General features: G+C 40.7%; 44 protein-coding genes, 1 tRNA gene, 1 rRNA gene, 1 other RNA gene and 2 riboswitches. Of the genes, 14 read left to right on the plus strand and 33 right to left on the minus strand.

Annotation, left to right across the window (positions count from 1 at the left end):
- Positions 1-388 precede the first annotated feature (388 nt).
- From AC1D7X_RS24195 to rpoE, 14 genes are all read right to left on the minus strand, one after another.
- Positions 389-658, minus strand: a complete 270-nt coding sequence (locus AC1D7X_RS24195; protein WP_495458667.1) for a pro-sigmaK processing inhibitor BofA family protein — start codon at positions 656-658, stop codon at positions 389-391.
- Between the two features lie 36 nt (positions 659-694).
- Positions 695-973: a DUF2508 family protein gene (locus AC1D7X_RS24200; RefSeq protein WP_495458666.1), complete on the minus strand. Its 279-nt coding sequence runs from the start codon at positions 971-973 to the stop codon at positions 695-697.
- Between the two features lie 118 nt (positions 974-1,091).
- Positions 1,092-1,691, minus strand: a complete 600-nt coding sequence (gene recR / locus AC1D7X_RS24205) for a recombination mediator RecR (RefSeq protein ID WP_495458665.1) — start codon at positions 1,689-1,691, stop codon at positions 1,092-1,094.
- A 27-nt stretch (positions 1,692-1,718) separates the two neighbouring features.
- On the minus strand, positions 1,719-2,030 hold the full coding sequence (locus tag AC1D7X_RS24210) for a YbaB/EbfC family nucleoid-associated protein (RefSeq protein WP_068646981.1): 312 nt from the start codon (positions 2,028-2,030) through the stop codon (positions 1,719-1,721).
- Positions 2,031-2,062: 32 nt separating this feature from the next.
- Positions 2,063-3,820 carry a DNA polymerase III subunit gamma/tau gene (gene dnaX, locus AC1D7X_RS24215; protein ID WP_495458664.1) on the minus strand — a complete coding sequence of 586 codons (1,758 nt, stop codon included), beginning with the start codon at positions 3,818-3,820 and terminating at the stop codon, positions 2,063-2,065.
- Positions 3,821-4,000: 180 nt separating this feature from the next.
- Positions 4,001-4,268: signal recognition particle sRNA large type (gene ffs, locus AC1D7X_RS24220), an RNA gene on the minus strand.
- 270 nt (positions 4,269-4,538) lie between these two features.
- On the minus strand, positions 4,539-4,736 hold the full coding sequence (gene rpmE / locus AC1D7X_RS24225; RefSeq protein WP_495458663.1) for a 50S ribosomal protein L31: 198 nt from the start codon (positions 4,734-4,736) through the stop codon (positions 4,539-4,541).
- A gap of 132 nt (positions 4,737-4,868) precedes the next feature.
- Positions 4,869-6,143, minus strand: a complete 1,275-nt coding sequence (locus tag AC1D7X_RS24230; protein ID WP_495458662.1) for a radical SAM family protein — start codon at positions 6,141-6,143, stop codon at positions 4,869-4,871.
- Between the two features lie 76 nt (positions 6,144-6,219).
- On the minus strand, positions 6,220-7,566 hold the full coding sequence (gene rho, locus AC1D7X_RS24235; RefSeq protein WP_495458661.1) for a transcription termination factor Rho: 1,347 nt from the start codon (positions 7,564-7,566) through the stop codon (positions 6,220-6,222).
- Between the two features lie 169 nt (positions 7,567-7,735).
- Positions 7,736-8,989, minus strand: coding sequence for a UDP-N-acetylglucosamine 1-carboxyvinyltransferase (murA, locus tag AC1D7X_RS24240; protein ID WP_495458660.1), 1,254 nt, complete (start codon positions 8,987-8,989; stop codon positions 7,736-7,738).
- 200 nt (positions 8,990-9,189) lie between these two features.
- On the minus strand, positions 9,190-10,044 hold the full coding sequence (gene fba / locus AC1D7X_RS24245; RefSeq protein ID WP_495458659.1) for a class II fructose-1,6-bisphosphate aldolase: 855 nt from the start codon (positions 10,042-10,044) through the stop codon (positions 9,190-9,192).
- 292 nt (positions 10,045-10,336) lie between these two features.
- A complete protein-coding gene (locus AC1D7X_RS24250) occupies positions 10,337-10,720 on the minus strand; it encodes a response regulator (RefSeq protein WP_495458658.1) in 384 nt (127 codons plus the stop codon).
- Positions 10,721-10,940: 220 nt separating this feature from the next.
- Positions 10,941-12,542, minus strand: a complete 1,602-nt coding sequence (pyrG, locus tag AC1D7X_RS24255) for a CTP synthase (RefSeq protein ID WP_495458657.1) — start codon at positions 12,540-12,542, stop codon at positions 10,941-10,943.
- A gap of 331 nt (positions 12,543-12,873) precedes the next feature.
- The gene (gene rpoE, locus AC1D7X_RS24260; RefSeq protein WP_495458656.1) at positions 12,874-13,425 is read right to left on the minus strand and encodes a DNA-directed RNA polymerase subunit delta; all 552 of its coding nucleotides are present in this window, start codon (positions 13,423-13,425) and stop codon (positions 12,874-12,876) included.
- A gap of 400 nt (positions 13,426-13,825) precedes the next feature.
- Here rpoE and AC1D7X_RS24265 point away from each other — a divergent pair, with 400 nt between their 5' ends.
- Positions 13,826-15,031, plus strand: coding sequence for a S8 family peptidase (locus tag AC1D7X_RS24265; protein WP_495458655.1), 1,206 nt, complete (start codon positions 13,826-13,828; stop codon positions 15,029-15,031).
- A gap of 45 nt (positions 15,032-15,076) precedes the next feature.
- On the opposite strand, the gene argS is transcribed toward AC1D7X_RS24265, so the two are convergent.
- The 4 genes from argS to speE form a co-directional block, all read right to left on the minus strand.
- Positions 15,077-16,756: an arginine--tRNA ligase gene (gene argS, locus AC1D7X_RS24270; protein WP_495476303.1), complete on the minus strand. Its 1,680-nt coding sequence runs from the start codon at positions 16,754-16,756 to the stop codon at positions 15,077-15,079.
- Positions 16,753-17,178, minus strand: coding sequence for a YwiB family protein (locus AC1D7X_RS24275; RefSeq protein WP_495458653.1), 426 nt, complete (start codon positions 17,176-17,178; stop codon positions 16,753-16,755). Before AC1D7X_RS24275 ends, argS begins: the two co-directional genes overlap by 4 nt.
- A 136-nt stretch (positions 17,179-17,314) precedes the next feature.
- Complete coding sequence (locus AC1D7X_RS24280) at positions 17,315-18,499, minus strand: WD40/YVTN/BNR-like repeat-containing protein (RefSeq protein WP_495458652.1); 1,185 nt, start codon at positions 18,497-18,499, stop codon at positions 17,315-17,317.
- 176 nt (positions 18,500-18,675) lie between these two features.
- On the minus strand, positions 18,676-19,503 hold the full coding sequence (speE, locus tag AC1D7X_RS24285; RefSeq protein WP_495458651.1) for a polyamine aminopropyltransferase: 828 nt from the start codon (positions 19,501-19,503) through the stop codon (positions 18,676-18,678).
- A 250-nt stretch (positions 19,504-19,753) separates the two neighbouring features.
- On the opposite strand from speE, the gene AC1D7X_RS24290 reads away from it, so the two are divergent.
- The 3 genes from AC1D7X_RS24290 to AC1D7X_RS24300 all read left to right on the plus strand — a co-directional run bounded on the left by AC1D7X_RS24290 (position 19,754) and on the right by AC1D7X_RS24300 (position 24,609).
- A complete protein-coding gene (locus AC1D7X_RS24290) occupies positions 19,754-21,802 on the plus strand; it encodes a transglycosylase domain-containing protein (protein WP_495458650.1) in 2,049 nt (682 codons plus the stop codon).
- 230 nt (positions 21,803-22,032) lie between these two features.
- The gene (locus AC1D7X_RS24295) at positions 22,033-22,410 is read left to right on the plus strand and encodes an ArsR/SmtB family transcription factor (protein ID WP_495458649.1); all 378 of its coding nucleotides are present in this window, start codon (positions 22,033-22,035) and stop codon (positions 22,408-22,410) included.
- A gap of 6 nt (positions 22,411-22,416) precedes the next feature.
- Entirely contained in the window at positions 22,417-24,609 is a 2,193-nt protein-coding gene (locus AC1D7X_RS24300; protein ID WP_495476304.1) for a heavy metal translocating P-type ATPase, read from the plus strand.
- A 90-nt stretch (positions 24,610-24,699) separates the two neighbouring features.
- On the opposite strand, the gene AC1D7X_RS24305 is transcribed toward AC1D7X_RS24300, so the two are convergent.
- The gene (locus AC1D7X_RS24305; protein ID WP_495458647.1) at positions 24,700-25,206 is read right to left on the minus strand and encodes a YwhD family protein; all 507 of its coding nucleotides are present in this window, start codon (positions 25,204-25,206) and stop codon (positions 24,700-24,702) included.
- A gap of 153 nt (positions 25,207-25,359) precedes the next feature.
- Between AC1D7X_RS24305 and AC1D7X_RS24310 the strand changes: the two genes are divergently transcribed.
- From AC1D7X_RS24310 to AC1D7X_RS24335, 6 genes are all read left to right on the plus strand, one after another.
- Positions 25,360-27,345 carry a M1 family metallopeptidase gene (locus AC1D7X_RS24310; RefSeq protein ID WP_495458646.1) on the plus strand — a complete coding sequence of 662 codons (1,986 nt, stop codon included), beginning with the start codon at positions 25,360-25,362 and terminating at the stop codon, positions 27,343-27,345.
- Positions 27,346-27,356: 11 nt separating this feature from the next.
- Entirely contained in the window at positions 27,357-28,181 is an 825-nt protein-coding gene (locus AC1D7X_RS24315) for a hypothetical protein (RefSeq protein WP_495476305.1), read from the plus strand.
- A gap of 204 nt (positions 28,182-28,385) precedes the next feature.
- Positions 28,386-28,524: riboswitch (cyclic di-AMP (ydaO/yuaA leader) on the plus strand.
- 4 nt (positions 28,525-28,528) lie between these two features.
- Complete coding sequence (locus tag AC1D7X_RS24320) at positions 28,529-28,996, plus strand: C40 family peptidase (protein WP_495458644.1); 468 nt, start codon at positions 28,529-28,531, stop codon at positions 28,994-28,996.
- A 343-nt stretch (positions 28,997-29,339) separates the two neighbouring features.
- Positions 29,340-29,476, plus strand: a riboswitch (cyclic di-AMP (ydaO/yuaA leader).
- Positions 29,477-29,480: 4 nt separating this feature from the next.
- Positions 29,481-29,951, plus strand: coding sequence for a C40 family peptidase (locus AC1D7X_RS24325; RefSeq protein ID WP_495458643.1), 471 nt, complete (start codon positions 29,481-29,483; stop codon positions 29,949-29,951).
- 250 nt (positions 29,952-30,201) lie between these two features.
- Positions 30,202-30,702, plus strand: a complete 501-nt coding sequence (locus tag AC1D7X_RS24330) for a GNAT family N-acetyltransferase (RefSeq protein WP_495458642.1) — start codon at positions 30,202-30,204, stop codon at positions 30,700-30,702.
- A 123-nt stretch (positions 30,703-30,825) separates the two neighbouring features.
- Positions 30,826-31,182 (plus strand): c-type cytochrome, encoded by a 357-nt coding sequence (locus tag AC1D7X_RS24335; protein ID WP_495458641.1) that lies wholly within the window; start codon positions 30,826-30,828, stop codon positions 31,180-31,182.
- A gap of 79 nt (positions 31,183-31,261) precedes the next feature.
- On the opposite strand, the gene AC1D7X_RS24340 is transcribed toward AC1D7X_RS24335, so the two are convergent.
- Both AC1D7X_RS24340 and AC1D7X_RS24345 read right to left on the minus strand, forming a co-directional pair.
- Positions 31,262-31,594 (minus strand): 4a-hydroxytetrahydrobiopterin dehydratase, encoded by a 333-nt coding sequence (locus AC1D7X_RS24340; protein ID WP_495458640.1) that lies wholly within the window; start codon positions 31,592-31,594, stop codon positions 31,262-31,264.
- 145 nt (positions 31,595-31,739) lie between these two features.
- Positions 31,740-32,033 carry a hypothetical protein gene (locus tag AC1D7X_RS24345; RefSeq protein ID WP_495458639.1) on the minus strand — a complete coding sequence of 98 codons (294 nt, stop codon included), beginning with the start codon at positions 32,031-32,033 and terminating at the stop codon, positions 31,740-31,742.
- A 195-nt stretch (positions 32,034-32,228) separates the two neighbouring features.
- Between AC1D7X_RS24345 and motA the strand changes: the two genes are divergently transcribed.
- Positions 32,229-33,023 carry a flagellar motor stator protein MotA gene (motA, locus tag AC1D7X_RS24350; protein WP_495458638.1) on the plus strand — a complete coding sequence of 265 codons (795 nt, stop codon included), beginning with the start codon at positions 32,229-32,231 and terminating at the stop codon, positions 33,021-33,023.
- Positions 33,013-33,834, plus strand: coding sequence for a flagellar motor protein MotB (gene motB / locus AC1D7X_RS24355; protein ID WP_495458637.1), 822 nt, complete (start codon positions 33,013-33,015; stop codon positions 33,832-33,834). Before motA ends, motB begins: the two co-directional genes overlap by 11 nt.
- Positions 33,835-33,938: 104 nt before the next feature.
- Here motB and rluF read toward each other — a convergent pair whose 3' ends face one another.
- Both rluF and AC1D7X_RS24365 read right to left on the minus strand, forming a co-directional pair.
- Positions 33,939-34,640, minus strand: a complete 702-nt coding sequence (gene rluF / locus AC1D7X_RS24360) for a 23S rRNA pseudouridine(2604) synthase RluF (protein WP_495458636.1) — start codon at positions 34,638-34,640, stop codon at positions 33,939-33,941.
- A 19-nt stretch (positions 34,641-34,659) separates the two neighbouring features.
- Entirely contained in the window at positions 34,660-36,951 is a 2,292-nt protein-coding gene (locus tag AC1D7X_RS24365) for a PAS domain S-box protein (protein WP_495476306.1), read from the minus strand.
- Positions 36,952-37,269: 318 nt separating this feature from the next.
- Between AC1D7X_RS24365 and tadA the strand changes: the two genes are divergently transcribed.
- Positions 37,270-37,770: a tRNA adenosine(34) deaminase TadA gene (tadA, locus tag AC1D7X_RS24370; protein ID WP_495476307.1), complete on the plus strand. Its 501-nt coding sequence runs from the start codon at positions 37,270-37,272 to the stop codon at positions 37,768-37,770.
- A gap of 33 nt (positions 37,771-37,803) precedes the next feature.
- A complete protein-coding gene (locus AC1D7X_RS24375) occupies positions 37,804-38,364 on the plus strand; it encodes a GNAT family N-acetyltransferase (RefSeq protein ID WP_495458633.1) in 561 nt (186 codons plus the stop codon).
- Positions 38,365-38,463: 99 nt separating this feature from the next.
- On the opposite strand, the gene AC1D7X_RS24380 is transcribed toward AC1D7X_RS24375, so the two are convergent.
- The 10 genes from AC1D7X_RS24380 to rrf all read right to left on the minus strand — a co-directional run bounded on the left by AC1D7X_RS24380 (position 38,464) and on the right by rrf (position 47,100).
- A complete protein-coding gene (locus tag AC1D7X_RS24380) occupies positions 38,464-39,537 on the minus strand; it encodes a DUF6612 family protein (RefSeq protein WP_495458632.1) in 1,074 nt (357 codons plus the stop codon).
- A 226-nt stretch (positions 39,538-39,763) separates the two neighbouring features.
- Complete coding sequence (locus AC1D7X_RS24385; protein ID WP_495458631.1) at positions 39,764-39,916, minus strand: small acid-soluble spore protein P; 153 nt, start codon at positions 39,914-39,916, stop codon at positions 39,764-39,766.
- A gap of 33 nt (positions 39,917-39,949) precedes the next feature.
- Positions 39,950-40,294, minus strand: coding sequence for a hypothetical protein (locus AC1D7X_RS24390; RefSeq protein ID WP_495458630.1), 345 nt, complete (start codon positions 40,292-40,294; stop codon positions 39,950-39,952).
- A 100-nt stretch (positions 40,295-40,394) separates the two neighbouring features.
- Positions 40,395-40,483 (minus strand) — tRNA-Ser (locus AC1D7X_RS24395).
- A 100-nt stretch (positions 40,484-40,583) separates the two neighbouring features.
- A complete protein-coding gene (gene serS / locus AC1D7X_RS24400; RefSeq protein WP_495458629.1) occupies positions 40,584-41,867 on the minus strand; it encodes a serine--tRNA ligase in 1,284 nt (427 codons plus the stop codon).
- A 182-nt stretch (positions 41,868-42,049) separates the two neighbouring features.
- Complete coding sequence (pdxT, locus tag AC1D7X_RS24405; protein ID WP_495458628.1) at positions 42,050-42,634, minus strand: pyridoxal 5'-phosphate synthase glutaminase subunit PdxT; 585 nt, start codon at positions 42,632-42,634, stop codon at positions 42,050-42,052.
- A 16-nt stretch (positions 42,635-42,650) separates the two neighbouring features.
- Positions 42,651-43,532 carry a pyridoxal 5'-phosphate synthase lyase subunit PdxS gene (gene pdxS / locus AC1D7X_RS24410; protein ID WP_495458627.1) on the minus strand — a complete coding sequence of 294 codons (882 nt, stop codon included), beginning with the start codon at positions 43,530-43,532 and terminating at the stop codon, positions 42,651-42,653.
- 114 nt (positions 43,533-43,646) lie between these two features.
- Entirely contained in the window at positions 43,647-45,050 is a 1,404-nt protein-coding gene (locus AC1D7X_RS24415) for a D-alanyl-D-alanine carboxypeptidase family protein (protein WP_495458626.1), read from the minus strand.
- Between the two features lie 144 nt (positions 45,051-45,194).
- A complete protein-coding gene (gene guaB, locus AC1D7X_RS24420) occupies positions 45,195-46,652 on the minus strand; it encodes an IMP dehydrogenase (RefSeq protein WP_495476308.1) in 1,458 nt (485 codons plus the stop codon).
- 331 nt (positions 46,653-46,983) lie between these two features.
- A 5S ribosomal RNA gene (gene rrf / locus AC1D7X_RS24425) occupies positions 46,984-47,100 on the minus strand.
- Positions 47,101-47,104: the final 4 nt, after the last annotated feature.

Consider the following 47,104-nt stretch of genomic DNA (forward strand, 5'->3'; position numbering starts at 1 on the left):
CGTTCGTCCTGAGCCAGGATCAAACTCTCCAAATTATATTGATTTCAAATCAGCTTTGCAGTGATTTGGAATCAATTTAGAAAGAGCGATTATGCTCATTTAAAACAAACTGACGAGAAATTAATTTCTCTATCAAATGATTTCTCATTTGTTTTGATTTCACTTTCGTGAAATCTACTCACTCGTTGTTCAGTTTTCAAAGACCAATTTTTTCGTTTTGTTGTTACCAGTTGTTCTCGGCGACAACTTCTATATCTTATCATGCTACCCGGCATTTCGTCAAGCTCTTTTTTTAAGAAATTTATTTCTTCTCAATTTTGCCTTTCGGCAAGCTTGTTTGCCTTTTCAAAGGGGCGAGATATAATGTAACACATTTAAACGGCCGACGTCAACTCCCAATCACAATAAATTTTAATCCATACAGAAGAGCGACCCCTGGAAGTCCTAGAACCATAACAGTTCCTATGGTGGCTGGGTTAATTGGAATATGCACAGTTGTCATAAGTCCAGAGAAGTTAACTAAATAGATTCCTAAGGTTGCTAGTACCAAGTGTGTACCAAATACAGTCAGCCAACCTAAGCCTAATCTTTTCTTAAATACAATAAACAGCAGAGAAAATAGGGATATAACCAGTACCCCTGTTACGATCCATTTCATCTATATTTATTCTCCTTTCTAATGGTGTCCATTAAACTACCCTGTAATTTCCCTTTTCTCTGTAAGTTGATTGCGACTTATCCCTAACTTCTTTGCCTGTTTTAAATGCATCTGATATTTACGCTCTGCTGCTTCCAGCATATAAATGGCATAGTCCACTTGATCATCCCCTAAAGCTTCTTCAAAATACATATATGCCTCCTGCCAATTTGCCTGTGCCTGAAGGATATCCGCATAGACACTCCAATCAGAATCATGCTCATTCTCGTTATGATTCTTAAGTACGCCACCCCATGATTTTTTTATTCTTTTCATAAGTAGTCCTCCTTCAACTGATATATCCTCACTTTTATACATATCGAGAAAAGGACAAACTTAGAACAAAAAAAAAGCCCCATTCGGGACTTCTTCGTTAAATTCTATTTGAATCAGATCAGTGCAGCTCTCTTCGTCCTTCTAGCGCCTTGGACAGTGTAACTTCATCCGCATACTCCAAATCGCCTCCAACAGGCAATCCATGAGCTATACGAGTTACTCTAATATCAAAGGGTCGAATCAATCTTGAAACGTACATTGCTGTCGCTTCTCCCTCGATATTAGCATTCGTAGCTAGAATAAGTTCCTTCACTCGCTCATCAGTAAGTCTATTTAACAGTTCCTTTAAGCGAATCTCATCAGGGCCAATCCCCTCCATAGGAGAGATCGCGCCTTGAAGTACATGATAATAACCATTAAACTCTTTCGTTCGTTCCATGGCCACTACATCTTTGTGATCTTGAACAACACAGATGACAGATGTATCTCTCGTCTTATCCTGACATATGCGACATGGATCAGTATCCGTTATATTGCAGCAGACAGAACAATAGTGAAGATTTCTCTTAACACTAACGAGCGCCTTCGCAAAATCAATGACATCATCCTCTTTCATTGTGATGACATGAAATGCCAAACGACTAGCCGTCTTGGGACCAATACCCGGCAATCGAGTAAAGGATTCGATCAGTCTTGCTATAGGTTCGGGATAATACAAATCTAAAAATCTCCTTCAGCTGAAAAATTAGAACAGGCCAGGTATTTTCATTCCGCCTGTGAATTTACCCATATCATCGTTAGCAAGCTCATCCGCTTTAGTCAGGGCATCATTCACCGCTGTCATCACCAGGTCCTGCAGCATTTCTACGTCTTCTGGATCTACCGCTTCTGGTTTAATCGTAATAGAAAGTAGTTTCTTGTGTCCATTCACTTCAGCTGTAACTACGCCACCGCCAGAACTTCCTTCAACAGTCTTCGTAGCAAGGCCTTCCTGTGCCTTCAACATTTGTTCCTGCATTTTCTTCACTTGTTTCATCATTTGATTCATATTATTCATGAGTAGACTCTCCTTTTATGCACATCTTTGTGCTATTCTTTGATAACCACAAGATCTTCTCCAAATAATTGAAGAGCCTCGTCAATCCATGGTTGGGATTTCTCCTCACCATCTTCGTGTTCATGTTCTAACTTTAGTTCCTCTTTAGCCTTTTGTGTGGATCCCTCTAGCGCTGCCATCCAATCCCGTTGCATAATGGTGACCAGATGATACGGTTTGCCCAGCTTAGATTCCATCACATGCTCAATAACCTGTCTATTCGCCGGTTTCTCCGTGGTCTCTCGATGAATATTATTCTTGAAAGCCACTAATATAGAATCCTCAAGTATAGATACGGGCTCTCCATCCATAAACCATGCATGAACAGTGACCTTCTCTTCTTTAACCCCTTGCAGAACAGGACCCCATTGCTTCTGAATCGTTGCAAACGCGTCGCTATTCTTATGAATCAAGTATTGATCCATATGTGGAGGGATCTTAGTCGTCGAGGACATCCGCGGAGCCGGCATCCCACCTCCAGATGGCCGTGAGCTTGCATTCCTATCCTTACCATTTCCAGAAGGAGCACCTGATTGCATGAATTTCTCAAGCTTTTTCTCAAGAGCTACTATCTGTTGTTTCAAAAGAGTTATATCTCCTGAATCAGCAGGTGGTGATGCTTTTCTTTCACTTGAACCCCCTACCGTAACTACCTCTTGTGTACCATTTGGTAAATTACTTAATTTAAGCAAGGCTACTTCAAATAACGTCTGTGGCTGTGAAGCATATTTCATCTCACTTTGATAGTGATTCAAAATATCAATCATTTGGAACAACTGTTCACGAGTGAATGTCTCTGCCATCTCTTTATATTCTTCCGGATTCAACACCCTGTCCGTCAGCTTGTCCGCGTGCGGTACCATTTTGATCATAAGTAGATCTCGGAAATAATACAGCAGGTTCTCCATGCACTTATCTGCACTTTTTCCCTCCTGCATGAAATCCTCAACCATTTGTAGCACCAGGCCTACATCTCCATCAAGTAAACCTTGTGCCAACCTTCCAAACTGCTCAGAGGCGATCCCACCAGACATATTTAGAACCTGTTGGTACGAAACAACACCCTCTGTAAAAGATGCGATTTGATCTAGAATGCTAAGTGCATCACGCATCCCACCGTCTGATAATCGTGCAATATATTGAAGCGCCTCATCTTCAGCCTTAATGCCTTCTTCTTCGCAAATGCGTCGTAAACGCTCTGTTTGTTCATCTAGAGACACTCTACGAAAATCAAAACGCTGGCACCGTGAAATAATGGTGGCCGGTAGTTTATGTGGTTCCGTCGTCGCCAAAATAAACATCACATGAGAAGGTGGCTCCTCTAGCGTCTTCAATAAGGCATTAAAGGCTTCTGTCGTCAGCATATGCACTTCATCAATGATATAAACCTTCTGTCTGACTTCCGTTGGCGCATATTTAACTTTCTCGCGCAAATCTCTAATTTCTTCGACACCGCGGTTAGATGCAGCATCAATTTCTTGCACATCCATCACTGCCCCAGCGGTTATACGCCGGCAAGATTCGCATTCATTGCAAGGTTCTGGTCCAGGTCCCCGCTCACAGTTAACGGCTTTCGCCAGTATTTTTGCAGCGCTTGTTTTCCCAGTTCCACGCGGGCCGCTGAACAGGTAGGCATGAGAAACCCGCTGTTCGCGTATTGCGTTCTGCAGCGTTTGAATAATATGCTGTTGTCCCACCATGTCTTGAAAAGACTGCGGCCGCCAAGCACGGTACAGCGCTATATGTTTCACTTTGCGTTACCCTCTTTCAACTTCCACTTCATGACGCTTAGTCGCATCATCATTATACTATATTCAGGTGTCCAGCAAAACTTGAATTCATCGTTACGATCATATTATATCAAAAAAAAGCAAAAGCATCTTTGCTCAAAGGCAAAGATGCAAATAGAAATACTCATATTAATAACAAGACCGTGCACCTGTTATTGATAATTGCGATCCAAGCGGCAATCCTGTGCAGCTACTCGGGCTAGGCTTCCCCTCGGCACAAGAGTAACTTGCTTATGGCTGCTTCCTTCCGGACCTGACCAGGTTCACAAGCACTCATTGCGAAGGACCCAACCGTCAACATAGCACACAGGGACCAAGACCTTACATCGACAAAACCTCTAACAGGAATTCAACCTCGCTACAGCGGATTGCGAGTTACAGGGCACCGCTACCTCCCCGTCTAGCACGGTGAGGACAATTATATCCCATGGATGCACAAAAATCAACCATGTAATATCACCCGAACTTTATTTAATTCATTTTATTCTAAATAAGCAATGCGCTAATAAGTTACATCGTTCGAACTATTGAAATTAATTTAATAGATATAACTCCTTGTTAGGAGAAGTTAATAACGTTTATTTCTCCAACATAAACATAAAAAATCCCCTGACTCTTTGAAGAGTAGGGGATTTCGTATGTTTCGGCATCTCATGCTGACAAGCAGCAAAGATCCAAATTAAACGCCGTATTTTTTCTTAAATTTATCAACGCGGCCACCAGCATCCAGGAATTTTTGTTTCCCAGTGTAAAACGGATGACAGTTGGAGCAAATTTCTACGCGAAGGTTTTCTTTAACAGAACCTGCCTCGAATGTATTACCACAAGCACAAGTAGCCGTAGTAATATGAAATTTCGGTTGGATTGATTCTTGCATGACTTTCACCTCTTTCCGCCCTGAGTCTCATGTGGACACAGAGTTATGTGGACATATAATAGCATTGTAACAGGTTCACTTATCATGTGCAATATTTTATTTAACCATACCGTCACTACAAAGTACAGTTTCTTACAATGCAATACTCTTCTTTGGTCGTGCCATTCCCACTGGAGGAACATGCGTGAAGGAACCTATTACCACTTCCGGTAACTCCGCTTTAAAAATATCAATCATCTGTTTCATGCCTAAAATTTCACCTTGAGCTGGCGGGATTAATCCCAAATAACTCTCAGGGTCAATATTAAGATTCCGCATTTGAATCAATTTCAATCCAGTACGTCGACAGAATTCAACCATAGCCTCAATTTCCTCTTCACGATCCGTTACACCTGGAAATATAAGATAGTTAATGGACGTGTATACACCCTGATCGGTAGCGTATCGTAAAGACTTCTCTACGTTAGCTAGATTATATCCTCTAGGTTTATAGTATGCATTATAGTGATCATCAAGCGCACTAATCGTACTTACACGCATGAGATCTAGACCCGCATCCACAATTCCACGAATATGATCATTCAATCCAGCATTCGTATTAATATTAATATAACCCATATCCGTAACCGATCTAACTTCGCGGATAGCATCAATAATAATCTTCGCTTGTGTTGAAGGTTCACCCTCGCATCCTTGTCCGAAACTAATAATGGATTCCGGTGTCTTCAAGTGTTCTAACATCACTTCCACTAATTCGTCGACTCTTGGTCGGAAGTCCATACGAGTCTGTGGAGATACGAAACCACTATCATCAGGTTGTTCAGAGATACAACCGAAACAGCCTGCATTACAAGAATGAGATACTGGAACGCCACCTTCCCACCGGTTAAGGAATGTGTTAGAAGACGTAAGACACTCATATCCTAGAGCACAATTGGATAGATGAGTATATAACCTATTATCTGGATACTTCTCAGTTAAACGCTGTACACCCTCATTTAAATCGTCAGTATCACAATTCAAAGGATTCCACTTCTCAGGGTCATCCGTTAATTGTGCAGCAACGTAGAATTTCCCGTCTTTCCACACAACTGCTGAATAACCGAATAGCGGTAATTTATATTCTTTATCTGTCTTCACATAACCTGGGAGGCATAATCTTGTATATCCTTGTGGTAGAAGCGCACCGACAGCTTGCGCATCATTTGGTAATGGCATCATTTCACCCGTTTCAGGGTCCATTCCCACAGCACGAGTACTTGGTAGCCCCACTAAAGTAGCACCTTCAGGTAATGGAATAAGTTCATCTTCCATCATTTCAACGATCATATCTCCACTACGAGCAAGCCCATAAAGTGAAGGATGATCAAATACATTTCCTTGTTCATCCGCGTATACCAGATACATGATGTTCCCCTTTTTGTAAATAATCTATATTTTGCCGCAATGGGACTTTATATTTAACCATTTTCATTAATAATAATTAAGATGATGACACAGAAGATGTTGAAGGGCGAGTAGTTCTACGGGCAGGACTTGGCTTACCACTATTGTTGTTGCTACTGCCATTATTACTTGGTTTTGCTGATGAAGCATCAAAGGAAGCAATAAATTCATCATTTGTCTTACAATCACGCAATTTCTTAATGAATCCATCCACGAATTCAAAGGAGTCATTCATATTTTTGCGAATAGCCCAGATGGTATCTAGTTCTTCTTTAGTTAAGAGAACTTCCTCACGCCGCGTTCCTGAACGACGAATATCGATAGCTGGAAAAATACGACGTTCTGCCAACTTACGATCAAGATGCAGTTCCATATTCCCTGTACCTTTGAATTCTTCATAAATAATATCGTCCATCCGAGAACCTGTATCCACTAATGCTGTTGCAAGGATCGTTAAGCTTCCGCCTTCTTCCACATTACGTGCTGCTCCGAAGAATCGTTTGGGACGATGAAATGCCGCTGGGTCTATCCCCCCACTAAGGGTACGACCAGAAGGCGGAATAACAAGGTTGTATGCACGGGCTAACCGAGTAATACTGTCCATCAAGATCACGACGTCCTTTTTATGTTCAACCAACCGTAACGCACGTTCCAACACAAGCTCTGCCACTTTAATATGATTCTCAGGCAATTCATCAAATGTAGACGCAATGACTTCTCCTTTTACAGAACGTTGCATGTCTGTAACTTCTTCTGGACGTTCATCAATGAGTAGTACAAAGAGTGAAATTTCGGGATTGTTAGTTGAAATACTGTTGGCAATTTCTTTTAAGAGGAGCGTTTTCCCTGCTTTTGGAGGTGCTACAATGAGTCCACGTTGTCCCAAACCTACGGGTGCCAGCAAATCCATAATACGTGTAGATAAATGCGTTGGGGATGTTTCAAGCACAAGCTTTTTCTGTGGGTAAAGAGGAGTTAGTGCTGGGAAATGTAAACGTTCTGCTGCTGTTTGTGGATTCTCTCCATTCACTGCGTTAACCTGAAGCAATCCAAAGTAACGTTCATTCTCTTTAGGAGTTCTACATTTACCAGATACCAAGTCTCCTGTTCTCAAATCAAATTTGCGAATTTGTGATGCAGAGATATAAATATCCTGAGTACTCGGTAAATAATTTATAGGTCTAAGGAAGCCATAGCCTTCAGAAAGTATCTCCAGTACGCCTTCCATAAACATCAATCCACTCTGCTCAGCTTGCGCCCGCAGAATAGCAAAGATCAATTCCCTTTTCTTAAGCTGCCCATAATACGAAATCTGGTATTGTTTCGCCAGCTTGTATAAATCCGTCAGCTTCATTTCTTCTAAATCAGAAATTTGCAGATCCATTTAATAACCACCTATTCAATTTTATAAGTCCTTATATCCTATTCAGCAATCTATAAAACTATGAAATTACTTTATTAAGATAGCATTACCCAATTAACAAGGAAATATGCAAATTATGCCAACTATGTGAGTAGCAAATTTGCATATCCTCTCATGACGATACAGTAGCTTACTCTGTCTCACGCCATAACTCTGCTCCTAAACGGCGGAAATTCTCGACAATGTTGTCGTAACCACGGTCAATAAACTCCACTCCACTCACTTCTGTAACTCCTTCGTCCACCGTAAGCCCCGCAATAACAAGTGCTGCCCCAGCTCGTAAGTCTGTTGCCTTAACCTTGGCAGCATTCAACTTACTTCCTTCGATAATAGCAGATCTTCCTTCTACTCGGATCTTAGCTCCCATCCTTACCAGTTCAGGGACATGCTTAAATCGACTACTGTAAACAAAATCACTTAGGACACTAACGCCTTCAGCTTGCGTAAGAAGACTAGTCATAGGCGATTGTAAATCTGTAGGAAATCCAGGATAGACCAGAGCCTTTACATCGACAGCTTCATAATTCCTTTGCCCAACAACTCGAATGCTCTCATCTAATTCTTCGATGTGTACACCCATTTCTAACAATTTGGCAGTCATAGCCTCCATGTGTTTAGGGATAACATTATCAATCAGAACATCTCCGCGTGTAGCAGCGGCAGCTATCATATAAGTACCTGCTTGAATACGGTCGGGAATAATGGAATGGCGGCAGCCGTGGAGTTCTGAGACGCCTTCGATACGAATAGTTTCTGTACCAGCACCTTTAATAACGGCTCCCATGGAATTGAGGAGTGTTGCAACATCTATAATCTCAGGCTCTTTAGCCGCATTTTCAATGATAGTAGAACCTTTGGCACGGGCGGCAGCTAGCATAATATTAATGGTAGCACCAACACTAGAAACATCTAAATAGATCTTTGCTCCCCGCAGTTCTTTAGCATACAAATAAATAGACCCATGTTCGTTTGTTACTGTTGCGCCTAGCGCTTCAAAACCTTTAATGTGTTGATCAATAGGACGGGGTTCAAAATTACAGCCTCCCGGCAGGCCAATTAATGCTTCATTAAATCTACCTAGCATAGCACCCATCATATAATATGAAGCCCTAAGCTTCTTAACAGGGCCATTCGGCATGGGAATTGACTTGATTGAGGAAGGGTTAATTTTCATTTGACTGCCTTCCCAGGTAACACTTGCACCAAGCTCTTCCAGTATTTCGGCATACACCGCTACATCACTCAAAATAGGCAGATTATCCAAAATCACTTCTGATTCTGCCAGAATAGCAGCCGGAATCAAGGCAATAGCGCTGTTCTTAGCGCCACTGATAGATACTGTTCCCTGCAATGGTCGTCCGCCAGTGATCATCAATTTTTCCATAAGCTTAAGGGTCCCCCTACGTGTTATGCAGCCGGCAAACGATAACCGTTATTGGCTTTATATGATAAAAATGGAAAGACACCGGCTTAGCGGTGTGCTCTCCATATCAAACTATTTAACTGGACAACCCAAAGGACCTGTCCTGATTCATGAAAGAATTAAGATACATTTTCCTGTGCAATTGTACACGATAGACGTTATTACGCTTTGTTGTTAGAACCGAACTCACGGATTTTACCAATAACTGTTTCTTTGATTGCGTCACGACCTGGTACGATGAACGTACGTGGATCATATGCATCTGGTTTCGCAGCAAGTACTTCACGAACAACTTTTGCAAATACGATTTGATTCTCAGTATTTACATTGATTTTGGAAGTACCCAATGAGATTGCTTTATCAATATCACTTGTTGGGATACCAGTACCACCATGAAGAACCATTGGGATATTCGTAGCGTCACGAATTTCTTCCATTTCCTTGAATCCTAGGTTAGGCTCACCAAGGTAAGGACCATGAACGGAACCAAGTGCAGGAGCTAGAGTATCGATACCTGTTTCTTTAACGATACGGATACACTCTTCCAAGTCAGCATACATAATTCCACCAATAACGTCATCTTCCTGTCCGCCAACAGTTCCGACTTCAGCTTCAACGGAAACGCCTTTAGCATGAGCATATTCAACAACTTTCTTAGTCATTTCAATATTCTCATCAATTGGATGATGTGAACCATCGATCATAACGGAAGAGAATCCAGCGTCAATCGCTTCTTTACATTTATCAAAGCTAGATCCGTGATCAAGATGGATCGCAACTGGAACAGTGATTTTCATGTCATGCAAAAGTCCTTCTACCATTTTAACAACAGTATAGAAACCTCCCATGTGACGAGCTGCTCCCTCAGATACTCCAAGGATTACTGGTGATTTTTCTTGCTCAGCTGCACCAAGAATCGCTTGAGTCCACTCTAAGTTATTGATGTTGTATTGACCAACTGCGTATTTTCCTTTAAGTGCTTTGTTCAACATGTCTGTCATAGATACTAATGGCATGGTCCAATCCTCCTATAAATGTTGGTATTGTCTATATTATTTAGCCGACATCTCATACAAACTATAGTATACCACATCATTTCAAAAATACTAAACATGCATTTTTGATTCATAAAATGGCACGAACAAGTATTAATGTCGCTTTTAAAGTATAAGTATATGTTTCAACGCCCGCTGTGCGAGATGGCACATTCCTAACACGACACCTAGAAAGCTTTTAAGATTTCACTATTAATAAGTCATAAAACTTCAAAAAAAATTCTGCTCCTAAGCAGAATTGGATTCAATATGACTAATTACACTTTTCCAAGTTATTCTTCAATTGCGTGTTAACAGCAACTCGCATCTCATCAATATCGAACGGCTTGGTGAAGTGCATCAGTGCCCCGAGCTCCGTCGCCTCTTTGATCATGTCTAATTCCCCATATGCGGTCATCATAATAACTTTAATGTCGACATTGATCTCTTTAATCCGTTTCAGTATTTCAAGTCCATCCATACCTGGGATCTTCATATCAAGCAACACTAAATCTGGTGTTTCCTGCTGAACAATCTCTAAAGCAATCTTACCATTTGCTGCCTGAAATGTATCATAACCCTCACTACTGAAGACTTCCATCAACAGAATACGAATACCGTTTTGGTCATCTACGATCAATAACTTCTTATTATCCACCCGTTAATAACCTCCCGCAAATCAACACAAATTGCTTTCTTTCACACTCCCTCATTTCTGAAAGAAAACCATTTAATGTTATTCTTCAACCAAGTGCTAAATTCCTGCTAAAACATTTAAATTTACAAAAAAGGCCTCTTAGTGATTTTGCTACAAGAAGCTCTCTTACTGAACTCAAGCTTGTAGCATTATCCTAAGGAGACCTCTGAATTTAAAGAAATTAACCTTGATATTTCACAGATGCTTTAACAAACTCACGGAATAACGGCTGTGGACGATTCGGACGGGACGTGAACTCCGGATGGAATTGTACAGACAAGAACCATGGATGTCCTGGTAACTCAGTGATTTCTACAAGACGTCCATCAGGAGATGTTCCTGATATAATCAATCCTGCTTTTTCAATAGCTTCACGATATTCATTATTGAATTCATAACGATGACGATGTCTCTCATATACTAATTCATCATCATAGCAACTCATAGCTAATGATCCTGGTTGAAGCTTACATGGATATAGTCCAAGACGCATTGTACCGCCTAAATTTTCAATATCCTTTTGTTCAGGCAATAGGTCAATAACAGGATATTCTGTGGATGGATTAATCTCAGAACTGTTCGCACCTTCAAGACCTAGGACGGAGCGAGCATACTCAATAACAGACACTTGCATACCTAGACAAATTCCAAAGAACGGAATGTTATTCTCACGCACATATCGAATAGCTGTAATCTTACCTTCAATACCACGATCACCGAAGCCACCTGGTACCAAAACTCCGCTTATACCTTGAAGCGTGTCCCTCACGTTATCCTCAGTAATTTCTTCTGCGTTGACCCAACGGATCTTAACTTCAACATTTGCAGCGAAGCCTGCATGAGATAACGATTCAACAACGCTCAAATAAGCATCGTGCAGTTCAACATATTTACCAACGATGGCAATTTCCACTGTTTTATCAAGCTTCTGAATTCGGTTCACTAGACCTTCCCACTCTGTCATATCAGCCAACGGAGTAGTCAGTTTCAAATGGTTGACAACGATCTCGTCAAGTCCTTCGTCACGCAAATTAAGCGGCACTTCATAAAGTGTATCCGCGTCACGACATTCAACGACTGCATTTTCGTCAATATCACAGAATAGCGCAATCTTCGCTTTCATATCTGCTGAAAGTTCATGTTCCGTACGACATACAATTACGTTAGGTTGAATTCCGATACTGCGCAATTCCTTCACACTATGTTGAGTCGGCTTCGTCTTCACTTCACCAGCTGCTTTAATATATGGAATAAGAGTAACATGAATGTACATAACGTTTTCACGTCCGATATCACTCTTGATTTGGCGAATTGCCTCAAGGAATGGAAGACTTTCTATATCCCCTACTGTTCCGCCGATCTCAGTAATAACAACATCTGATCCAGCTTCACGGCCAGCGCGGTATACGCGTTCTTTAATTTCATTCGTAATATGCGGGATAACCTGAACAGTTCCCCCCAAGTACTCACCACGTCGTTCTTTGCTGATAACGGAGGAATAAATCTTCCCAGTCGTTACATTGCTGTTCTTGGATAAGTTAATATCAATAAATCTTTCGTAGTGGCCAAGGTCCAAATCAGTCTCAGCTCCATCATCCGTTACAAATACTTCACCGTGCTGATACGGACTCATGGTTCCTGGATCCATGTTCAAATATGGATCGAACTTCTGAATTGTTACTTTTAACCCTCTGTTTTTGAGCAACCTGCCAAGTGATGCGGCGGTAATTCCTTTTCCTAAAGAAGACACAACTCCGCCCGTCACAAAAATATACTTTGTCACTGTAAAAAAACCTCCTATTATAAAGTTCAGAAATGCAGGCGACATATGGTATTATCGTAACCTATAAGTATTTCCTTACTCTTTTACTCTTGATGGTAAATAACAATATGCGATTCTTTTCCAAAAGGCATAGTTTCTGTTGTTAACCCTATAAAAAAAAACAAAAAAGTGACACCCGTAGTACGGGGGCACTTTTTATCAATTCAAAATTATTTCAGTTCAATCATAAGCCCATGCAATAGTTTACTCTGTGGCATGAGCTGTGTCAAGTAAGGAACACATTATTATCCGACTCCAGATATTAACACAAATGGGTCGCCAAATGTATTCGTTATTTACTATCTTCGGAGTCATCAAATTCTTCTGAGTCAACATCATCTGAGGAATCATCAGCGTCATCCAAATCGTCGTCTTCTAGAACAACTTCTTCTTCCGTTTCTTCCTCAGAATCATCATCACTATAAACGTCGTCATGATCTTCATCAATTCTGTCGAAGTCTTCTGCTTCATCGCCAGCATATGTTTCTTCTTCATCAGCGAAGTCGTCGTCTTCTAGATCATCATCGTCATCGTTAATAATTCTTGGACGCTTAGCATTAGAGATTGGATCTTCCGAACGATCCACAGGATACCACCGTTTCAATCCCCACAGATTCGTTCCTACACAAGCGAACCGTCCGTCGATATTAATCTCGGTATATAACTGTGCAATCAGATCATTCATTTCTTTCTCGTTAAGACCTCGCTGTTTGGCTACCTCTGTCATTAGGTCAAGATAATAGTACGGCGTATTAACGGTCTTTAAAATAGCAAAAGCAAGATCAACCATAGGCATTTCCTTGATTCTTTCAGGATCAAGTTTTAAATGGAGTGGGGCACTCACTTATGAACACTTCCTCTCACGCAATGTGCATTTTTACACGTAATATTAATCAACATATCCTTTAACACAAATAAGTAAAACCTATTTGGGATTAAATTGCAAGTTTTAATACTGGGCTGGTTGATATGCTATGTTCCACAATCTCTCCTCACAAATTTATACAATAAAAAAGGCAGGGGTATCCCTGCCTCCTGACTGTATCCATTCCCCGAGGAAGAAACTCCTAAATGGGAGTGTCGTAAGAGCCTTCCGGTCTCTTCTGTTTATATTATGTACGCAGCTTCACTTTGACAACAATTCAGTGCCTATTTACGTAAATAAGGGCAAGTTCCCACTCCTGTTCGACTCCCCGTTCATAGAATACCTCAGCATGGTTCATCAAGAGGGGGGAAGGCTCAGCATGGACTACACTCGATTTATCCAGATGTTGCTCGAAGAAACCGATCGTCGCACCCCAGTTGAAGAGAAGCGAATTATGTCCTTTCTCAATCCTCGTCATTACACTGCGTATAAACGGGAATTAAGCAAGTTTAAGGCGCATGGCGTAAAAATACCCCCGGTACAGTCATCCGATCTAATAAAAGCCATCATTGCTCCCATTTCAAGTCGAAGTAAATTTGCCCTTAAATATAAGGATGTATTGCTACTCGAGGAGAATAGACCCATGAAGGTCCATGCCGTACAGAGTAAGCTAGATACCTACCCCGGAATCCCATATGGAGTGAAGCAGATTAAGGCTCCTCAAGCCTGGTCTACCTCAACGGGTTATCGGATTAGAATTGGGGTCATTGATACCGGAGTTGATTTTCAACATCCTGATATTCGACATTCCTTAGCTGGAGGAATTAATTTATTAAATCGTAATATGTTACCTCTTGACGATAACGGTCATGGTACACATATTGCTGGTACCATTGCAGCAGCAAACAGCACAGAAGGAATGATGGGGGTTGCTCCTAGGTCTATTATTTATCCTGTTAAGGCATTCGACCATAACGGATCAGCCTATGTTTCCGATATCATACTAGGTATTGATTGGTGTGTTCGTAACCACGTCCACCTCATCAATATGAGTTTTGGCATGAAAACGCGTAGCCGTGCTTTACAGGAAATAGTGAATAAGGCATATCTCTCAGGTATTTCAATTATCGCTTCTTCAGGTAACGATGGTAAACGTCGAACCATTGACTATCCTGCTCGCTATTCCCAGACGATCTCTGTTGGAGCAACGGACCAGAACAGACGGATTGCACCGTTCAGTAATCGCGGGCAGTATATTGATATCTATGCTCCTGGTGATAAAATTATTTCCTCATGGACACAAGGTAAGTATCATGAGATGAGCGGAACTTCCATGGCCACATCTCATGTTAGTGGTGCCATTGCACTATTACTTGCTCAGAATAGTAGCCTTCAGCCTGCAGAAATTAAATCCTTACTCCAGCGAACTGCCACACCATTACGTCTAAGGAAAGATCAACGCCTCGACCGTGACACTGGTGAAGTTAACGCACTTCGTTTACTACGAGACGGTATGAAGTTAGCAACCCAAGATACCGAGCCCATGACAGCAAGTCTCAAATCCAAGAAAAACCGCCCCTCTTAAACGATAAGGGCGGTTTTTTGATATCACAGAATAGCTTGTTTATCATTACATTTTTTGTGGAGCATTTACACCAATCATCTTCAGAACATTACCAATGACTATACGGACAGCACCAAGTAGTGCAAGACGAGCCTGTGTCTGCATGGCATCATCTGTAATAACACGCTCTGCTTTGTAGTAGCTATGGAACATCGAGGATAGTTCATATACATAACGTACCATACGATGCGGAGCATAATTCTCAGCTGCTGTAGCAATCTCTTCAGGTAGCTCACCTATTTTACGGAGTAGTTCATACTCACGATCATGGTTAAGCTTACTCAAATCGATGTTAGACAACGGTAGCAACGTAATATTCTGTTCCTCAGCTTGACGGTAAACACTACAAATACGGGCATAGGCATATTGAACATAGAATACAGGATTCTCATTAGACGTTGAAATAGCTAGATCCATGTCGAAATCTAAATGAGAGTCCATGCTCCGCATGGTGAAGAAATAGCGAATAGCGTCGACGCCGACTTCGTCCATCAGATCAATCATCGTTACTGCTTTACCTGTTCGTTTGGACATTTTTACCTTTTCACCGTCTTGAAATAAGCTCACCATTTGAGCAATCAATACGGTTAGCTTGCCAGAATCATAACCTAATGAAGTCATAGCAGCCTTCACACGAGGAATATATCCATGATGATCCGCACCCCAAATATTGATCATTTGATCATAACCTCTGCTATATTTGTTGCGATGGTAAGCAATATCTGGTGTCAGATAAGTATAGGTTCCGTCATTTTTCACCAACACGCGATCCTTGTCATCCCCATAATTGGTGGTACGAAGCCATGTCGCTTCTTCCGACTCATATACTTCTCCTCTGGCTTTCAATTCAGAAAGCGCTGCTTCTACTTGTCCATTCTCATAGAGTGAAGTTTCGCTAAACCATTCATCGAAATGCACTCTAAAGCGAGAAAGGTCGCGTTTGATTTTTGCTAATTCCTTCTCCAAACCAAAAGTTCTCAAGAAGGCTGTACGCTCCTCTGGGCTCATTGACAGTAGAGCTTCGCCCTTCTCTGCTACTAGTTCTTTAGCGAACCCCTTAATATCAGCACCATGATAACCATCTTCAGGCATTTCTACAGGTTGACCCAATTCTTGAAGATATCGAGCTTCAATGGATTTAATCAAATTAACGATCTGGTTCCCAGCATCATTAATATAATATTCCCGAGTAACTTGGAAGCCAGCATAGTCTAGAACATTACACAATGCATCACCTACTGCTGCTCCACGAGCATGTCCCAAATGTAAAGTTCCTGTTGGATTCGCACTAACGAACTCTAATTGTACTCTTTTACCTTGGCCTACGTTACTCCGACCATAGTCATCACCATGCTCTTGCACCTGTTGTAACACAGGATATAAGTAATTCTTCGACAACGTGAAATTAATAAATCCCGGTCCAGCAATTTCCGTCTTTTCAATATTAGCTTTCTTCAGATCTAAGTGACTAACAATAGCTTCAGCAATCAGTCTCGGATTCTTCTTTGCAATCTTTGTTAGCTGCATGGCGATATTCGAAGCTAGATCTCCATGAGCCTTATCCTTGGGTACTTCGAGTGTAATTGCTGGAAGTTCCTCCATGCTCACTAGTCCAGCAGCAACCACCGCATCCGCAATCGTCTCCGATACCAATTGATTAATCTGCTCTAAGGGGTTCTGTATCATGATTGTAATTCCTCCTGTATATGTAAATGTATTGCAAATTGTCCAGATAGATCATCGAAAACATATAAATCATATGCGAAGCGCACATGACCGTACATTCCCTCAATCTCTATATCCATATCCGTTGTATAGGTTGAAAGATTAAACGTGGTAAATGGCGAACGATAAAAGCCAGGCAATCTCTTCTCATGTTGGAAGGAATGTTCTGACTGAACTTCGCCGTGGCGAATAATTTTAACTTGATTTGGTGTGATCTTGATCGTCGTACGGGTTGCGCCTCCCTGTGGACTCACCTCTGGTTCCTCATATCGCACATACAGCGTCGTGCCCTTTAAGATTAACTCCGCAGGCATTTCCTGTACCACATCTTCTCCATCAACACGGCTGACTACCCGTATCTGGGCTAGTGTAATGTCTGACATATATCTAACAATCTCCAATCTGTACATTCCTATTGTACTACTATAGCCAGTTCGTTCATTCAATTCAAATAAAAATAATGAATATATAAAAAACGGATACCCGCTCCATGCATAGAGGTACCCGCCGTAATATTCATTATGGATTGATTAATGAGAACTTCACATTCCAGCTAACGCCGCCATCCTTCGTCATATAGATTGCTGCCTCAGTTGAACTGTTTACAACTGCTAGCCAACCCCTCTTGCTATCCGTAAAGGAGATACTTGCATCGTACCCTTTAATGGATGGCGTAATATTTGCCCAAGTCTTGTTTCCATTATATGAACGACCGACAGACACAACTTCGCCAGCGGGTGATCCTCCAGCTAAGAATGCTGTGTTCTTACCAATAAGCTGCATATTTCCCGGGTGTCCGCCCGGAGAAGCAGGACCTTTTTGAACAATTGACTTACCCACGCCTGGTGCAAGACCACTTCCAGCGGTATCCTGAGCGATAACCCGGTTCCAGTGTGCTCCTCCATCTGTACTACCATAGAGAGAATAAGATATTTGTGACATGCCTGTATCTCCATCTAACAATGCCCATACCTGATTACCATTGCTGTATATTTGTCCACCATGATTGCCTTCTGCAGCAACTTTTAATTTAAGCAACCAATGGTTGCCTCCATCTACTGTCTTCATAATCTTATATCCACCATCTGGAATAACTACGATAGACCATCCTGTCTTGTCATCCTCAAATGAAGCAAACCGGTTATTCGGGGGCGTTGGAATTTTGGTGAAGCTTTGCCCTCCATCAATGGTTTTATAGGCCGAAGTTGCAGTATAACCAAAACCCTCTTTTGCATTTACTAAATCTATTCGTTCAAATGTAATAGATGTATTTACTCTTTTCCAATGAGAACCTCCGTCGGACGTCTGAATCAAATAATTTGTCTGTTCAGAAGGTACCGTTGCTAATGCCCATCCATTCTTATTGTTAGGAAAATCGATCTGTGCCATTTGCCATTGCCCTGTATAGATTTCCTGCCAGTGACAGCCGGCATCAGATGTACCAATCATGAACCCATTACCTATAGCCCTGCCTATACGATCATTCAAAAACTGAATGTCCGTGAAGTGGAGTGCTTCCTGACCTGCTACTTGATGTTGCTTCTGTAACGTTTGTAGCAGTCCATGGCCATTACTACAAGCGTTCACGGGTGTAGCTGTAGCTTCTGCGGCTTCAATAGTGTCAATTCTAAATCCCCCTAAGGGAAGCATGACTGCTATAGATACTAAGATTAGAAATAAACGATTTAACTTCTTAAAGAACATGATGCAAATCACCTCTCCTATATGTTATTTACCCTTCATAGTTATTTACCCTAAAACCACAATTCACCTACATAAAAATCAGAAAATAGAGAAAAAACCCTCAGAAGCCTTAAGGAGTCATTAGCTCTTTGAAGCATATCTAAGGGGTTGTATATTAGTTAACTTTGGAAATAAATTTACTTTATAAGATCTTCAACAAATTTCGGTAATGCAAATGCAGCCTTGTGTAGACGAGATGTATAGTACTTCGTATCCATGTCCGGAATAGTTGTTTCATCTACTTCTAATGGATCGTATACTTTACTACCCATCGTGAAAGTCCAAAGACCACTTGGATACGTCGGAATATTAGCTGAATATACACGCACGATCGGGAATATTTCCTTCACATCGCTGTTTACTTGTTTAATAAGGTCTGCCTTAAACCATGGATTGTCCGTCTGAGCAACAAATATTCCATCATCCTTCAACGCTTCAAAGATCCCTTGGTAGAATCCACGTTCAAATAATGGAGCAGCAGGACCCACTGGCTCTGTAGAATCAACCATGATCACATCATATTCGTTCTTATGTTCAAGAATATGCATGTACCCATCATTCACTAGAACCTCCACGCGTGGATTCTCTAATTCACCTGCAATAGAAGGCAAATATTTCTTAGAATATTCAATTACTTTACCATCAATTTCAACCAAGACAGCTTTCTCTACTCCTGGATGTTTGATCACTTCTCGGATGACACCACCGTCTCCACCACCTACAACTAATACAAGTTTAGGATTAGGATGCGTATTCAACGCTGGATGGGCTACCATTTCATGATATACGAACTCATCCTTCACGGTTGTCATAACCATACCATCAAGTACAAGCATCGTTCCGAATTCTTCCGTTTCAATCATTGCTAGATCTTGAAAATCTGTTTTTTCTGCCACGTAAGTTTCTTTTATTTTAGCTGTAATCCCAAACTCAGGGGTTTGCTTCTCCGTATACCATAATTCCATGAGGTGATCCCTTCTTTCGCTGTATTATATGTGTTCATCCGTCATTTCCAACGTGTGAAATGAAGTAATTACCTATTCCATTCTATTGTAACAGACAAATCACATTATAATAAATCAACATGAAAATGCAACCATTTTCATAAAACATTACCCCTTTTTCTATATTCATAACCTATTACCTTGAATATCTAATCCCTTCTATCCCCATAATGAGAAGAAAAGAACTGGAAAGAAAGGGAGCTCGCCTGTCATGTCACACACATCTCACAAATCACCTAAGCGTAAAAAAAGAGTTATTACCATTGTTAAGCTACTATTCGGGATGACAGCCCTTGTCTTTCTGGCTGGTATTGCTCTGCTCATATATTTATACAATACAAACCTACCTGTCGCAGACACGGACCATAATTCACGGATTCTTGATAGCCAGAATCAGGTTATGGCAATCTTCTCCGTTAGTGGACGAAGTTATACCCCTTTAACGTTAGATCAGATCTCACCACAGCTCATAAAGGCTACACTGTCAGTAGAAGATCGAAAGTTCTACGATCATATGGGATTTGATATCAAAGGTATGGGACGCGCCGTTCTTGTTAATTTAGAAAAAATGAATCGTTCACAGGGTGCAAGCACGCTAACACAACAACTTGCTCGGAATTTATATCTCTCTCATGCTAAGACTTGGTCACGTAAAGTAAAGGAAGCCTTTTATACAACCCAGTTAGAAATGAAATACAGTAAAGATGAAATCCTTCAGATGTACCTTAACGAAATTTACTACGGGCATGGTGCCTATGGCATTGAAGCGGCATCACGAATGTATTTTGGTAAATCTGCGAAAGATCTAGACCTTGCAGAAAGCGCCATGCTCGCAGGAATTCCCAAAGGGCCAACCTATTACTCACCATATAACCATATGGATAGTGCCGTAAAGCGACAAAAAATTGTACTCTCCACAATGGTTGAGACAGGTAATATCACGAAGCAAGAAGCGAACAGCGCTGCTCGCGAGAACCTTGTATTTCAACCTCAAGGAGAACAACGGACAACGACTACTGCCCCCTATTTTCGTGATTATGTTCGTCAATTAGCCATCAAGGATCTTGGTATTACTGAGGAGCAATTAGATCATGGTGGCTTGAATATTTATACTACATTAGATCCTCACGCCCAACAGGCAGCCGAAGATGCCGTACATAAAGGAATGGATTCTAAGAGTGAGCTTGAGGTAGCTCTCATCTCTTTGGATCCCCGAACAGGATATATCAAAGCCATGGTAGGTGGAACCAATTATCAGACTAATCAATATAACCACACACTCGCTACGACACGTCAGCCTGGATCAGCCTTTAAGCCCATTATGTATCTGAGTGCTCTGGCTTCTCAAAAAATGAATGCCCTCAGCACATTCAAAAGCGAACCCACGTTATTTCACTATGATAATAACCGTAAGACCTATCAACCCAGTAACTTCGGCGAAAAGTATTTAGGTGAAATTGATATGCGCGAAGCCATTGCAGCAAGTGATAATATTTATGCAGTGAACACGATTTTGAAAGTTGGCCCTGAAATGGTACTAGATACAGCACAGAAAATGGGCATTCTAAGCCCACTTCAAGCTGTACCTTCGCTTGCATTAGGTACCTCACCCGTTAGTCCTTTGGAGATGGCCTCTGCCTTTGGTGTCATCAGTAATGCAGGTTTACTAATAGCTCCTGTGGCCGTGTTAAAAATAACTGATGCCACAGGGGAGCTTATTTATGAAGCAGAACCCAATCAAGGTGAACAAGTTGTAGATCCCGCTGCATCCTATGTTCTAACCCACCTCATGGAAAGCGTCTTTGAATCAGGGGGCACCGGCAATCGGGTATCCACTTTGATGAAACGACCTGTGGCTGGTAAGACAGGAACCACGAATACAGATGCTTGGCTCGTGGGCTTCACACCTGAATTGGCGACTGCAGTCTGGGTTGGCTACGATAAAGGTCGTAATATAGAGACCGCAGATGGACGACGTGCTGCACCTATTTTTGCTCAGTATACTGAAAAGGCACTAGAAAATGTTCCTCCCAAGATTTTTCCGATTCCAGAGGGTGTCGTTAGTGTGTATATTGATCCAGACTCAGGATTATTAGCAACAGCGGACTGCCCGAATAAAACGATGGAAGTATTCATTCAAGGTACAGAACCTAAGGAATATTGTGCAGTACACGGCGGAGTACCTGAAAAAGCTCCCACAGAGGTTCAGACTAAGGATCAATCTTGGTGGTCCAACTTAAGACAATGGTGGATGGACTAATAAAACGAAGAGCTGATTTCAGCTCTTTTTTTATGGATTGATGTTTTGGGTAATCTTATATAGAAGAAACTGTTTATATTCTTTAAAAGAATATATCGTTTTTATTTTTATTAACAATCAAACATTCGTTTGATTGTTTCTGTTTTTGGGTGTATAGTGAAGTAACAATCAAATGAATGTTTGAATATTATTTAGAGTATCATCACATGTTGTAGGAGAGGAGCGTTCACATGAACCAATCCAAAGTTATAACTAAAATAAATGAAGATATATGCGAAGTTACCTGTGTCGATCATGACAAAATCAATCAGCTTCAAAACACCATACAAGAAGATGAAATTCTGGGCATGGTTGATATTTTCAAAGCACTAGCAGATCCAACACGCATGAAGATCGCCTTCATGTTAGATCAAGCACATGAACTATGCGTATGCGATGTTGCCGCTGTTCTGGGTAGTAGCATGGCAACCACCTCTCATCATTTACGCACTTTAAAAAATATGCACATTGCTACGTCACGTAAAGAAGGTAAGAATGTGATTTATTCGTTAAAGGATGATCATATCAGCACGCTAATTCAGATGACTTTAGAACATCAGAGGGAGTAGATGAACATGAGCACTAATCATAATAAACCTAAAGCTTCGGTTATATCCCATGTTGAATACCCGATTGAAGGATTATCATGTGCCAACTGCACCCGAGAGATGCAAGAAGAAATTCAGAAACTAGCGTATGGTTCGGATGCCAAATTAAGCTTTGTTAGTAGCAAGTTAACCCTCAACCCAGAAGTAGATCTAACAGGTGTTGAGCGAATCCTCAAAAATGATGGCGCACGTCTTATACGGAAGAATAGCGATCACAACAGTCACGACCATGTCCACGGACATGATCATGGAGACGGAGCTGGACATCAACACGAACACAGTCATGAAGGAAATCGTCTTATTCAATGGATGCTTGCAACATCAGCAATCGTATATCTATTAACTTTCATCTTGAATGGATTCATACCTAACCCTCTACTCATCACCTTATATATCATCGCTATCGTGCTAAGTGGCTATTCCACCTTCTGGCGTGGACTTAACAATCTGATCCATCTGAAGTTTAATATGGATACACTGATGACTGTAGCACTAACGGGAGCTGTTGTTATTGGGGAATGGAAAGAAGCCACTCTGGTTGCTATTCTATTCGGTGTGAATGAATTGCTCGAAGGTTACGGTATGGGCCGTGCCCGTCAATCGATGGAAGCCCTATTGGCAAATGCGCCTAAAGAAGCCTCACTTCTGCGCAATGGAGAGGTTACTAGCGTTCCTATCGCTACCCTTCGCGTTGGAGACCTCGTCCGTGTTAGATCAGGAGAGAAAATCCCTTCCGATGGCATTATATACGAAGGAAACAGTGCAGTTAATGAGGCTGCCATTACAGGTGAATCCTTGCCTGTTACTAAGAAAAAAGGGGATGCCGTCTACGGAGGCAGCGTAAATGCAGAAGGATTGCTGGATATTCGAATCGAGAAGGCTTACGAAGATTCATCATTATCCAAAATCATGCATTTAGTACAAGAAGCCCAAGAAAGTAAGACCCCTACAGAGTTATTTATAGATAAATTCGCTAAATATTATACACCTGCTATTATGATCGTTGCGCTCTTAGTCATCCTTGTACCTCCGTTACTACTCGGGGAACCATGGATGAAATGGGTCTATCAAGGACTCGCCATTCTCATTGTAGGATGTCCTTGTTCTCTCGTTCTCTCCTCTCCAATTGCTCTAGTAAGCGGAATGACCCGTAGTGCCCGTAATGGCATTCTAATCAAAGGCGGCGTACATTTAGAGCAATTAGGTAAGATCAACGCAATTGCATTTGACAAGACTGGAACATTAACTCAAGGTGTTCCCTCTGTTATGGAGGAAGTCATCTATGATTCAGAACGTTTCTATGATGTTTCTGGTTCATTAGAACAATCATCTCTTCATCCCTTGGCAAAAGCAGTCGTTCGCCATATAACACTTCAAGGTGAGTCAACACACTTTCCAGATTCACTGCAGTTAACAACCTTACCTGGATCAGGAATACAAGGCGAGGTTCAGGGAATGACCTACTGGATGGGTAACGAAGATATATTATCACATGTCGTTTCACCCCAATCAGAACAGATGGATCACGTGAAAAGGGATATTCTTCGCATGAAGGAGCAAGGGCTCACGTTAATCATTACAGTAGATGAGAGTCATGTACTTGGTCTATTCGGTCTTGCAGATAAAATACGGCCCGAAACCAAAGAAGTTGTCCATCAACTTCATCAAGCAGGTATTAAACAAACCGTCATGCTTACCGGTGATCATGAACAATCAGCGCAATGGATTGCTACAGAAGCGGGTGTCTCAAGTTATTATGCTGGACTACTACCAGAGCAAAAAGTAGATCAAATTAAAGTTCTCGCCTCCCAATGGAATGTCGCTATGGTTGGAGATGGCATCAACGATGCCCCTGCACTTGCGACTGCGCAGTTGGGAATAGCAATGGGTAAGGGAACCGATAGCGCTATGGAGACAGCCGATATCGTTCTCATGCAGGATCACCTTGGCAAGCTACCAAGTGCCATTCATATGGCTCGTCGGGTAAACCGCATCATAGGTTGGAATATTGGAATATCACTTGCACTAAAAGCTATAGCACTTCTACTTACGATCCCAGGCTGGCTTACCCTTTGGATCGCCATATTATCGGATATGGGTGCAACGATTCTTGTTACATTACTCGGAATGTCCATTCTACTTGGGAAAGACAAATCATAATAAATACCAATCACACAATCTATATTACAAAAAGGCATGCTATGAACTCCCACGGAGAACATAGCATGCCTTTATTTATTTCAATACGCATTAACCTTCTAACGCTTGTTTAAATTCCTCAGGTGTATCTGTCCACCATTCTTCATTACGAGTCATTAACAGATTCTTAAGGGCTGCCTTATCCTCTGAACTCATTCCTTCTAACATGATTTTACGCTTCAAGGCCGAGTCTAGCTTATTAACATGTTCAGCGAGGATCTTATACCCTCTACGAGCTTCCGTATCAATCCACATCTCACATGCCGTAGCTCCCGCGTAGAAGCGTCCTTCTGGTGTACGATCCACAGCTACCCATACAACCCACACTTGACGACCATTTGGTACATCTTCGCGATTAGCAGAGAACTTAATCCCCTTCTCCACTTTACTCTTTGCGTGCATAGCACCCATATCTACCTTGGCTTCGCCTTGATCAATGATGACTGGAGACACATTGTTCAGATCAATAGAACCCGCTCCGAATCCCGTATGTTTGCTCTTACTACTTACAATATTCAGGGCAATTTGCTTCTTGCCCATTTTTTCATTGTTATCCATTTTATCATTGTCCTCCCACTACAAAACAGAAATACAAGCTCATATTTCCGACTTCAGCTATTTATAACTGTTATTCATTTTATTTTAACTAATAATTGCCGAATTGCAAACATATACATGCTGTAGATGCTTGTCAACGGGAGGTATTCATGTATGGCCCCAGCTCGCTCCAAAATAATTGTAATCATAATTGTTACCCTGTTTCTTCTTAGTGGTACCTGGTGGTGGACGCTACTCAGGGATTCACCTGATTCAGAGTTGGTCTTCACGCCTAATACGGCCAAGCCTCCAGTTACAACAACGATGCCCCCTCAAAAAGAAAGTGTACAACATCCTACTGCTGAGATCCTGAGTAAGCGGATTGTTGAGTACCATCTGGATGTTTCTTTAGACCCTAATGAAAAAGTTCTAGAGGGATCAGAGACCCTTACATGGACACATCCAGGAAAAAACACAGTTACCGAACTTTATTTCCACATGTATCCGAACGCTTTCTCTTCTATGGATACTACCTTTATGAAGGAATCGGGTGGAAAACTACGGAATGACACCATGCCTACGAATGGCTTTGGCTCCATGACCCTTACAGAGCTTGAGACAACAGAAGGACTCTCTCTTATGCATCGTATTCAGTATGTACAACCTGATGATGGCAATAGCAAGGACACGAGTCTTATTAAAGTACGACTTCCCCGCCCGGTAAAAGGTGGAGAGAGTATCACACTTAATATGAAGTTTCAAGTGAAGCTCCCTCAAATATTCGCTCGTATGGGGGTCGCAGATAACTTCTTTATGGCTGGACAATGGTTTCCTAAGATTAGTGTCTACGAGCCTGCTGGTTTAAGAGGACGCGCTACAGAAGGTTGGAATCTCCATCAGTATCACGGTAACTCTGAGTTCTATGCTGATTTCGGTATCTACAATGTGCGTATTCATGTTCCAGAGAACTATATTGTAGCCGCAACAGGCTTTCCAATTAAATCAGCACGGATTCTCAAAGGCGAGAAAATTTACCAGTTCTATGCTGATGATGTGCACGATTTCGCTTGGTCTGCATCTCCTGACTTCGTTGTCGCTGAGAAGCCCTTCTCTTCTCCTGAAGTGCCTGGCGTTCGAATCAAGCTGTATTTAGACCCAGCCCATAAAGATATGAAGGAAAGGTATTTCTATGCTGCTGAGACGGCATTGAAATACTTCAGTAAATGGTACGGTCCCTACCCTTACTCAACACTTTCTATCGTGGTTCCCCCGGAATCCGGAAATGGTGCAGGAGGAATGGAATACCCGACCCTCATTACAGCCTTCGGTGCTAAGAACGACTCACCGGGTTATGAACTGGAACGAACGGTTATTCATGAGATCGGACACCAATATTTCTATGGGATGATTGCTAGTAATGAATTTGAAGAGGCTTGGTTAGATGAGGGATTCACCTCCTATGCAGAAGATAAGTTAATGGAGCAAGAATTTGGGCTCATTCCTAACCTTCCGGTACAAGCCGCAATGATCTCGCCTACTACACTTACACAAGAGGCATGGAAATACGGCTCACAAGACATTTACGCCCAGAATGTATATTATCGCGGCAAACTAGTGCTAAAAGGCATAGAGCGGCAAGTAGGGAACCAGACGATGAATAAAATTATGGCTACCTATACCAAGAAGTATCGATTTGGTCATCCCTCCACACGAGACTTTCAAAAAGTTGTGGAACAAGTTACACGCAAATCGTGGCAAACCTATTTCAATCAATATGTCTATGGCAAGCAAATGACAGACTTCGCCATAGATGACATCACCGTACAGAAAAAGGAGAGTAGTTCAGGAACCATATACGATTCAAATGTGACCGTTAGTCGACAAGATGGTAATTATCCTAATATCCCCATCCTTTTTACATTTGCAGATGGTCATACCCTCAAGAAAGTATGGAAGGGAAATGGAGATATCGCTCAATTTAAGCTCCAATACAAGTCGCCCCTATCCTGGGCCATGATTGATCCTCAATATACACTTGTGTTAGAGAACAAATATATCAACAACTATTTAAAGGCGGATCTCGACGTCAAGAAGGTATCCCGCTGGAATATTAGTGTCACCAAGTTAGTGGAAACACTGCTTGGAAGTCTATCCTGGTGAGGTGAGAGACGGTGAGGAGCAATATCGCCCATGGTTGGAAAAGTCTAAAAAATCAATTCTACGTCGTCATCATTCTATTTCTGTACCACTTGCTATTCGGATACTTTCTATACCGTTTGGTGAATTCGGCGGTAGTACCGCTACTTCAACGCTATCCTGATCCACCCCCCAATGAATTAAGTCAGATCTTATTCTATGTCGAAGGACAGATGGGCCTTGCCCATAGCCACACGGTTCATAACTATCTCTGGATTCTGTTAGGAATGCTACTATTACGAATGGTTCTTACTCCTTTTATTCATTCTGGTATATTTTACGGTCTCCACCAAGAACGTAAGGGAGAAATGGGTGCTTTCTTCTTTCAAGGCATGAAGCGTCATTGGAAACCTGTCATGTTATTCTATTGGATTGAAACAGTATTAGTTCTCATTCCTGCCTATTGGTTAGTACCGAAACTGTATTCCATGGCTATGACCGGACTTATGTCCCCTGGTATATTAACTGAAGCTATCCCCTGGTTAGTTGGGTGGTACATATACGGCTATATCATCCACCAGATTGTATTGTACATGCAATTTGGCTCAACTGGAGATGTCTCTATCTTCTCATCTATATGGATATGTTTACGACATGTCCTGGCCGTGATTGGAATCTCTCTTCTCCTGGGAGGACTAAATCTACTTCTCTTTTGCTTATTCACTGGCTTTTCTCTTTTTTGGACGGGAATACTCGCGCTCATTCTGCAACAAACATATCCAGTAATATCTTGTCTATTTAAAATGTGGAACATCACCTCACAGTATAATTTGTGGGCAACCAAGCTTATAAAAAAATAAATATATATTTGCATATTATATCTTTAGCCCCCTGATACAAGAAGAAACCCACCTTTTTTGGATGAAAAAGGTGGGTTTCTTCTTGTCCTATTGTGTGGTTTAGGTTTGCCAAAGTGTAAAACCTCTGTTAAACTCATTTAGTAACAACTTTGTAATCTTTATTACGACCTCTGAAATTTATCATCGTAGTTTGTCACTTTCAGGTGCACGAAACAGCCAAATTCCTAAGCACCAGGAAACGGGGGAACCATTTTATGGGTGAATTGATCTCGAAACAGAGGGATCATAGGAGACCTTCTACCGAACCCTTAAGCTAACCTCGTAGGCATTGGAAGGGGAACAATGATTTGAAGAAGAATGTAGTCGCTACAGCCTTGAGCGTGGCTCTTGCATTGACGATAGGAACGGGTAGCGTATTTGCCGATTCAAAGATGGACTCCGTGATTGACAATACGATTGGAGTTACATATAAAACGGGTGGAACAACCGCAAATGGATTTGATTGTTCTGGCTTTACTCGTTATGTATTCTTAAAATTAGGCGTGACTTTGCCACGTCAGTCTGTTTCTCAGTACCACACAGGTACCGCTGTATCGAAAAGCCAAATGAGACCTGGCGACCTGGTGTTCTTTAACACTTCAGGAAAAGGTGTATCTCACGTCGGGATATTTGTAGGTAGTGGAAAATTTGCACATGCCTCTTCTTCACATGGGGTAATTGTTAGTTCACTTTCAGAAAGCTACTATTCTAAACGTTATGTTGGCGCAAAAAGAGTAATGAGTACTTCTAAATATCAAGCTGCAGCTTATAACTAAATATAATGTGCTAAATTATTAGGACCCTTAGATGAGCTGAAGTCTCTCTAAGGGTTTCTTATATACTAAGACGTACGAAGTCAGAAAAAGTTGACGATTAACCAAAATGTTTTTTTATAGTTAAGAGTCAGTTTAATTTCCAACACATAATCCCCGCCCATTAAATACCATAATTAAACAATTAAGGACACGTATTCTAGTAATCTACCTTTATTTTGTAAAATGTTAGATAAATTCCATCAAAGTTTACAGAAACAATTGCCAAACTCCCATTCCTTTGTTACAATAAATCCAGTAAGTTTTTAGTAACAACTTTGTAATAAGTTTTGTAATCATTTAATGTTAATTATATCTGCCGAATTCCCAATTATGGGAAGTGGGGGAACCAGTCTTGGGTGAATTGATCTTGCAGCAGAGGGATCATAGGGAACCTTCAACCGAATCCTTAAGCTAACCTCGCAGGCACCGGAAGGAGTTAACTTTTTTGAAGAAGAAATTAACAACTACAGTATTAGGATTAACATTATTATTTTCAATTGGAACTGGTAGCGCTTTCGCGGATTCTACACTAGATGAGGCTATCAAACCAACAATTGGTTCTGCATATAAGGGCGGCGGAGTTAACACTAATGGATTCGACTGTTCTGGATTCACATTGTACATATTCAATAAACTAGGTATTGATTTACCTCACCAATCCGGATCTCAATTCAGTATGGGAACTGCCGTTAGTCGTAGCGATTTAAGAGAAGGCGATTTAGTTTTCTTTAATACAAGTGGCAAAGGTGTTTCACACGTTGGAATCTATGTTGGTAATGGTAAGTTTGCACATGCCTCTTCATCCAATGGTGTTATCATTAACTCACTCAGTGAATCCTATTATGTCAACCGCTATGTTGGTGCCAAAAGAATTATGAGTAATACTACGTATGAGTCTGTTGCTACAGACAAATAGTTTTTCTACAACCCGACCTGTGGATGAGATCCTTAATCTCAACTACAGGTTTTTTTATTTGTCACATTTGTACCTAACTCTCAACTGACTAAACTACTAACATGTCATCATATATTTATTCATATACTTATGATAAGTTGCCCATACTCTTCATTAACCACCCTGCTGATAAGTAAACAGTTATTACGTACAGCATTGTACATATTTATTATGAACTCCTTCATTTCATTCAAAGAAAGGAACAATCAATATGACTAACTCACCATTTATCATAACTTCTATGACCACTGAACATGCTCGTGCTATATCTGAATGGGTTTACCCACCTCCCTACAGTATTTATGGATGGATGCCCTGGAATCAGATGGAGGAGCTTCATATTGAGTTTGGAGATCCAATGCTTCGGAAGGAGCAATATGCCTCTATCATCAACTTGAATGGAGAGTTATGTGGTTTCACTCAATTCTTCCCACTAGAAGGGGTGACAAGGCTTGGTATTGGCTTACATCCTAAATTATGTGGACAGGGAATGGGAAACTTGGTTGTTCAATCTATTGTGCATGAGGCGCAACGACGGAAACCTCAAGATGAAATTGACTTAGAAGTTTTAACTTGGAATATACGTGCTATTAAGGCATACCAAAAGGCAGGGTTTGAAATTACAGACACATATGAACGCATGACTCCAGATGGGAGCAAACCATTTTATTGCATGGTTTATAGTAATACCTGCGATAACCATGATAAATAGCACATATTCTACTGATTATCGCAACAAATATTGGAATTTAATTCTCTTTTTTGACACAAATGCTTCCAGTTCCGCTATAATATAATCATCAGCTTAATAGCTTACATAGAAAGGACGAAAAAGATGCAAAAGTATATCATGAGCGGTTTCTTTTTTACTGCCTGTGTTGTAGCCATTGTACTTATGTTTACACTTCCTGGTAAAGAGCAAGTAGCAGAGGAAGCGAAACCTAGCATGCCTGAAGTTGTATTAGATGCTACTGTAGCCGAGTCTACTATTAAAGCAAATTGCATAAGTTGCCACGGGGATCAACTGCAAGGTGGGGTAGGTCCAAACTTACAGAAGATTGGTAGCACCATGTCAGCTGAAGAGACATATGCTCTTGTAAGTAAAGGGAAAGGCATGATGCCTTCTTTTAAAGGAAAACTAGAAAATGAAGAAATCGCCAACGTGGCCCAGTTCTTAGCTCAAAAAAAATAACCATATCTAATAAAAACAGGTATCCACCTATTGGCGGATACCTGTTTCTTTTCAAGAATCACTTCTGATCTCTATCTCTTCATTTGTGCTTCATCATTTCTGCTTCACGTTCTCTTTCACTCGCACACATTTTCTCGTATGCCTCATTGTACTGGCGAGCTTCTTTCATATCAATAGCGGTAAGATATCCTTCATCCCAAGAGGTAAGACGGAGAATTACAGTTTTGTAGTTAATGGTGATTAGAGGATGATGGTTAAAGGCTTCCGAAATAGTAGCTACTTCGTCAACGAAGGAAATTCCTTTCATAAAACTAGAAAATATATATTTACGTTCTATAAAGCGCTCCTCGACCAATTTCCACCCCTTAAGCAGATTCATATGTGCATCTAATTGTTCTTTTGTATATGTCACTCTTTAGGCTGCCTCCTTTCTAAACCACAATCTATTCCCCGGGTTCACCAAGAATACTTATTACCCTCTTATTCATCTGAACAATTCATATAACCTCTTATCATTGTATTCTCACAATATATTTTCATGCGCAACATTTCTCTTATTAGATTAATGCTACATAAGCAAGTTCTGTATCGCCAATTAACACATTAATTCGGTGAGTATCCTGATCATGAATGACAATCCCACTTCCAACTGTAATGACAGGTTCTGTACCTAGCCCATAAAATAAATCCTCAGCTAATGCCTCCATCACCTCATGTTTATCCTCTTCAGGTAACTGTGCCCATTCATCTGCCTCCATCTCGAAAAATAGAAAGCTATCTTCAATCTGGCCTACAGCTACCGTTAACTCTTTTAGAATTTCATCATACTCGCGACCATGTTTCACACCCAATTTATACCCCTCCATTAGTCTATTTAACAATACTTTTACAATTCATTTCATTATACAGTAAAAAAGCCCTTAAATAAAAAGCCCATTATGACGATAAATAATATAATGCGTCTCTTGTGCGACAGTCCATCATTATTATTTTTCAAATGGCAGCATGAAAGGATTCAATTCAATTTCTCATGGATGAGGTGTACAATGGAAATTTCAACGATTATTGGTTTAATTCTAGGTATTGTCTCAGTACTTGTAGGTATGGCGCTCAAAGGAACACCACTGGCAAGCCTTTTAGTACCCGCTGCTTATATCATTATTTTGGGAGGTACGGCAGCTACCCTCTTTATTGGTTTTCCCATGTCAGAGCTCAAAAAAATCCCAAAACTAATTAAAATTGTTTTTGTAAAACAGCAACTCATGGATCGAAAAAAAATGATTACACTCTTTATGGAATGGGCTTCTATAACAAGACGTGAGGGACTACTTGCATTAGAAACAAAGGTTGAAGAAATTGACGATGATTTCTTACGCAATGGTATGCGAATGATCATCGACGGAAACGACCAAGAATTTGTTCGTGATGTATTAATGGAAGATGTCAATGCAACCGAGGATCGTCACAAAGCTGGAGCCCTCATTTTCTCCCAAGCCGGTATGTACGCTCCTTCTCTAGGGGTATTGGGTGCTGTTATTGGTCTTATTGCCGCTTTGACTCAAATGGAAGATATGGTGAAACTTGCAGAGGCTATTGGAGCCGCCTTTCTTGCAACGATGCTTGGTATTTTCTCTGGATATGTTTTGTTTCATCCAATTTCTAACAAGCTTAAACGTTTATCAAAAACTGAAGTGGAACTTAGACTTATGATGATCGAAGGTCTGTTATCTATTCAATCTGGTGTATCAACCATCGCTATTAACCAGAAACTGTCCGTCTTCTTAACCCCTTCTGAACGTGCAGAGATCAGACAGAAGGAGGGTGACTCAGGTGAACAATAGGACTAGACGTGAAGAGCACGAGGAACATGCTAACGAGACATGGTTACTCCCTTATGCAGACCTTCTTACTCTACTTCTAGCTCTCTTTATTGTTCTGTATTCCATGAGTGCAGTTGATGCCAAGAAGTTCGAAGAGATGAGTGATGCCTTCAATTCTATCTTCACTTCTGGAAGTGGTGTGCTAGACTATGAATCGCCTACCCCCACTCAAGAAGATTCATTAAGTAAGATAACTACCAAGAACAATGACGATCTTACTTCTAAAAAGGATACTCTGAAGGAACAGCAAGCACTGCTTAGAAAGCAAGAACAGATCGATTTAGAAAAATTAAAAAATCAAATTGATCAATATATTCAGAACAGTGGACTTACAAGCCAGCTTGAAACCAAGCTTAACCAGTCCCAGTTAATGATCACTATTAGTGACTCAGCATTATTTCCATCTGGTAAAGCTACGGTCAAACCAGAATCCAAGCAATTAGCTGCAGCCATATCAAATATGTTACAAAACTTCCCTGACTATGATATTGTCGTCTCAGGGCATACAGATAATGTTCCGATCTATAACACAGATTATGAATCCAACTGGGATCTAAGTTCTGATCGAGCATTACAATTCATGAAAATACTTCTATTGAACAGTAATCTCGATCCTAAAAAGTTCACTCCTGTTGGTTATGGTGAATACCATCCAATCGTAGATAACAATAATAATGTGAATCGAGCTAAGAATCGTCGAGTTGAGGTATCTCTCATACGGAAGTACCAAGACCTCGAGAAAGTATTGAGTGTTACAGACGTTAAAGATTAATAATAAGAAAAACGCCTATATCAATAGGCGTTTTTTCTTTGTCTACAAAGATGATACAGATAGCTTGATCGTCTTCTGTAACCATCCTGTATATTATGCATGGTTTACTCTAATGTGTAATTCAACAAGTTCCCAAGGACCTGCTTCTCTTCCGTTGTTAGATCCCACCACGTTCCCACTTTGTGATCTCGAAGCTGTATATTCATAATTCGGACACGTTGAAGATCGGTAACCTCGTATCCAAATGCCTGACACATCCGGCGAATTTGTCGATTCTTACCTTCTGTTAAAATAATGCGGAATTTCCTCTCAGCTAATTTAGTTAACTCACAGGGGCGTGTCATTTCACCAAGGATCTTCACACCTGACGCCATCCCTTTTACAAAGGAGTCCGTTACAGGGCGATCTACACTCACTAAGTATTCCTTCTCATGTTTACCCTCAGCTCGTAAAATTCTATTTACGATATCTCCATCATTCGTTAGAAGAATTAAACCTTCAGAATCCTTATCCAATCTTCCTATAGGGAAAATACGCTCTGAATGACCAACGAAATCTACAATATTCCCTTGAATATGTAACTCTGTCGTACATGTTATACCAATGGGTTTATTTAAGGCAATATAGACATGCTTCTTTTTCGAAGCCAAAGGCTCCCCATTAATTCGTACGTCATCACCTTCCTCAGCTTGACTGCCGAGTACTGCTAACTCTCCGTTTATTGTTACTTCACCGTTCTCTACCTTTTTATCCGCTTCTCTACGAGAACAGAAGCCTGTCTCGCTGATGAATTTATTAATCCTCACTTACTACTCACCTCTATGTTTAGTTATTCGCATCGTTAATCTGTGTGGATATCGGGAGGAGTATTTTAATCAGAGTTCCTTTATCAACTTTACTCTCTACCTCAAGAATCCCTTTGTGTCCTTGGATAATTCTTTGACTTATCATGAGCCCGAGTCCTGTCCCACTTTCTTTGTTGGAAAAGAAGGGTTCTCCAAGTTTCGATAACATTTCCTCAGGAATGCCTACACCTTGATCCTGAATAGATATTTGGACATAATTTGAGTCTGAAATCGACAAGTGAATGGTAATGACTCCCCCTAATGGCATAGCCTCCATTGCATTTTTAAGGACATTAATAAAGACCTGCTTTAATTGATTCTCCTCACAATGAACTCTAACCTCAACTTCAGGAAAATCATACTTGAACTCAGTATCACACAAATGAGCCTGACTATCCAATAAGGATACCACATCTTCTAATATCAACCGAATATCTTTTTCCTGGTATAATACAGCCTGAGGTTTAGCCAGAATTAGAAACTCACTAACTATAAGGTTTATACGATCTATTTCGGAAAGCATAATATCTATATGGCGTTCATTCAGTTTCTTATTTTCCTTTTGAAGCTGCATAAATCCGCGAAGTGTCGTCAATGGGTTACGAATCTCGTGTGCCACACCCGCAGCGAGTTCGCCAACCGTAGTCAGCTTCTCAGAACGTCGCAATAATTCCTCCATCCGATTACGTTCTGTCATATCCCGTGAGACACTGATTAAGGAGACAATATGGCCATCTTTGTCCCGAACGGTTGACGTGTTTATGCTGACCTCCACCATAGATCCGCCTTTCCTTACATGGACAGTCTCCATCGGTTGTGGATGTTTACCATTTAAGATTTGTTGAATTCTCTCTAACTCTTCGAACTCTAAGTGGTTGGGTATAATGTTTAGCTTCCGTCCTATTACCTCATCATTTCTCCAACCGTACAGCTCTTCAAATGCCTTATTTACTTCAATAATATTTCTATATATATCTACCACATATATGGCGTCTGCCGTTTGATTGATGACCGATTCTAAGTGCTCTTTTACAGAACTCTTCTCTTCTATGGTCTTCTTTAATTGGTTCGTATTATAGTTCATACTGTATGCCAATGCACTAATTCGAGTAGATAGGAGACCTAACTCATCTGTTGAATGTACGGCTAAATATGTATTAAAGTTGCCATTCTCAACATCAATCAATTTTTGAAGAATTAATTGAATGGGTCTAACCATATATCTAGCTAATAAATAAGAACCTACTATGCTCATAATAAATAAAACTAAAGAAATATAAATTTGATTGACTGCCCGTTCCTTTGCATCAAAAAATATGGACACCTTATCCATAACAATACTAATGACATATGCAGATTCATCATGCCTGATCGTAGGTATAAAACTTTTTAAAACTTGAGTACCATGAATAGTCTCCTCAAGTAAAACACGTTTACCATTAGTCATGACTTCTATAATGGCTTCCCTATCATGATCTATATTACTGTAGTCATAGGTACCAAAACGAATAGGTCGATTGCTAAGTTTAAAAATTTGGCTACTGGAATTAGCCGTTAGTCTACTACTACCAAATGTTAAAGGATTAATCCCTGTGATCTCTAATACCTGCTTATTATTTTTTAAAGTATCTGCTATGGTATCCTCCAAACTCACCATTTGCTCCGACTTGTTGGTAAGAGTATTATACATATAGGTATTTATGATATAATTTCGTTTACCGTCATAATAACATCCCGATTTATGCATGTTGTAGGGATATGAAGTAGAGTATTCAAAGGGCCCTGCTAAGAAATGATCGAAGTTGATCTGCTCAGAAGAGACTTCCTCTATATGATCGAACAATTGGAAAAGAGACCTCTTCCCGTACCCTAGACCTACACTAGATTGTCCCACTTCTGTGGAATCAGATGATTTCGTAACAATGACATCGTCACTCGTCCGAGATAGTAAAGAAATGCGTGATAAACCCATGTCCTTGCTAAGTTTAGTCAGTTGCTCATTAGTAATATTAGTGATCTCAGCATCTAACTCATTAGAGACTCTGATTGAGCTAAGCCGGAGGTACTCTTCCAACTTTTGTTCTACATGATCAGCGCTTTCTTGACTTTGTTCCATTGCAATTGCAATTTCCTCAGCAATCGACATCATCTCTGCCTCAGTATCTTTTTGAAGCTTATTCGTATTCATATGATAAGTTAATGCGATATTCAAAACTAAAATCATCAGAATGGCACTAGATATAACTACGGTTAATTTTATTTTAATAGACAAGAAACAATTCACCTCTTGGCATTGGCAACAAGGGGTCTTGGTGATCAATGTAATATTTGCCCTATTCTACATATAATACCGCTATCCCATGATTTTGAAAAGCATTGATAAGAGTCGCAGCTTCTACAACAGATAGAATTGGCTACACTATTCATAAAAGCCAAATAGTTTATCCACATACCAACAGTTTTATATTTATTATGTGTATAACTTTGTTGATATATTTTAAGTTATGCACAATGTTGTGCACATCATGTTAACAACCGAATATTTGTTCGTCAGAAACCGTCATTTTTTACGTTAGGAGGCTACTATATAATGAGTTATCCACAAAATACCCCCATATGGAATTCATCTATGGATCAGACCGTACATGAATATTGGATGCAACAAGCTATTCTTTTAGCAAAAGAGGCCGAAGTTCTCGGTGAGGTTCCCATTGGAGCTATCATTGTTCGGGGTGATGAAGTTGTAGGACGCGGATATAATTTAAGAGAACAAACCTTGGATCCAACTGCACATGCAGAAATGATTGCCATCCGCGATGCTAGCCAATACCTTGATGCCTGGCGCCTTCTAGAATGCAGATTATATGTAACACTTGAACCTTGCCCTATGTGTGCAGGAGCGATCGTGCAGTCCCGCATACCCCAGGTGATATATGGTACAACCGATCCTAAAGCAGGCTGTGCAGGTACATTAATGAATCTCCTGCAAGAACCCCGCTTTAATCATAGAACAGAGGTCATTCCAGATGTGATGCAGAAAGAATGTGCACAATTACTAACCGAATTTTTCCGCAGACTACGCAACAAATAACTTATATACAATATAATTGGAGGCATTTTTTCTGTGAACGTTACCTTTCATGAACCGATTACTGGTATCTTTATTCGTCCCTTACAGTTAAATGATAGTATGTCCTTATTAAATCTACGACTACGTACAAGAACGATTTATGCAGCCTTTGAACCTCGTCAATATGACGACTTCTATACCCATTATGAACAACAACAAGTTATATTACGCCGAACGCAAGATGCAGAGAATGATCATGCCTATATGTTCGGTATCTTTAATCGGAATAAGGACCTCATTGGGCAAATAACCCTCTCTAATATAGTTCGTGGTGTAGGTCAGTTCGCTGATATTGGTTATTTCATTGATCCTGAGGAGAAGAATAAAGGTTATATGACCGCAGCATTAAAATTGACTCTCCAATATGCCTTTCAGAGTTTGGGGCTTCATCGCATCCAGGCAGCTATTCTAACTCATAACCAGCCTTCCCGTCGTGTATTAGAGAAATCTGGATTTCAACCAGAAGGCATAGCTCGTAAACTTGTAAAAATAAATGATCAATGGCAGGATCATCAGACATTTGCTATTCTTGTAGATGAGTTTAACCCTTCTTGAGACATTAGATAAATGTAGGACTAATAAATTACAATTCAGTTTTAAACACAAAGATACCCGCACATCATGATGTGCGGGTATCTTCTATTAAGAAACTAATTAATTTCCCATTTCCTGTTGAAACTGTTCCATTGTGAGGACGTCGTCGCCAGCAGGAATACCAATTTTAAATGTTTGCTTCTCATTGATCTTACTGTACTGAGATGAACCCTTCATTGCAATTTTCACATCTTGTTTTGTTTCCGCATCATTCACTTCGATATTCATTACGAAATCTTGATATGTTGGGAAATCTTTTTTATCAACTGCTGTATTCATATGAAAAGCATTAATCTTCAATTGAGACTTTAATTCTTCAAGACTTTTATTAAATTCATCTTTATTAGTAGAATTCAATTGATCCTTCGCTTCTTGGATGTCTTCAGTAGTCAATCCAAGAGTCTCACGGTACTCATCTTTACTAATGATATTAAGAATATTAGGCATTACTTTATCAACTAAGATGGTGATTGCCTCTTTTACATTATCATTTGTAACAGCAAATTGAGCAACCTGTTTAGCTTCTACACCTTCAGGAAGGTTAGCATCTTTAACTTTAATATCTTTGAAATATTTAGCTTCATCATATTCAGCAAAGAGTGCATTAGATAATTCATTCGTTAATTTTTGTGTTTTTTCAGGGTTGAATGTATCTAGATTAAAGCTAGTTCCTTCTTCTGCTGCAATCTCTTTTAGATCTACTTCAACATATTTATTTACAACGTTCTCAGGAATCGGAAGGAAAGGAATACTTGGTACTTTAATATAAAGTTTTTCCTTAGTCATTACCATTGGAATAGTAAAAGTCATTGCCATATCACCTTTTAGATTTAACCCCATGGTTAACTCTGTTTGCATCGGATCCGCTTGGTATACTCCATCAACTGTTAATTCAGCATTCTTGAGCATACTCATCACTGCACCCATACTAGCATCGTCTACTAAATCTGGTGCTGTGATATTCAATTCTTCGATAACTACCTTACTCGTCATTTCATAAGAATTCATCTTCATAGCATTCCCCACAGAGCTTTGCATTGCCTCTTTCGGGTTCTGCTTACTGTTACAGCCAGATAACACGACTGTCATTGCTAAGAGCAACGTCAGCACGATTGCTGCAAATTTCTTATTCATTTAGTTCTCCCCCTTCAGTCTGTAACTATAGTCACTTTATTAATCATAACCTAATTTTCTGACGCGCGAAACAGTTTGTCGAAAATAATTTACCGAAATATTATATTTTTTTCTTATATTTTCATAATATAATACTTTATTTGAACCTCTCCCATAATAACGTAAATAACACCTTAGTAAAGAACTAAGGTGTCTCTCAGTTTTCTATTCATTTGTCCCTTATCGGTCAACCCTGTTTGTTCAAGTGATCTACATGGTTGCGGTTCTTTACTTTCTTGGACCCAGAAAGTGGCTCTTGCATTGAGTTTGAGTCATTCTCATTTCGATGCTGGCGCTTCTCCTGTGCTTCAGGAACAGGAATTGTTTTTGGTTTACTCATCGTGTTCACCCCGTTTCTAAGATACCCCTTATCTTAAGAAGGGTCTGTTACATCATGTAATGATTGAGCACATTCATGAATATGACGTGTATAATCTCCAGCTAAGCTCTGAATAACTTCGGTATGCTCATCTACAGAGCGACCGTCTCGTTCGACATCCACTAATTCGACCCCAACCTCACGTGGATCCTTATAGGTACATTGGAAGTCGAAGGAATAAGCTTGTCTTCCAGCCGTACCTATATGGATCCTAATGCTGTTAGAATCGCTCTCATCAGCCATTACAGTTGTTTGGTCAGATGGATGAAGAACAGTAGGTAATTTAGACTGCCATGCATTTACAAGCTGATTCTGATTCAATTGAAATTGTTGGTCCATGAAGAACACCTCCCCTTCCTTATAAGTTGTGATAAGGGGCATTTTTTTATACAAAAAAACCATTCTCATTTACTGAGAATGGTTAGTAATTTAATAATAATGGCGGAGAGGGTGGGATTCGAACCCACGTGGAGTTGCCCCCTAACGGTTTTCAAGACCGCCCCGTTATGACCGCTTCGGTACCTCTCCAAACAGTTACTCAGTTGTTTTTGATAGATAATTAATCTCTAACAACAAAAACTATCTTATCACAACTGAATAACATAATGCAAGCTTTTTTTTAGAATAATTATTTTTTCGGTGAAATGACTTTAATGTTTCCCATATAAGGTTGAAGAACCTCAGGAATCAGAACACTGCCATCTTCTTGTTGATAGTTCTCAAGAATCGCAGCAAACGTACGCCCAACGGCTAGTGCAGAACCATTCAAAGTATGAACGAATTCTGGCTTAGACTTCGCTTCCTGACGGAATCGAATGTTAGCACGACGTGCTTGGAAGTCCTCTGTATTCGAGCAAGAGGATATCTCACGATACATATCGCTCTCAGGAAGCCACACTTCTAGATCATAGGTCTTTGCAGCTGAGAACCCCATATCCCCTGTACTTAGAGCTAATACTCGATAAGGTAGCTTAAGAAGCTGTAGTACTTGTTCTGCATCGGCAGTCATTTTCTCCAATTCTTCATAGGAGGAATCCGGATGAACTACTTTCACAAGTTCAACCTTATTGAATTGGTGCTGACGAATAAGCCCACGAGTGTCTCTACCTGCAGATCCAGCTTCAGAACGGAAACATGAACTATAGGCAACAAAACACTTAGGCAAATCCTCCAATGTAAGGATCTCATCACGATAATAGTTGGTCACTGGCACTTCCGCGGTCGGAATCAAATAATAGTCCGTATCTCGAAGTTTGAACAAGTCCTCTTCAAACTTCGGAAGTTGCCCCGTGCCGCGTAAGCTGTCGCCATTTACGATATACGGTGGAAGTATTTCTTCATAACCGTGTTTGTCACTGTGTAAATCCATCATAAAGCTGATTAGAGCCCGTTCTAGACGTGCTCCCAACCCTTTGTAGAAGGTAAAGCGAGACCCCGTAACCTTAGCTGCTGCTTCGAAATCAAGAATGCCTAGATCTTGTGCGATATCCCAATGTGCTTTAGGTGTAAAATTAAAAGCTGTAGGTTCTGCCCAACGACGTACTTCTACATTGTCAGCTTCTGATTTACCCAGCGGTACCGATTCATGAGGAATATTAGGGATCGCCATTGTTAAATCAGCGATACTCACTTCTAATTCTCTCACTTCTTCATCAAGGCCTTTAATCTGATCAGATACTTCACGCATTTCTAAAATTAAAGATTCTGCATCTTCACCATTCTTCTTGCGTTTAGCCACCTCACCTGATACCGTGTTTCTACGACTCTTCAGAGTTTCACTCTCTAGTAACAGTTCTCTACGGCGTCCATCTAGTCTAGGGAAATCAGCAATCAAATCGAGGGACTTACCTCGTTTCTTTAATGCTTCTTCCACCTTAGCATAATCACCGCGCAATATTTTTACATCTAACACAGGAATACCCTCCTCAAGAAAAACAACCTCAACCCCTTGGTCAAATAAATGATTCCCCCAAGCATCCACATCGTAAACGGAGCCTCTTCCCGGAAAAAATTTATCTGTTCATCAGCCATATCCAACAAGGAATTACAACTGAATCCATAAAGGTCAAGGTGTTCTTATTAACATTCTGTAATTTAACTGATACTACACTGACTTGCTCTAATCATATCCACAAAGTATTGATGTAGACGATAGTCATCCGTCAATTCTGGATGATACGAAGACACCAACAGATGTCCTTGTCTTGCTGTAACGATCTCATCTTGATATGTGGAGAGAACTTCAACGTGATCGCCTACACTCGTAATGAGCGGCGCTCTAATGAACACTGCTCTAACAAGTTCATCGATACCCTTCACACTCAAGTCTGTCTCAAAGCTCTCACGCTGACGCCCAAAGGCATTTCGCGCGACTGTAATATCCATCAACTCTAGATGTGCCTCATCTTGGCCTTCAATTCTCTGAGCAAGCAATATAAGGCCTGCACATGTTCCAAATATAGGCTTACCAGCTGCTGAGAACTCGCGAATAGCTTCAATAAAACCATAATTACGCATGAGTTTACCGATCGTCGTACTCTCACCACCAGGAATGATTAGCCCCTGAACATCTGCTAGTTCCTCAACTCTTTTCACTGATAATCCTACAGCACCTGCAAGTTCAATGCTACGAATATGCTCTTTGACAGCTCCCTGTAATGCTAATACTCCAACCTTCATAACAAGACCTTCTCTCTTACCAGCCGCGGTCTTGCATGCGCTCAGAAGGTTGTAAAGACGAAATCTCAATGCCTTTCATTGCAGCGCCCAGATTTTTAGATACTTCTGCAATTAATTTATAATCTTGGAAGTGGGTTGTGGCTTCCACGATTGCACGTGCGAATTTCTCCGGATTCTCCGACTTAAAAATACCGGAACCTACAAATACGCCATCCGCACCTAAGTGCATCATCAAAGCGGCATCTGCTGGAGTTGCAACACCACCTGCTGCAAAGTTAACAACAGGTAATTTGCCTAACTGTTGAACTTCTAGCAACAAGTTATGGGCAACACCCAAATTTTTTGCTTCAGCATACAGCTCGTCCTTCGACATATTCTGTACTTTACGAATTTGACCATTAATATGACGCATGTGACGTACAGCTTCAACAATGTTGCCTGTTCCTGGCTCACCCTTGGTACGAATCATCGAGGCACCTTCACCAATACGACGTAGGGCTTCCCCAAGATCTTTTGCACCACATACAAAGGGAACCGTGAAATCCCACTTATCAATATGGAATACCTCATCTGCTGGAGTTAGTACTTCACTTTCATCAAGGTAGTCCACTCCAAGAGACTCTAACACTTTTGCTTCTACGAAATGACCGATGCGTGCCTTCGCCATCACTGGAATGGATACGACCTTCATAACCTCTTCCACAATCGTAGGATCCGCCATACGAGCAACGCCACCTGCTGCTCGAATATCGGAGGGAACTCGTTCTAAAGCCATGACAGCTGTTGCACCTGCTGCTTCAGCAATTTTAGCCTGCTCTGCATTCATGACATCCATAATGACGCCACCTTTTTGCATTTCTGCCATACCTCTTTTAACACGAGATGTTCCCGTTTCCATGTTTACGCCCCCTGAAATATATATGGTCAATTCATTACCTCTTCATACCAACTTCCATGATGAAAGAAATGAACGGTAACTCCAATAACGACGAATAAGCGTATTATATTGATATTAGAAAAGATTTTTAATTTCGTCAAACAAATCGACAAATAAATCTTTAATGGCACGGAACAATAAACGGAACCATCCACCTTTTTCAACTTCATCAGCAGTTACCAGATTAACGGTCTTCTCCTGTGCTTGATTCATACCTTCCACTTTATAAGTGTAGGTGATGGTACCTACCTTGGTACCTTTAGCTATAGGAGCTACAAGCTTACTTGAATCCAAAAGAGTAACCTTAGATGTAACCGCAGGATTAGTTGTTCCTTTAGGAACCATAAAGTTAACATCCGATTCTGTTACAATAGCCACATTGTTCTCTACACCCTTTTTAACGGGTACAGTTTCAGTTCCCTCTACGACAGTCTTAGGAGCAATTACCTGTTTAACCTCGAAGTTATTAAATCCGAAGTCTAGCACTTTCTTCGTCTCAACAAAACGAGCGGCATTCGTCTCAGCTCCCATGACAACACTGATCAACCTCATGCCATCTCTTTCTGCAGTACCCGCAAAACAGTTCTTTGCTGCATCCGTATGACCTGTTTTTAATCCATCTAACCCTGGATAGGCATATGCCTTAAAGTTAGTTATATCCTTATTAGCTTCTAACATCCAGTTGTAATTAATGATCGGCTTAGTATCACGATCACGGAATTGGTATGACTGTACTGCCGTAAATCTAGAAAAGTCAGGATGATCTTGTACGATAAATTTCGCAAGTAGAGCCGTGTCCATAGCAGACATGACTGTCTCCTTATCTTCACTTGGTCTGAACTCTTCTGGCATATCTATCCGACTGAGGCCTGTTGAGTTAATGAAGAAAGCTGTCTTCATTCCCATACGCTTGGCTTGCTCATTCATCAGTTTAACGAAAGCTTGTTCAGAACCAGCAACACGTTCAGCTAAAGCCACAGTAGCATCATTGGCAGAACCAACAGCCATTGCTATGTATAATTCCTCAACCGTATGTTGATCACCTTCAGCCAAGAAAATACGTGAACCAATCGTTTGTTCTGAATTTTTACCTACTGTGACAACGTCGTCCCACTTCAACCTACCTTGCTTAACCTCGTCTGCTACGATATATTCCGTCATCATCTTTGTCATACTCGCAGGAGGCAAAGCGATGTCACTATTAACGGATAATAAAATTTCCCCCGTAGTAGGTTCGATAAGTACAGCTGATCTTACTTCTAATCCTAAACTAGCTACATCAGGAATACTGACAGCATTAGAAGCTACTTCAGGCTTCGTAGGTACAGTCACCTTTGCCTCTGTTTTCGTTGCTGACTCACCTTCAGCCATCACCACTAAAGGTAATGATGACATGCAAAACATATTTAATAGCATAACCGTAGCTATACTTTTCTTAAGCCATTTACGTCTACTAATTCTTACTGCTCTGTGTTTCAAAGAATATAAACTCCTCTCTATCTCTAACCAATAATAGTTTGCTCATCTTATTCTAACACAGCATATACATCAAAAAAAGACAGACAGAGCGAATTTCGCCCTGTCTTTAGTATAAGTCTGTATCGAAATATCGAAATTTCGGAATTAAACCGAGTAATTCGGTGCTTCTTTGGTAATTTGCACATCATGTGGATGACTTTCACGAAGTCCTGCTCCCGTGATTCGAATGAATTGCGTATCATTACGAAGCTCGTCCAATGTCTGAACACCACAATACCCCATTCCCGAACGAAGACCACCAATGAGCTGAAGGATTGTATCTGAGAGCGGCCCTTTATAGGCAACACGACCTTCAATACCCTCAGGCACCAATTTCTTATCATCATCTTGGAAATAACGATCTTTACTTCCCTGTTTCATAGCGCTGATTGATCCCATTCCGCGATATACTTTATATTTACGTCCTTGATATATCTCTGAATCTCCAGGACTCTCTTCCGTACCCGCAAACAAGCTACCTAACATTACAGCATGTCCACCAGCTGCGATGGCTTTCGTAATTTCTCCAGAGTACTTAATACCACCATCAGCAATAATTGGAATGCCATACTCTGCAGCCACCAATGCGCAATCGTAGATAGCCGTGATTTGTGGAACACCAATTCCAGCAATAACCCGAGTTGTACAGATTGATCCTGGTCCAATTCCCACTTTAACGACAGATGCACCAGCTTCAATCAATTCCCTTGTCGCATCCCCAGTAGCTACATTTCCAGCGATAATAGTAAGTTCAGGATGATTGTTGCGCAATTCGCGAACAGCATCAATAATGTTAATGTGATGGCCATGAGCAGAGTCAATTGTAATGACATCTACACCAGCGTTAACCAATGCCTCTGTACGCTCCAATGTATCCTTCGAGATACCAATTGCAGCACCCACCAAGAGACGACCTTGTGCATCTTTTGCAGCGTTAGGGAACTGAATGACTTTCTCAATATCTTTAATAGTAATAAGACCCTTAAGCGTGTTATTAGCATCCACTAACGGAAGTTTCTCAATTTTATGCTTCTGCAACAGAACTTCTGCCTCTTGAAGCGTCGTTCCTACAGGTGCAGTAACTAAGTTTTCTTGTGTCATCACATCACTGATCTTGATATTGTAATCATGAATAAATCTCAAATCACGATTTGTCAAAATACCTACCAGTTTTTTGTCCTCATTAACAATGGGCACCCCTGAGATACGGAACTTAGCCATAACTTGTTCAGCGTCTGATACTAAATGGTCTGGCGTTAGCGAGAATGGATTCGTAATTACACCACTCTCAGAGCGTTTCACACGATCCACTTCCTCAGCCTGTTGTTCTATCGACATATTCTTATGGATGATACCGATTCCGCCTTCTCTAGCGATAGCAATGGCTAGAGCAGCTTCGGTTACTGTATCCATACCCGCACTGATTAGTGGAATATTCAACTTAACGTTTTTGCTCAATCTTGTGGACACATCCACTTCCTTTGGCAAAAATACAGATTTACGAGGTACTAGTAGAACATCATCAAAAGTTAAACCTTCCTTACCAAACTTATCTTCATGCACCTTAAATGAGCCTCCTCTTTTTTCATCAGTGTATCAAATAAAACCTTATAAATAAGGTTGAAAATGCATTTTCTGAAAATATATTATTGCCATCTTAGCAAAGGGGGTTGGGGCTGTCAAGAATATCGACAAGTTTCTTTATATATCATTCCCAAGTCCTTATTTAAATAACACTGTCCCCCAGAGGAGGACAGTGTTATTTAAAATTAAATGCTCTTGTTCCATTCAACATTGTATATTACCTAGGAAATACTAATTATTGTTTGAACTAACAGAACTTTATCATAACAAAAGAACCACCATTGATTGAAATCAATAGTGGTTCTTGCGTGCTTGGCGGCGTCCTACTCTCCCAGGACCCTGCGGTCCAAGTACCATCGGCGCTGGAGGACTTAACGGTCGTGTTCGGGATGGGTACGTGTGGAACCCCTCCGCTATCGCCACCAAACGGG

The sequence above is a fragment of the Paenibacillus sp. Y568 genome, from assembly GCF_059445545.1.

What these genes read in the sequence shown, in the direction of transcription:
- AC1D7X_RS24310 (WP_495458646.1), top strand. Translation starts at nt 25,360, where the DNA reads ATGGCCCCAGCTCGCTCCAAAATAATTGTAATCATAATTGTTACCCTG.
- AC1D7X_RS24330 (WP_495458642.1), top strand. Translation starts at nt 30,202, where the DNA reads ATGACTAACTCACCATTTATCATAACTTCTATGACCACTGAACATGCT.
- fba (WP_495458659.1), bottom strand. Translation starts at nt 10,044, where the DNA reads ATGCCATTAGTATCTATGACAGACATGTTGAACAAAGCACTTAAAGGA.
- rho (WP_495458661.1), bottom strand. Translation starts at nt 7,566, where the DNA reads ATGGATCTGCAAATTTCTGATTTAGAAGAAATGAAGCTGACGGATTTA.
- AC1D7X_RS24230 (WP_495458662.1), bottom strand. Translation starts at nt 6,143, where the DNA reads ATGTATCTGGTATACGCGGATGAACAAGGAAATGTATTTGATCATCCT.
- AC1D7X_RS24195 (WP_495458667.1), bottom strand. Translation starts at nt 658, where the DNA reads ATGAAATGGATCGTAACAGGGGTACTGGTTATATCCCTATTTTCTCTG.
- AC1D7X_RS24210 (WP_068646981.1), bottom strand. Translation starts at nt 2,030, where the DNA reads ATGAATAATATGAATCAAATGATGAAACAAGTGAAGAAAATGCAGGAA.
- murA (WP_495458660.1), bottom strand. Translation starts at nt 8,989, where the DNA reads ATGGAAAAATTGATGATCACTGGCGGACGACCATTGCAGGGAACAGTA.
- AC1D7X_RS24305 (WP_495458647.1), bottom strand. Translation starts at nt 25,206, where the DNA reads ATGGATAACAATGAAAAAATGGGCAAGAAGCAAATTGCCCTGAATATT.
- tadA (WP_495476307.1), top strand. Translation starts at nt 37,270, where the DNA reads ATGAGTTATCCACAAAATACCCCCATATGGAATTCATCTATGGATCAG.
- rpmE (WP_495458663.1), bottom strand. Translation starts at nt 4,736, where the DNA reads ATGCAAGAATCAATCCAACCGAAATTTCATATTACTACGGCTACTTGT.
- AC1D7X_RS24300 (WP_495476304.1), top strand. Translation starts at nt 22,417, where the DNA reads ATGAGCACTAATCATAATAAACCTAAAGCTTCGGTTATATCCCATGTT.
- pdxS (WP_495458627.1), bottom strand. Translation starts at nt 43,532, where the DNA reads ATGGAAACGGGAACATCTCGTGTTAAAAGAGGTATGGCAGAAATGCAA.
- AC1D7X_RS24335 (WP_495458641.1), top strand. Translation starts at nt 30,826, where the DNA reads ATGCAAAAGTATATCATGAGCGGTTTCTTTTTTACTGCCTGTGTTGTA.
- pdxT (WP_495458628.1), bottom strand. Translation starts at nt 42,634, where the DNA reads ATGAAGGTTGGAGTATTAGCATTACAGGGAGCTGTCAAAGAGCATATT.
- argS (WP_495476303.1), bottom strand. Translation starts at nt 16,756, where the DNA reads ATGATACAGAACCCCTTAGAGCAGATTAATCAATTGGTATCGGAGACG.
- AC1D7X_RS24290 (WP_495458650.1), top strand. Translation starts at nt 19,754, where the DNA reads ATGTCACACACATCTCACAAATCACCTAAGCGTAAAAAAAGAGTTATT.
- AC1D7X_RS24385 (WP_495458631.1), bottom strand. Translation starts at nt 39,916, where the DNA reads ATGAGTAAACCAAAAACAATTCCTGTTCCTGAAGCACAGGAGAAGCGC.
- AC1D7X_RS24200 (WP_495458666.1), bottom strand. Translation starts at nt 973, where the DNA reads ATGAAAAGAATAAAAAAATCATGGGGTGGCGTACTTAAGAATCATAAC.
- motA (WP_495458638.1), top strand. Translation starts at nt 32,229, where the DNA reads ATGGAAATTTCAACGATTATTGGTTTAATTCTAGGTATTGTCTCAGTA.
- AC1D7X_RS24280 (WP_495458652.1), bottom strand. Translation starts at nt 18,499, where the DNA reads ATGTTCTTTAAGAAGTTAAATCGTTTATTTCTAATCTTAGTATCTATA.
- AC1D7X_RS24390 (WP_495458630.1), bottom strand. Translation starts at nt 40,294, where the DNA reads ATGGACCAACAATTTCAATTGAATCAGAATCAGCTTGTAAATGCATGG.
- AC1D7X_RS24265 (WP_495458655.1), top strand. Translation starts at nt 13,826, where the DNA reads ATGGACTACACTCGATTTATCCAGATGTTGCTCGAAGAAACCGATCGT.
- speE (WP_495458651.1), bottom strand. Translation starts at nt 19,503, where the DNA reads ATGGAATTATGGTATACGGAGAAGCAAACCCCTGAGTTTGGGATTACA.
- AC1D7X_RS24275 (WP_495458653.1), bottom strand. Translation starts at nt 17,178, where the DNA reads ATGTCAGACATTACACTAGCCCAGATACGGGTAGTCAGCCGTGTTGAT.
- AC1D7X_RS24380 (WP_495458632.1), bottom strand. Translation starts at nt 39,537, where the DNA reads ATGAATAAGAAATTTGCAGCAATCGTGCTGACGTTGCTCTTAGCAATG.
- AC1D7X_RS24295 (WP_495458649.1), top strand. Translation starts at nt 22,033, where the DNA reads ATGAACCAATCCAAAGTTATAACTAAAATAAATGAAGATATATGCGAA.